The sequence below is a fragment of the Methylobacterium sp. D53M genome, assembly GCF_053345625.1.
In genome coordinates this window covers 56,578-111,181 of record NZ_JBKFAL010000013.1, presented here as the reverse complement: position 1 = coordinate 111,181, position 54,604 = coordinate 56,578, and the positions used below count along the sequence as shown (strand labels likewise).

54 protein-coding genes, 1 other RNA gene and 1 riboswitch (2 of these 56 running past the window's edge) are annotated in these 54,604 nt (G+C 72.9%); of the genes, 19 read left to right on the top strand and 36 right to left on the bottom strand.

Annotation, left to right across the window (positions count from 1 at the left end):
* Positions 1-861, top strand: the 3' portion of a protein-coding gene (gene dapE / locus ACLBYG_RS18650; protein ID WP_447682385.1) for a succinyl-diaminopimelate desuccinylase. The gene continues 318 nt to the left of window position 1, outside the view; 861 of the gene's 1,179 nt are visible here — the last part of the coding sequence; its start codon lies off the left edge, out of view; it ends in the stop codon at positions 859-861.
* On the opposite strand, the gene truA is transcribed toward dapE, so the two are convergent.
* The 4 genes from truA to recR all read right to left on the bottom strand — a co-directional run bounded on the left by truA (position 843) and on the right by recR (position 3,987).
* The gene (truA, locus tag ACLBYG_RS18645) at positions 843-1,604 is read right to left on the bottom strand and encodes a tRNA pseudouridine(38-40) synthase TruA (RefSeq protein ID WP_447682384.1); all 762 of its coding nucleotides are present in this window, start codon (positions 1,602-1,604) and stop codon (positions 843-845) included. The genes dapE and truA overlap by 19 nt on opposite strands.
* Before the next feature lie 220 nt (positions 1,605-1,824).
* A complete protein-coding gene (fmt, locus tag ACLBYG_RS18640) occupies positions 1,825-2,754 on the bottom strand; it encodes a methionyl-tRNA formyltransferase (RefSeq protein ID WP_447682383.1) in 930 nt (309 codons plus the stop codon).
* 7 nt (positions 2,755-2,761) lie between these two features.
* On the bottom strand, positions 2,762-3,277 hold the full coding sequence (def, locus tag ACLBYG_RS18635; protein WP_447682382.1) for a peptide deformylase: 516 nt from the start codon (positions 3,275-3,277) through the stop codon (positions 2,762-2,764).
* 104 nt (positions 3,278-3,381) lie between these two features.
* Positions 3,382-3,987, bottom strand: a complete 606-nt coding sequence (recR, locus tag ACLBYG_RS18630) for a recombination mediator RecR (RefSeq protein WP_020092791.1) — start codon at positions 3,985-3,987, stop codon at positions 3,382-3,384.
* 415 nt (positions 3,988-4,402) lie between these two features.
* On the opposite strand from recR, the gene ACLBYG_RS18625 reads away from it, so the two are divergent.
* Positions 4,403-6,022, top strand: a complete 1,620-nt coding sequence (locus ACLBYG_RS18625; RefSeq protein ID WP_447682381.1) for a phosphoenolpyruvate carboxykinase — start codon at positions 4,403-4,405, stop codon at positions 6,020-6,022.
* Between the two features lie 135 nt (positions 6,023-6,157).
* Here the strand turns inward: ACLBYG_RS18625 and ACLBYG_RS18620 are convergent, their stop codons facing one another.
* The 4 genes from ACLBYG_RS18620 to ACLBYG_RS18605 form a co-directional block, all read right to left on the bottom strand.
* The gene (locus tag ACLBYG_RS18620) at positions 6,158-6,481 is read right to left on the bottom strand and encodes a YbaB/EbfC family nucleoid-associated protein (RefSeq protein WP_020092789.1); all 324 of its coding nucleotides are present in this window, start codon (positions 6,479-6,481) and stop codon (positions 6,158-6,160) included.
* A gap of 62 nt (positions 6,482-6,543) precedes the next feature.
* Positions 6,544-8,457 (bottom strand): DNA polymerase III subunit gamma/tau, encoded by a 1,914-nt coding sequence (locus tag ACLBYG_RS18615; RefSeq protein WP_447682380.1) that lies wholly within the window; start codon positions 8,455-8,457, stop codon positions 6,544-6,546.
* A gap of 37 nt (positions 8,458-8,494) precedes the next feature.
* Positions 8,495-8,593: signal recognition particle sRNA small type (gene ffs, locus ACLBYG_RS18610), an RNA gene on the bottom strand.
* Positions 8,594-8,668: 75 nt separating this feature from the next.
* Positions 8,669-8,929, bottom strand: coding sequence for a PepSY domain-containing protein (locus tag ACLBYG_RS18605; RefSeq protein ID WP_020092787.1), 261 nt, complete (start codon positions 8,927-8,929; stop codon positions 8,669-8,671).
* Positions 8,930-9,072: 143 nt separating this feature from the next.
* Between ACLBYG_RS18605 and ACLBYG_RS18600 the strand changes: the two genes are divergently transcribed.
* Together ACLBYG_RS18600 and ACLBYG_RS18595 are read left to right on the top strand one after the other, a co-directional pair.
* Positions 9,073-10,611: a YifB family Mg chelatase-like AAA ATPase gene (locus ACLBYG_RS18600; RefSeq protein ID WP_447682379.1), complete on the top strand. Its 1,539-nt coding sequence runs from the start codon at positions 9,073-9,075 to the stop codon at positions 10,609-10,611.
* Entirely contained in the window at positions 10,608-12,365 is a 1,758-nt protein-coding gene (locus tag ACLBYG_RS18595) for a protein kinase domain-containing protein (protein WP_447682378.1), read from the top strand. Before ACLBYG_RS18600 ends, ACLBYG_RS18595 begins: the two co-directional genes overlap by 4 nt.
* A 15-nt stretch (positions 12,366-12,380) precedes the next feature.
* Here the strand turns inward: ACLBYG_RS18595 and ACLBYG_RS18590 are convergent, their stop codons facing one another.
* From ACLBYG_RS18590 to ACLBYG_RS18570, 5 genes are all read right to left on the bottom strand, one after another.
* A complete protein-coding gene (locus ACLBYG_RS18590; protein ID WP_447682377.1) occupies positions 12,381-13,100 on the bottom strand; it encodes a glutathione S-transferase in 720 nt (239 codons plus the stop codon).
* Between the two features lie 48 nt (positions 13,101-13,148).
* Positions 13,149-13,598, bottom strand: coding sequence for a hypothetical protein (locus tag ACLBYG_RS18585; protein WP_091680812.1), 450 nt, complete (start codon positions 13,596-13,598; stop codon positions 13,149-13,151).
* A gap of 135 nt (positions 13,599-13,733) precedes the next feature.
* On the bottom strand, positions 13,734-14,105 hold the full coding sequence (locus ACLBYG_RS18580) for a hypothetical protein (RefSeq protein WP_447682376.1): 372 nt from the start codon (positions 14,103-14,105) through the stop codon (positions 13,734-13,736).
* Between the two features lie 43 nt (positions 14,106-14,148).
* The gene (locus ACLBYG_RS18575; protein ID WP_447682375.1) at positions 14,149-16,038 is read right to left on the bottom strand and encodes a methylmalonyl-CoA mutase family protein; all 1,890 of its coding nucleotides are present in this window, start codon (positions 16,036-16,038) and stop codon (positions 14,149-14,151) included.
* A 229-nt stretch (positions 16,039-16,267) separates the two neighbouring features.
* Positions 16,268-17,071 (bottom strand): undecaprenyl-diphosphate phosphatase, encoded by an 804-nt coding sequence (locus ACLBYG_RS18570; RefSeq protein WP_020094652.1) that lies wholly within the window; start codon positions 17,069-17,071, stop codon positions 16,268-16,270.
* 253 nt (positions 17,072-17,324) lie between these two features.
* On the opposite strand from ACLBYG_RS18570, the gene ACLBYG_RS18565 reads away from it, so the two are divergent.
* The 3 genes from ACLBYG_RS18565 to ACLBYG_RS18555 are packed head-to-tail and all read left to right on the top strand — an operon-like array spanning position 17,325 to position 20,052.
* Positions 17,325-18,017, top strand: coding sequence for a glutathione S-transferase family protein (locus ACLBYG_RS18565; protein WP_020094651.1), 693 nt, complete (start codon positions 17,325-17,327; stop codon positions 18,015-18,017).
* Between the two features lie 29 nt (positions 18,018-18,046).
* Positions 18,047-19,192, top strand: coding sequence for a tRNA epoxyqueuosine(34) reductase QueG (queG, locus tag ACLBYG_RS18560; RefSeq protein ID WP_447682414.1), 1,146 nt, complete (start codon positions 18,047-18,049; stop codon positions 19,190-19,192).
* On the top strand, positions 19,189-20,052 hold the full coding sequence (locus ACLBYG_RS18555; RefSeq protein WP_447682374.1) for an SDR family oxidoreductase: 864 nt from the start codon (positions 19,189-19,191) through the stop codon (positions 20,050-20,052). The genes queG and ACLBYG_RS18555 overlap by 4 nt, the downstream gene beginning before the upstream one ends.
* Here the strand turns inward: ACLBYG_RS18555 and ACLBYG_RS18550 are convergent, their stop codons facing one another.
* From ACLBYG_RS18550 to ACLBYG_RS18540, 3 genes are read right to left on the bottom strand one after another with little or no spacing between them, the layout of a single operon-like run.
* Positions 20,053-20,877 (bottom strand): metal ABC transporter permease, encoded by an 825-nt coding sequence (locus tag ACLBYG_RS18550; RefSeq protein WP_447682413.1) that lies wholly within the window; start codon positions 20,875-20,877, stop codon positions 20,053-20,055.
* 47 nt (positions 20,878-20,924) lie between these two features.
* The gene (locus tag ACLBYG_RS18545; protein ID WP_447682373.1) at positions 20,925-21,722 is read right to left on the bottom strand and encodes a metal ABC transporter ATP-binding protein; all 798 of its coding nucleotides are present in this window, start codon (positions 21,720-21,722) and stop codon (positions 20,925-20,927) included.
* Positions 21,719-21,853, bottom strand: a complete 135-nt coding sequence (locus ACLBYG_RS18540) for a hypothetical protein (protein ID WP_280141584.1) — start codon at positions 21,851-21,853, stop codon at positions 21,719-21,721. The genes ACLBYG_RS18545 and ACLBYG_RS18540 overlap by 4 nt, the downstream gene beginning before the upstream one ends.
* 124 nt (positions 21,854-21,977) lie before the next feature.
* Between ACLBYG_RS18540 and ACLBYG_RS18535 the strand changes: the two genes are divergently transcribed.
* Positions 21,978-22,463: a transcriptional repressor gene (locus ACLBYG_RS18535; protein ID WP_447682372.1), complete on the top strand. Its 486-nt coding sequence runs from the start codon at positions 21,978-21,980 to the stop codon at positions 22,461-22,463.
* Between the two features lie 37 nt (positions 22,464-22,500).
* On the opposite strand, the gene ACLBYG_RS18530 is transcribed toward ACLBYG_RS18535, so the two are convergent.
* Together ACLBYG_RS18530 and ACLBYG_RS18525 are read right to left on the bottom strand one after the other, a co-directional pair.
* Positions 22,501-24,006 (bottom strand): undecaprenyl-phosphate glucose phosphotransferase, encoded by a 1,506-nt coding sequence (locus ACLBYG_RS18530; protein WP_447682371.1) that lies wholly within the window; start codon positions 24,004-24,006, stop codon positions 22,501-22,503.
* Positions 24,007-24,341: 335 nt separating this feature from the next.
* Entirely contained in the window at positions 24,342-24,689 is a 348-nt protein-coding gene (locus ACLBYG_RS18525) for an antibiotic biosynthesis monooxygenase family protein (protein WP_042672224.1), read from the bottom strand.
* 355 nt (positions 24,690-25,044) lie between these two features.
* Here ACLBYG_RS18525 and ACLBYG_RS18520 point away from each other — a divergent pair, with 355 nt between their 5' ends.
* Entirely contained in the window at positions 25,045-25,482 is a 438-nt protein-coding gene (locus tag ACLBYG_RS18520; RefSeq protein ID WP_020094642.1) for a helix-turn-helix domain-containing protein, read from the top strand.
* A gap of 60 nt (positions 25,483-25,542) precedes the next feature.
* Here the strand turns inward: ACLBYG_RS18520 and ACLBYG_RS18515 are convergent, their stop codons facing one another.
* The 4 genes from ACLBYG_RS18515 to cbiE are packed head-to-tail and all read right to left on the bottom strand — an operon-like array spanning position 25,543 to position 29,253.
* Positions 25,543-26,862 carry a cobyrinate a,c-diamide synthase gene (locus tag ACLBYG_RS18515; RefSeq protein WP_447682370.1) on the bottom strand — a complete coding sequence of 440 codons (1,320 nt, stop codon included), beginning with the start codon at positions 26,860-26,862 and terminating at the stop codon, positions 25,543-25,545.
* Positions 26,859-27,635 (bottom strand): precorrin-4 C(11)-methyltransferase, encoded by a 777-nt coding sequence (gene cobM / locus ACLBYG_RS18510; protein WP_447682369.1) that lies wholly within the window; start codon positions 27,633-27,635, stop codon positions 26,859-26,861. The genes ACLBYG_RS18515 and cobM overlap by 4 nt, the downstream gene beginning before the upstream one ends.
* Positions 27,632-28,054 carry a cobalamin biosynthesis protein gene (locus tag ACLBYG_RS18505; protein WP_447682368.1) on the bottom strand — a complete coding sequence of 141 codons (423 nt, stop codon included), beginning with the start codon at positions 28,052-28,054 and terminating at the stop codon, positions 27,632-27,634. Before ACLBYG_RS18505 ends, cobM begins: the two co-directional genes overlap by 4 nt.
* Positions 28,033-29,253 carry a precorrin-6y C5,15-methyltransferase (decarboxylating) subunit CbiE gene (gene cbiE / locus ACLBYG_RS18500; RefSeq protein WP_447682367.1) on the bottom strand — a complete coding sequence of 407 codons (1,221 nt, stop codon included), beginning with the start codon at positions 29,251-29,253 and terminating at the stop codon, positions 28,033-28,035. Before cbiE ends, ACLBYG_RS18505 begins: the two co-directional genes overlap by 22 nt.
* Here cbiE and ACLBYG_RS18495 point away from each other — a divergent pair.
* Entirely contained in the window at positions 29,252-30,064 is an 813-nt protein-coding gene (locus ACLBYG_RS18495) for a cobalt-precorrin-6A reductase (RefSeq protein ID WP_447682366.1), read from the top strand. The genes cbiE and ACLBYG_RS18495 overlap by 2 nt on opposite strands.
* On the opposite strand, the gene cobJ is transcribed toward ACLBYG_RS18495, so the two are convergent.
* The 9 genes from cobJ to ACLBYG_RS18450 all read right to left on the bottom strand — a co-directional run bounded on the left by cobJ (position 30,031) and on the right by ACLBYG_RS18450 (position 39,343).
* Positions 30,031-30,792 carry a precorrin-3B C(17)-methyltransferase gene (cobJ, locus tag ACLBYG_RS18490; RefSeq protein ID WP_447682365.1) on the bottom strand — a complete coding sequence of 254 codons (762 nt, stop codon included), beginning with the start codon at positions 30,790-30,792 and terminating at the stop codon, positions 30,031-30,033. The genes ACLBYG_RS18495 and cobJ overlap by 34 nt on opposite strands.
* Positions 30,789-31,568, bottom strand: coding sequence for a precorrin-2 C(20)-methyltransferase (locus ACLBYG_RS18485; RefSeq protein ID WP_447682364.1), 780 nt, complete (start codon positions 31,566-31,568; stop codon positions 30,789-30,791). The genes cobJ and ACLBYG_RS18485 overlap by 4 nt, the downstream gene beginning before the upstream one ends.
* A complete protein-coding gene (locus ACLBYG_RS18480; protein WP_280141585.1) occupies positions 31,568-32,260 on the bottom strand; it encodes a precorrin-8X methylmutase in 693 nt (230 codons plus the stop codon). The genes ACLBYG_RS18485 and ACLBYG_RS18480 overlap by 1 nt, the downstream gene beginning before the upstream one ends.
* Complete coding sequence (locus tag ACLBYG_RS18475) at positions 32,257-33,516, bottom strand: precorrin-3B synthase (protein WP_447682412.1); 1,260 nt, start codon at positions 33,514-33,516, stop codon at positions 32,257-32,259. The genes ACLBYG_RS18480 and ACLBYG_RS18475 overlap by 4 nt, the downstream gene beginning before the upstream one ends.
* A gap of 74 nt (positions 33,517-33,590) precedes the next feature.
* Positions 33,591-36,920 carry a cobaltochelatase subunit CobN gene (gene cobN / locus ACLBYG_RS18470; protein WP_447682363.1) on the bottom strand — a complete coding sequence of 1,110 codons (3,330 nt, stop codon included), beginning with the start codon at positions 36,918-36,920 and terminating at the stop codon, positions 33,591-33,593.
* 46 nt (positions 36,921-36,966) lie between these two features.
* A complete protein-coding gene (gene cobW, locus ACLBYG_RS18465) occupies positions 36,967-38,001 on the bottom strand; it encodes a cobalamin biosynthesis protein CobW (RefSeq protein WP_447682362.1) in 1,035 nt (344 codons plus the stop codon).
* Positions 37,998-38,399, bottom strand: a complete 402-nt coding sequence (locus tag ACLBYG_RS18460) for a DUF1636 domain-containing protein (RefSeq protein WP_447682361.1) — start codon at positions 38,397-38,399, stop codon at positions 37,998-38,000. The genes cobW and ACLBYG_RS18460 overlap by 4 nt, the downstream gene beginning before the upstream one ends.
* Complete coding sequence (locus tag ACLBYG_RS18455) at positions 38,392-39,144, bottom strand: CbtA family protein (protein WP_447682360.1); 753 nt, start codon at positions 39,142-39,144, stop codon at positions 38,392-38,394. The genes ACLBYG_RS18460 and ACLBYG_RS18455 overlap by 8 nt, the downstream gene beginning before the upstream one ends.
* Positions 39,145-39,160: 16 nt before the next feature.
* The gene (locus tag ACLBYG_RS18450; RefSeq protein WP_447682359.1) at positions 39,161-39,343 is read right to left on the bottom strand and encodes a CbtB domain-containing protein; all 183 of its coding nucleotides are present in this window, start codon (positions 39,341-39,343) and stop codon (positions 39,161-39,163) included.
* Positions 39,344-39,378: 35 nt separating this feature from the next.
* Positions 39,379-39,573, bottom strand: a riboswitch (cobalamin riboswitch).
* Positions 39,574-39,734: 161 nt separating this feature from the next.
* Between ACLBYG_RS18450 and ACLBYG_RS18445 the strand changes: the two genes are divergently transcribed.
* Entirely contained in the window at positions 39,735-41,099 is a 1,365-nt protein-coding gene (locus tag ACLBYG_RS18445) for a discoidin domain-containing protein (RefSeq protein WP_447682358.1), read from the top strand.
* Positions 41,100-41,121: 22 nt separating this feature from the next.
* On the opposite strand, the gene ACLBYG_RS18440 is transcribed toward ACLBYG_RS18445, so the two are convergent.
* The 4 genes from ACLBYG_RS18440 to secG form a co-directional block, all read right to left on the bottom strand.
* A complete protein-coding gene (locus ACLBYG_RS18440; RefSeq protein ID WP_447682357.1) occupies positions 41,122-42,714 on the bottom strand; it encodes a S10 family peptidase in 1,593 nt (530 codons plus the stop codon).
* Positions 42,714-43,166: a DNA polymerase III subunit chi gene (locus ACLBYG_RS18435; RefSeq protein WP_020094625.1), complete on the bottom strand. Its 453-nt coding sequence runs from the start codon at positions 43,164-43,166 to the stop codon at positions 42,714-42,716. The genes ACLBYG_RS18440 and ACLBYG_RS18435 overlap by 1 nt, the downstream gene beginning before the upstream one ends.
* A gap of 58 nt (positions 43,167-43,224) precedes the next feature.
* Positions 43,225-44,853 carry a CTP synthase gene (locus ACLBYG_RS18430; protein ID WP_020094624.1) on the bottom strand — a complete coding sequence of 543 codons (1,629 nt, stop codon included), beginning with the start codon at positions 44,851-44,853 and terminating at the stop codon, positions 43,225-43,227.
* A 156-nt stretch (positions 44,854-45,009) separates the two neighbouring features.
* Complete coding sequence (secG, locus tag ACLBYG_RS18425) at positions 45,010-45,444, bottom strand: preprotein translocase subunit SecG (RefSeq protein WP_042672232.1); 435 nt, start codon at positions 45,442-45,444, stop codon at positions 45,010-45,012.
* Positions 45,445-45,749: 305 nt separating this feature from the next.
* Here secG and ACLBYG_RS18420 point away from each other — a divergent pair, with 305 nt between their 5' ends.
* Positions 45,750-46,208 carry a nuclear transport factor 2 family protein gene (locus ACLBYG_RS18420; protein ID WP_447682356.1) on the top strand — a complete coding sequence of 153 codons (459 nt, stop codon included), beginning with the start codon at positions 45,750-45,752 and terminating at the stop codon, positions 46,206-46,208.
* Positions 46,209-46,263: 55 nt separating this feature from the next.
* Here the strand turns inward: ACLBYG_RS18420 and tpiA are convergent, their stop codons facing one another.
* Positions 46,264-47,025 (bottom strand): triose-phosphate isomerase, encoded by a 762-nt coding sequence (tpiA, locus tag ACLBYG_RS18415; RefSeq protein ID WP_020094621.1) that lies wholly within the window; start codon positions 47,023-47,025, stop codon positions 46,264-46,266.
* Positions 47,026-47,211: 186 nt separating this feature from the next.
* Between tpiA and ACLBYG_RS18410 the strand changes: the two genes are divergently transcribed.
* The 7 genes from ACLBYG_RS18410 to ACLBYG_RS18380 form a co-directional block, all read left to right on the top strand.
* Entirely contained in the window at positions 47,212-49,113 is a 1,902-nt protein-coding gene (locus ACLBYG_RS18410; RefSeq protein WP_447682355.1) for a peptidyl-prolyl cis-trans isomerase, read from the top strand.
* Between the two features lie 3 nt (positions 49,114-49,116).
* Positions 49,117-50,637, top strand: coding sequence for an anthranilate synthase component I (gene trpE / locus ACLBYG_RS18405; RefSeq protein WP_447682354.1), 1,521 nt, complete (start codon positions 49,117-49,119; stop codon positions 50,635-50,637).
* A 106-nt stretch (positions 50,638-50,743) separates the two neighbouring features.
* The gene (locus ACLBYG_RS18400; protein WP_026605172.1) at positions 50,744-51,358 is read left to right on the top strand and encodes an anthranilate synthase component II; all 615 of its coding nucleotides are present in this window, start codon (positions 50,744-50,746) and stop codon (positions 51,356-51,358) included.
* A gap of 34 nt (positions 51,359-51,392) precedes the next feature.
* The gene (gene trpD, locus ACLBYG_RS18395; protein WP_447682353.1) at positions 51,393-52,430 is read left to right on the top strand and encodes an anthranilate phosphoribosyltransferase; all 1,038 of its coding nucleotides are present in this window, start codon (positions 51,393-51,395) and stop codon (positions 52,428-52,430) included.
* Positions 52,427-53,314 carry an indole-3-glycerol phosphate synthase TrpC gene (trpC, locus tag ACLBYG_RS18390; RefSeq protein WP_447682352.1) on the top strand — a complete coding sequence of 296 codons (888 nt, stop codon included), beginning with the start codon at positions 52,427-52,429 and terminating at the stop codon, positions 53,312-53,314. Before trpD ends, trpC begins: the two co-directional genes overlap by 4 nt.
* 3 nt (positions 53,315-53,317) lie before the next feature.
* A complete protein-coding gene (gene moaC / locus ACLBYG_RS18385; RefSeq protein ID WP_056528122.1) occupies positions 53,318-53,809 on the top strand; it encodes a cyclic pyranopterin monophosphate synthase MoaC in 492 nt (163 codons plus the stop codon).
* Positions 53,806-54,604, top strand: the 5' portion of a protein-coding gene (locus ACLBYG_RS18380; RefSeq protein ID WP_447682351.1) for a molybdopterin molybdotransferase MoeA. It continues 431 nt past the right edge of the window; the window shows 799 of its 1,230 coding nt (coding positions 1-799); it begins with the start codon at positions 53,806-53,808; its stop codon lies beyond the right edge, outside the window. Before moaC ends, ACLBYG_RS18380 begins: the two co-directional genes overlap by 4 nt.

The window sequence follows — 54,604 nt, the reverse complement described above, 5'->3', positions numbered from 1 at the left end:
GGAGCGGCCGACATGAAGGGCGGCGTCGCCTGCATGCTTGCGGCGACCCTCGCCTTCCTCGACCGGCGCGGCGCCGATTTCGGCGGCTCCATCGCGTTCCTGATCACCGGCGACGAGGAGGGACCGGCGGTCAACGGCACCGTGAAGCTCCTCGACTGGGCGCGGCGCCGGGGCGAGCGGTTCGACCACTGTGTCCTCGGGGAGCCGACCAATCCGGGCCGGCTCGGCGAGATGATCAAGATCGGTCGGCGCGGGTCGCTGACCGGCAAGCTCACCGTTCTCGGCCGGCAGGGCCACGTCGCCTACCCACACAAGGCCGAGAACCCGATCCCGGGCCTGCTGCGCCTCGCCTCGGCGCTGGTCGCCGAGCCGCTGGATCGCGGGACGGCGCATTTCGACGCCTCGAACCTCGAATTCACCACGATCGACGTCGGCAACCCGGCCACCAACGTGATCCCGGCGACCGCCCGGGCGACCTTCAATATCCGCTTCAACGACGACTGGACGGCCGAGAGCCTGGGCGAAGAGATCCGTCGGCGCCTGGAACAGGCGGCCGGGAACGCGGTGCGCTTCAGCCTGGATCTGCAGCCCTCGAACGCGCCGGCGTTCCTGACGCGGCCGGACGCCTTCGTGACGCTGGTCGCGGAGGCGATCCGGGCCGAGACCGGCCTGACCCCGACGCTCTCCACGACGGGCGGCACGTCGGATGCCCGCTTCATCAAGGATGCCTGCCCGGTGATCGAGTTCGGCCTCGTCGGCGAGACCATGCACCAGATCGACGAGTGCGTGGCGGTCGCCGACCTGGAGCGGCTGACGGCGATCTACGGGCGCGTGCTCGACGCCTACTTCCCCGGTTCGTAGTCGACGCCCACGAAGGTCAGCCCGGCGGCCGGGGCCAGCGGCCCGCACCGGCGCTTGTCGCCCGAGGCCAGGATGGCGGCGACCTCGTCCGCCGAAAGGCGGCGGCAGCCGGCGAGCATCAGCGTGCCGACCATCGCCCGCACCTGATGGTGCAGGAACGAGCGCGCCGACGTCGCCACAACGATCTCGTCGTGAAGCGCCATCGGCGCGCGGCCCACGTCGAGCTGCTCCAGCGTTCGGATCGGGCTGTTCGCCTGGCACTCGGCGGCCCGGAAAGCCGAGAAGTCGTGGCGGCCGACGAGGCGCTGGGCGGCTTCGTGCATGAGGTCCGCGTCGAGGGTCCACGGCACGTGCCAGACATGGGCGCGCGTCAGCGCCGCGGGGCTGCGCCGGTTGAGGATGCGGTAGCGGTAGTGCCGGCGGATCGCCGAGTGGCGGGCGTCGAAGCTCTCCGGCACGGTCTCGGCGGACAGGATCGCCACCGGCTGCGGCCGCAGATGGGCGTTCAGGGCGTCCCGCACCGTGTCGGTCCGCCAGTCCTTGGCGAGGTCGAGATGGGCGACCTGATGGATCGCGTGCACGCCGGCATCGGTCCGGCCCGCGCAGGTGAGCCGGGCCTCCTCGCCGGAGAAGCGCGTGACCGCCGCCTCGATCGCGCCCTGGACCGTGGGATCGTCCGCCTGCCGCTGCCAGCCGCAGAACGGACCGCCGTCGTACTCGATGACGAGCTTGTAGCGGGGCATCAGCCGGCCCCCTCAAGGTCTCTCAATAGCGCTCCGAGGTTCGATCTCGCGATACGGCACAGAGCTTCGGAAAGCTGCGCGCGCGATCGTCTCTGCGAGCGCGCCGAAGCGATCCGGCGTCGCGCCGAGCCTCGCCAGGGTGCGCTGCCCTGGGTCGCTTCGCTGCGCTCGCGATGACGGGTCGGGCCGCGCGCCGAATGCCGTGAACGGGCGACGCGCATCAGCCGAGGCGGGCGCCGGGCGTCAGGCGGGCGCCGCGGACGAACTCGGCCCCGTTGGCGCTGCCGCCCTTCCCGGCGCGGCGCAGCTCCAGGAGCCGGACGGCGCCGTCCCCGCAGGCGACGGTGGCTTCGGAATCGCGCAGCGTGCCCGGCGCGCCCGAACCCTCCGCCGGGGCGGCGCGGAGCACCTTCACGCGCTCGGAGCCCTTGCCGAGATCGACCTCGAAGAAGGCGCCGGGGAACGGCGACAGCCCGTTGATCCGGTTGGCGACCTCGGCCGCCGGCCGGGACCAGTCGATCCGCGCCTCGTCGTTGGTGATCTTGTGGGCGTAGACGATTCCGTCCTCCGGCTGCGGCGCGAAGGTCAGCGTGCCCGCGTCGAGCGCCGCGAGGGCCCGCGCCATCAGGTCGGCGCCGAGAGGCATGAGCGCGTCGTGCAGGGCCCCCGCCGTCATGCCCGGGGTGATCGGCAACCGCGCCTCGAGGGCGACCGGGCCTGTGTCGAGACCGGCCTCCATCCGCATCACGCCGACGCCGCTCTCGGCGTCACCCGCCATCACGGCGCGCTGGATCGGCGCCGCGCCGCGCCAGCGCGGCAGCAGGGATCCGTGCAGGTTGAGGCAGCCGTGCCGCGGCGCGTCGAGGATCGCCTGCGGCAGCAGCATCCCGTAGGCCACGACCACCGCGACGTCGGCCCGGTGCGCCGCGAAGGTCTCGGCGGCTTCGGGCGTGCGGAGCGTCGCGGGCGTCAGCACCGGCGTGCCGAGCGTGTCGGCGAGCGCGTGGACCGGGGAGGGGCGCAGGCTCATGCCGCGGCCGGCCCTGGCGGGCGCGCGGGTGTAGACCGCCGCGATGTCGTGCCCGTCCTGCGCGAGCCGCGCGAGCGTCGGCACCGCGAAGTCCGGCGTGCCCATGAAGACGACGCGCATGGCCGGCTCAGGCCGCGTCGCGCTTGGCCGCCTTGGTGAACTTCTTGATCACCCGGTCGCGCTTCAGCTTCGACAGGTGATCGATGAACAGCACGCCGTTCAGGTGGTCGATCTCGTGCTGGATGCAGGTTGAGAGCAGGCCGTCGGCCTCGATCTCCTGCTCCTTGCCGTCGAGGTCTCGGAACTTCACGCGCACCCGATCCGGGCGCTCGACCTCGGCGTAGTAGTCCGGGATCGACAGGCAGCCCTCGTCGTAGACCCGCTTATCCTCGGACGACCAGACGATCTCGGGATTGATGAAGACCCGCGCGTCGCGGACGCCTTCCTCCTTCGACGTGTCGATCGTCACGACGCGCTTCGCCACGCCGATCTGGATCGCCGCCAGCCCGACGCCAGGAGCGTCGTACATCGTCTCGAACATGTCGGCGACGAGGGTCCGGATCTCGGCGGTGATCGGCCCGACCGGTTCGGAGCCCAGGCGCAGGACGGGATCGGGAAGGATGACGAGCGGGCGGATGGTCATGGCGGGAACCGGCAGGGAAGGCGCCGGCACGGGTCCGGGCTCACCGTCGAATAGGATGCGGCCGAGGACCGGTCAAATACCGGTTCGCGACCTGTCGCCGGCCCTCAGAACACCGTCCGGCTGCGGATCGCCGCCGAGAGCGTGCCCTCGTCGAGGTAGTCGAGCTCGCCGCCGACCGGCACGCCGTGGGCGAGGCGCGTGACCTTCACGTCGCAGTGCCGGATCGACTCCGTGACGTAGTGGGCGGTGGTCTGGCCGTCGACGGTGGCGTTGAGCGCCAGGATGACCTCGGTCACCTCGGGCCGGGCCACGCGCTCCACGAGGCTCGCGAGATTCAGGTGCTCCGGACGGACGCCGTCCAGCGCCGAGAGGACGCCGCCGAGCACGTGGTAGCGCGCCTTCACGGCCCCGGACCGCTCCAGCGCCCAGAGGTCGGACACGTCCTCCACCACCACGAGCGTCGTCGGATCCCGCTCGGCGTCGCGGCAGATCGTGCACGGGTCCGAGGTGTCGACGTTCCCGCAACTCGTGCACACGATGATGCGGTCGGCCGCCACCCGCATCGCGTCGGCGAGGGGCCCGAGCAGCGTGTCGCGCTTCTTGATGAGCTGCAGGGCGGCCCGCCGCGCCGAGCGCGGTCCGAGGCCCGGCATGCGGGCGAGGAGCTGGATCAAGCGCTCGATCTCGGGGCCGGCGACGGCTTGGGGCATCGTGCCTCTGGGGCGAGGAAGGGGCTGCGGATCGGGACGGGCATAGACCGCGCCGAGCGCCGCGCAAGGGTCCTTGCGCCGATGCGGTCCATCGTATGTGGTATATGGGTATTCCGACGTCGCTGCGCCGGTGGCATTATGCTGCACGACGGACGGAACTGCTTACAGACCTCGGTTCCTGAGTCCACGACTGTGGTCTAACCTGTTTGTACACGTTGCGGGCTCCCTACGGAGCCCATTATGACAGCGAAGCTTCGCCGCCTACGCGAGCGTGGGATGGCGAGCGGCCGGGAACGGAGAACCTGCGTGCGGCGGTCCTGTACGACCGCACGGACGTCTCCCGGGCAAACCCGGACGGCGGTGCCGTCCGGCTCAGTCGCGTCGACGGTCGAACAGGGGCCCGGGAGATACGATCATGTCCAACATCGGTGATCACAACGCGGCCCACGGCGCCGAGGCGGCGGGTTTTCGCGACCTCAAGGCCGTCCACTGGAATTTCGAGGCCCCGCGCCTCTACGAGGAGGCTCTGTCCCGCAAGGAGGCGCAACTCGCCCGCGGCGGCGCGATCGTCGCCACCACCGGCAGCCATACCGGCCGTTCGCCCAAGGACAAGTTCGTGGTGCGCGACGCCGGCACCGAGAACGAGGTCTGGTGGGACAACAACGGCGCCATCACGCCCGAGCAGTTCGAGACCCTGCGCCAGGACTTTCTGAAGCACGCCGAGGGCAAGGAGCTGTTCGCCCAAGACCTCTACGGTGGCGCCGATCCGGCCTACCGGGTCAAGGCCCGGGTCTTCACCGAGTTCGCGTGGCACTCGCTGTTCATCCGCAACCTGCTGATCCGTCCGGACCGCTCCGAGATCGCGTCCTACGTGCCGGACATGACGATCATCGACCTGCCGAGCTTCCAGGCCGATCCCGCCCGGCACGGCTGCCGGTCGAAGACCGTGATCGCCATCGACTTCTCAAAGAAGCTCGTGCTGATCGGCGGCTCGGCCTACGCGGGCGAGATGAAGAAGTCGGTCTTCACCTACCTGAACTACATCCTGCCCGGCCAGGGCGTGATGCCGATGCACTGCTCGGCCAACGCGGCGCTCGATGCCGAGGGCGGCTCGGCGATCTTCTTCGGCCTCTCGGGCACCGGAAAGACGACGCTGTCGAACGACAGCTCCCGTCAGCTGCTGGGCGACGACGAGCACGGCTGGTCGAACGAGGGCATCTTCAACTTCGAGGGCGGCTGCTACGCCAAGACCATCCGCCTCTCGCGCAACGCCGAGCCGGAGATCTACGCCACCACCGAGCGCTTCGGCACGGTGATGGAGAACGTGATCATCGATCCGGTCACCCGCGCACCGGATTTCGACGACGCGTCGCTCACCGAGAACACCCGCTGCGCCTACCCGCTGGACTTCATCGCCAACGCCAGCGCCTCCGGCCGGGCCGGGCATCCGAAGAACATCGTCATGCTGACCTGCGACGCCTTCGGGGTGATGCCGCCGATCGCCAAGCTCACCGGCGCCGAGGCGATGTACCACTTCCTCTCGGGCTACACCGCCAAGGTGGCCGGCACCGAGCGCGGCCTGACCGGGCCCGAGGCGACCTTCTCGACCTGCTTCGGCGCGCCGTTCATGCCGCGGCATCCGAGCACCTACGGCAACCTGCTGCGCGACCTCATCGCCAAGCACAGCGTCGATTGCTGGCTGGTCAACACGGGCTGGACCGGCGGCGGCGTCGGCACCGGCCGGCGGATGCCGATCCGCGTGACGCGCCGCCTGCTGAGCGCCGCCCTCGACGGCTCGCTGGCGCAGGCCGAGTTCCGCCGCGACCCATATTTCGGCTTCGCGGTGCCGGTCTCGGTTCCGGGCGTCGAGCCGCACATCCTAACGCCGGTGAAGACATGGGCCAACAAGGGCGCCTTCGTGGAGACGGCGGCGCGGCTCGTGAAGATGTTCGACGACAACTTCAAGCGGTTCGAGGCCCATGTCGACGCCGACGTGCGCGCCGCCGGGCCGACCGCGCAGGCGATCGCGGCGTAAACCGAGAGCGGGCGGCCCGCGGGGCCGCCCGTCCCGTTCGTCTTCGCGAGCGCAGGGAAGCAGCCCGGTCGCGCTACGCTGGATTGCTTCGCTGCGCCCGCGAAGACGGTTCGGACGTCCTGTCCGGGATGCGTCCTAGAACGGCAGCTTCATGCCCGGCGGCAGGGGCAGGCCCTTGGTCAGCTCGGCCATGCGCTCCTGCATGGTCGCCTCGGCCTTCCCGCGGGCGTCGTTGCAGGCCGCGACGATCAGGTCCTCAAGGATCTCGCGCTCGTCCGCGACCATGAGCGAGGGGTCGATGCTGACCCCCTTCATCTGGCCCTTGGCGCTCATGGTGACCCGGACGGAGCCGCCGCCGGAGGCGCCGGTCACCTCGATCTCATCCATCTCGGACTGCAGGTTGGCCATCTTCTCCTGCATGGCCTGAGCCTGCTTCATGATGCCCATCAGGTCGCGCATGCGGCTCTCTCTCCGTTTCCTCGTCTGATCTGGGTATGGCGCGGCCCGGGCGCCACCATGCGTCAGGCGTCGTCGTCCTCGACTTCGCCGACACGCGCGGCATCGCCTTCCCCGAGGATCTCCTGCTCGGCGGAGGGGAGGGCCTCGGAGATTGTCTCGCGCACGTCGACGATCTCGGCCCCGGGAAAGCGCGTCAGGACCTCGCGCACGAACGGGTCGGCGGCGGCGTTCTCCCGGCGTGTCTCGGTCGCGGCGCGGGCGGCCGCGTCGAGGGTCGGGGCGCCCTCGTCCTTCGACAGGGCCACCACCCAGCGCCGCCCGGTCCAGCGCTCGATGGCGGCGCCGATGTCGTTGGCGAGGCTCGACCGGCCGCCGGAGGCGAGGCGGAACTCGATCCGGCCCTCCTCGAAGCGCACCAGATGGACGTCGCGCTCCAGCGCGGTCCGCAGCAGGATGTCCCGGTTGGCGTCGGCCAGCGCGATCAGGTCCTCGAACCGACCGAGACGCGGCGTCGGCGGTGCCGCGGGCGCCGGCCTCGGCGCCGGCGCACCGACGGGCGCACAGATCGGGACGCTCGCCGGCGCGTTCACCGCGACGGGCGCGGCCAGGGGCGCCGCGACCGGGGCGGGCCCCGGCGCGACCGTGCGGGGTGCCGCGGCGAGCGCCGCGGAACCGCCGCCGCGCAGGTCAGGAATCGGCGGGAGGGGCGGCCGGGCCGACGCGACCGGGGCCTCGTCCGCGGGCGCGGCGGCGGCCTCGGCCCGGAGCTGGCGCAGGGCCTCGTCGGGTGTGGGCAGGTCGGCCGCGTAGGCGAGGCGCACGATCGCCATCTCGGCGGCCGCGAGGGGCCGGGGCGCCGCCTGGACCTCGGGAATCGCCTTCAGCAGGATCTGCCACGCCCGCGACAGGGCGCGGATCGACAGCTTCTCGGCGAACGCGGCGCCGCGGACGCGCTCGGTCTCGCTGAGCGTCGGGTCGGCGGCGGCTTCCGGCACCACCTTGAGCCGGGTGACGAGGTGCGTGAAGGCCGCGAGATCCGAGAGCACGACCGACGGGTCCGCGCCGGAATCGTACTGCGCCCGCAGCTCCGCGAAGGCGGCCGGCACCGCGCCGCGCATCACCGCCTCGAACAGGTCGAGGATCCGGGCGCGGTCAGCGAGGCCCAGCATGTCGCGCACGTTCTGCGCCGTGATCGTGCCGGCGCCGTGGGCGATCGCCTGGTCGAGCAGCGAGAGCGCGTCGCGCACCGACCCTTCCGCAGCGCGCACGATGGCGCCCAGAGCCTCGTCCTCGACCGATACGCCCTCGGCCGCGCAGACCTTCGCGAGATGCGCGTGCAAGGTCGGCGCCTCGACCCGGCGCAGGTCGAATCGCTGGCAGCGGGACAGGATCGTCACCGGGACCTTGCGGATCTCCGTGGTGGCGAACACGAATTTCGCGTGCGGCGGCGGCTCCTCCAGCGTCTTCAGGAAGGCGTTGAACGCCTTCTCGGAGAGCATGTGGACCTCGTCCACGATGTAGACCTTGTAGCGCGCCGAGACCGGCCCGTAGCGGATGCCGTCGATGATCGCCCGGACGTCGTCGATGCCGGTATGCGAGGCGGCGTCCATCTCCAGCACGTCCATGTGCCGGGATTCCATGATCGCCGCGCAGTGGAGGCCGAGTTCCGGCATCGACACGGTCGGGCCGGTGTCGGGCTGTCCGGCGCGGGCGTAATTGAGGCCGCGCGCCAGGATGCGGGCCGTCGTGGTCTTGCCGACTCCGCGGACGCCGGTGAGCATCCAGGCCTGCGGGATGCGATTGGCCGCGAACCCGTTGGCGAGGGTCCGCACCATCGCGTCCTGGCCGATCAGGTCGCCGAAATTGGTGGGGCGGTACTTGCGCGCGAGCACCCGGTAGGGCGTCGCCGCAACTGGGGGCGCTGGAAACCCGGGCAGGCCCGGCTCGTCGTCAGGCGTGCCGGTCGTAGCGTCCATGCCGTGTCTGGGTCCGGCTGCCGCGCGCCGTGGGATGAGGTGGGAGGCTGGACGAAGACCCGCTCGGTCTCGTTAGGGCTGCTTCCTTCCGGACCTGACCCGGTTGGCGAGTGAAACGTCCCTCGCCAACCCCCCGCCGGCTATATGGCCGGGCCTCGGCCCGAACGCAAGCGCTGCTGAAGCCGAGTCGAAGCGCAGCCGAAGCGCTGCCTCACTCGGCCTTGCGCTTCACGATGGCCAGGGTCTTCGGATCGAGCTTCAGGTCGAACTGCTTGCCGCTCGCGTCGATCGCGTCGTCGACCTCGATCATGCCGTCGTCGAGCTCGATCTCCTTCCACTTGGTGAAGCCTTCCTGCTTGAGCATGGCCTCGACCTTGGCCTGCTGATCGGGCGGAAGCTTCTCGTCGGCGCGGGCGGCGAGGCCGGTGCCCGCGATCAAGGTCAGGGCGAGAAGGGACGTGGTCAGGCGCATGGCTGTCTCCGATCCGGCAATTGTTTCCGGCTGTGAACAGGCGTGCCGCGGCGGAGTTCCATGGCGGTGATCCCCTTGAGCCGCCCCCGAATCTGCCGCACATCTTGGCCGTACCGGAACGCGGCGGCGAGGACACTGCACGAATGGTCACCCGCGTCGCCACCGTGGCCTTCGAGGGCATCGAGGCGCGGGCGGTGGACGTGCAGGTCCAGATCGTGCCGGGCTCGGTGGTGTTCACCGTCGTCGGTCTGCCCGACAAGGCGGTGGCGGAATCGCGCGAGCGGGTCCGCGGAGCGCTGATCGCCTCGGGGCTGGCGCTGCCGGCCAAGCGCATCACGGTGAACCTCGCCCCGGCGGATCTTCCCAAGGAAGGCTCGCATTTCGACCTGCCGATCGCGCTGGGCGTCATGGCGGCCATCGGCGCGATCCCGGCGGACGCGCTCGCCGGCTACTGCGTCCTGGGCGAGCTCGCCCTCGACGGCAGCATCACGGCGGTGAGCGGCGTGCTGCCGGCCGCGATGGCGGCGGCCGATCGGGGGCTCGGGCTCATCTGCCCGGCGCCTACCGGGCCGGAGGCGGCCTGGGCGGGGGGCGACCTCGACGTGCTCGCGCCGCGCTCGCTGATCCAGCTCGCCAACCACTTCAAGGGCAGCCAGGTGATGGCGCGGCCGGAGCCCGCCGTCGCCGCGCCGGCCGGGCCGCTGCCGGACCTCGCCGACATCAAGGGGCAGGAGGGCGCCAAGCGCGCACTGGAGATCGCGGCCGCCGGGGGCCACAACCTATTGATGAACGGGCCGCCCGGCTCGGGCAAGTCGATGCTGGCGGCGCGTCTTCCCTCGATCCTGCCGCCGCTCACGCCGCGCGAGCTGCTCGACATCTCCATGATCCAGTCGGTGGCGGGCGCGCTGAAGGACGGGGCGCTCTTGAACCGCCGGCCGTTCCGGCAGCCGCACCATTCCGCCTCGATGGCGGCCCTGGTGGGGGGCGGCCTCGGGGCGCGGCCCGGTGAGGTCTCCCTGGCCCATGGCGGCGTGCTGTTCCTGGACGAGGTCCCCGAATTTTCCCCGCAGGTGCTCGACAGCCTGCGCCAGCCGATGGAATCCGGGGCGGTGATGATTGCCCGGGCCAACCACCGAATCACCTACCCGGCGCGGTTCCAGCTGGTCGCGGCGATGAACCCGTGCCGCTGCGGCCACGGTCTCGAACCGGGCTACGCCTGCCGGCGCGGGCCGAACGCGCGCTGCATGGCGCAGTATCAGGCGCGGATCTCCGGCCCGATGCTCGACCGCATCGACCTGCGCGTCGAGGTGGCGGCGGTGACGGCCGCCGACCTGATCCTGCCCGCGCCGGCCGAGGGCTCCCGCGAGGCGGCCGCGCGGGTGTCTGCGGCCCGCGCGCTCCAGGGCGCGCGCTACGCCGCGCGCGGCCTCCCGGAATCCACCACCAACGCGACCTGTCCCGCGACGCTGATCTCGGACGTCGCGAGCCCCGACGCCGACGGGACGGCGCTGATCCGCCAGGCGGCCGAGAGCATGCGCCTCTCCGCCCGCGGCTTCCACCGGACGCTGCGCGTCGCCAGGACCCTGGCCGACCTCGACGGCGAGGCGCAGGTCCGCCGGCTCCACCTCGCCGAGGCGCTGTCGTACCGCGGCCGGGGCGACAGCGCGGCGGCCGCCGCTTGAGCGCCGGACCGCGCGGCCCGGCCGATCTGACGGTCACGATCGGCCAGCACAGCAGCGCCGGCCGCAAGGCCGCCAACCAGGATTTCAACGGCGCGCTGGTTCCCGTCCAGCCGGCGCTGGGCCTGAAGGGGATCGCGGTCGCCCTCGCCGACGGGATCAGCAGCAGCGCGGCGGGCGCGGCGGCGAGCGAGACCGCGGTCAAGAGCTTCCTCAGCGACTACTACGCCACGCCGGACACGTGGTCGGTGAAGACCTCGGCGCAGCGCGTGATCGCGGCCACGAATTCCTGGCTCTACGCCGAGACGCGGCGCGGCGCCGATCCGAACGATGCCGACCGGGGCCACGTCACGACCTTCGACGCCCTCGTGCTGAAATCCCGCGTGGTCCACCTCTTCCACGTGGGCGATGCCCGGATCTGGCGGGTGTCCGGCCGGTCGCTCGAGCAGCTCACCGAGGACCACCGGGTCGTCGTCTCCGCTGCGGAATCGTATCTCGGCCGCGCCCTCGGAGCGCAGGGCCGCGTCGAGATCGACTACCACGCCGTGGGCGTCGAGGCCGGCGACACCTTCGTGCTGACGACGGACGGCATCCACGAGCATGTCCGGCCCCGCGACATGGTCGCGGAGATCGCTGCGGCCGAGACCCTGGACGCCGCCGCGCGGGCGATCGTCGAGATGGCCCTGGCGGCCGGCAGCCCGGACAACCTGACGATCCAGATCGTGCGGGTCGAGACCGTGCCGGAGGGCGAGCCGGCCGACCTCCTCGGCCAGGCCGAGGGGCTGGACCCGGCGCCGCTCCTCGACCCGCCCGCGGAGCTCGACGGCTTCCGCCTGCTGCGGATCCTCCACTCCGGTCCGCGGAGCCGCGTCTACCTGGCGCTCGAGGCGGAGACCGGTGCGCAGGTCGCGCTGAAGGTGCTGTCCCTGGACCTGCGGGACGATCCCGCCCAGCGGAAGCGCTTCGTCATGGAGGAGTGGATCGCGCGGCGGATCGACAATCCGCACGTGCTCAGGGCCCATCCCCAGGCCGGCCGCCGCAGCCACCTCTACACGGTGATGCGCTACGTCGAGGGCCAGACCCTGACCCAGTGGATGCGCGACCACGCGGCGCCCGAGCTGGAGGCGGTGCGGGGGCTCGTCGAGCAGCTCGCCCGGGGCGTGCAGGCCTTCCATCGGCGGGAGATGGTCCACCAGGACCTGCGGCCCGACAACGTCCTGATCGACGCGGCCGGCACCGTCCAGATCATCGATTTCGGCGCGACCCAGGTCGCCGGCGTCGTCGAGGGCGACCCGCGGATCGACCCGGCGGAGATCCTGGGCACGGTGCAGTACACGGCGCCGGAGTGCTTCCTCGGCGCCCCGGGGACCGCCCAGTCGGACGTCTTCGCGGTCGGCGTGATGACCTACCAGATGCTCACGGGGCGGCTGCCCTACGGCGACGCGGTGCCCCGAGCCCGGACGCGCGCGGCGCAGCGGCGGCTGCGCTACGCGTCGGCGCTGACCGTGCGCCCGCTGCTGCCGGTCTGGGTCGACGGCGCGCTGCGCAGGGCCGTCCATCCCGATCCGCAGCGGCGCTACGCGACCGTGTCGGCCTTCGTCCACGACCTGCGCCACCCCAACCCGGCTTTCACGGATGGCCGGCGGGCATCGCTCCTGGAGCGCGACCCGCTGCTGTTCTGGCGCCTGCTGTCGCTGGTGCTCGGGCTCGTCGCGCTGGTGCTCGCGGCGATCCTGATCGCCGGCCCGCGTCGGTGAGCCCCGGCTCGCGCCTCAGGGATCCAGCTCCGGATATCGGCGGAAGATGCCGTCCTCGTTGAACGGGATCCGGCGCGCGCTGGCGAGGTAGGCGGCGAGCCGCGGGCGCCGCGCCACGGTCTCGTGGAGCCGCGCCACCTGCGGGGTTCTCCGGAGGGCCGCGGCGGTGGCCTTGGGGAAGGCGTAGAGCAGGCCGTCGACGAGCTGGAACAGCGACAGGTCGGCGTAGCAAAGTTCCGCGCCGACGAGGCCGCCGCCGCCGTTGGCCGCCAGCACCCGCTCGAAATAGCCGAGATATTTCGGGATGCGCTCGCCCCGGAATTCGGCCGCCCGGCGCAGCGCCTCGGCCTTCTGATCCGCGTAGTACAGGCCGACGCCGACGGGATGGTGGGTGTCGTGCGCCTCGTCGACCGCGTCGGCGACGGTGAGCTGGAGCTGGTGGGTCCAGATCCGGTCGCGCTCCGACGGGCCCACGAGCCCGAGGCGCGATCCGAGATAGAGCAGGATCGCGGCGCTCTGCCCGACGACGACGTCGCCGTCGCGCAGGAAGGGCGGTGCCAGGGGCGGTCGCGGATCGGCGGGGTCGGACAGTCGGTCGAGCATCGGTCCGATGCCGCCGGAATCGTCGTCCTGGCGGGCCACGTCGACGTAGTCGGCGCCGGCCTCCTCGAGGGCGAGGCGGACGAACTCGCCGCGCCCCTGGATCATCGGCCAGTAATGGAGCTCGTAGGGCATCGCCGCCTCCGGGTCGGGGAAGGCGCGGCGACCCCGGACGTTTCCCGCTCAGTTGTTCTCGGCCGGCTCCTCCGCCGAGGCCTTCTCGAGTGGCGGCTCGGCGCTGGCGACGGCCTTGCGGGCGAACATCGGCTGAAGGCGCTCGGCGAGCTGCTGGTCCAGATGCTTGACGTACGCGCCCTTGAAGTAGCGCTCACCGGTCTTCGCGCCGTAGAGGTTGTCGTGGGTCCGGATCATCGCGGCGACCTCCGGGCGGCACAGGAAGCCCGTGATGCCGACGGCCTCGTACCAGCGGCCGGCGCGCGCCTCTGCCGTCGCCTTCGGGTTCGACAGCACCGTCTCGGCGAAGCACGCGGTGGCGGCCTGCCGCAGCGGCGCCAACACCTTCTCGGCCTCCGCCGCGTTCACCTTCGGGGCGGCCGGGTGCCGGTGAGGCCGCGCCTCGGCGGCCGAGACGAGCGCGAGGACGGCGAAGGTGGCGAGGATCGAAGTCTTCATACGGGCGGCCTCGTCGGGTGTCCGAACCGTGTTCAGCTCTCGCTCATGATTGCGTCGGGATCGGGGCTGGCGGTTCGGTCCGGGTGCCCGATTCCGGGCAAGATCCGGGCTGTTTCGCGACGGCCACAGCCGCGCTCAGCCGCGCCGCTCCGCGTTCCAGTGTCCCTGGCAGGCGAGGGCCCCGGTCGAGACCCAGGTTCCGGCACCGAAGCCGTCCGAGCCCAGGCGTCCCCGCACGTCGGCGGTGGCGGCGCCGTTGGAGATCGAGCCGCGGATCGCCCCGTTCCGCGCGACGCCACCCTCGACCACGAAGGCGGTCCCGATGAAGCGCGCCCGCCCGCGCTCGATCCGCACCGGGTAGCGGTAGGCACGGTCGCAGTTCCCCGTCTCGGTGATGATCTCGACGCTCCAGGTGCCGTCGAACCGATCGGGCAGGGCGGCGCGGGGGGCGGACGCGGCGGGCAGCGTGCCGGCGAGGAGCAGGGCGACGGCGATGCGGGGCGTCATGCGGATCCGGAGTGCCGTGGGCTTCGGGGAGACCGGCGCCCCGTCAGCGCGGCGCCTGCGGCGCGGGCGTCCGCATGGCCGCACGGAGTGCCGCGTTGAGGAGAGCGAGGAGGTCGCAACCGACATGCAGGAAGGCGGCCACGCCCGCCTGCTTCAGCGGCTCGGCCAGGTCCGTCGGCTTCCCGGCGAGGTAGACCGGTCCGGCGCCGGCCCCGGTCAGCGCCTCCGCGGTCGCGACCGCGCGCTCGGCGTAGATCCCGTCGGTGGAGCAGATGCAGGCGAGGCTCGCGCCGGACTCCCGGAACGCCGCCGCCGCCGCCTCGGCATCGGTGAAGCCCTCGTTCGACAGAGCCTCGAGCCCGCCGGCCGCGAAGGCGTTGGCGGCGAAGGTCGCCCGGGCGTTGAAGGCCGCCACCGGGCCGAGATTGGCCAGGAACACGACCGGCCTCCGACCGGTCTTGGCGAGGAAGGCGTCCGAGGCGTCCCGCAGGGCCTCGTAAGGCTCCGCGAGGCGCTGGGACGGCAGCGCGTCGCAGGCAACCGCCGAGCCCGCGCCGAAGTTGGATCCGCGCACCGCCGCCACGGGCGGCACGTCGAGGACCGTCACCGGCTTCTCGGGGAGGTTCGGGAACTCGCTCGCACCCGTGAGCGGTTCGCGGCGGGTCGCCACCGCCTTGGCGCGGGCCTCACGGGTCAGCTCGATCCGCCGCTGGAGCTTGCCGACGCTGAGCGAGGCGACGATCCCGCCCTCGGCCTCGATCGCCTGGAACGCCGCCCAGCCCGCCTCGGCGAGCTCGGCCGTCAGGGTCTCGAACCCGCCGGCCCCGGCCGCGGGGTCGCTGACCCGCGCGAGGTGCGATTCCTCGATGAGCACGATCTGGCTGTTGCGCGCCACGCGCCGGGCGAAGGCGTCGGGCAGGCCGAGGGCCTGCGTGTACGGCAGGACCGCGACGCTGTCGGCGCCGCCCATGCCGGCCGAGGCCGCCGCCATGCCTGTGCGGAGGATGTTCACGAAAGGGTCGCGCTTGGTCATCATCCGCCACGCGGTCTCGGCGTGGAGGCGCAGCGACTTCGGCTCGAGGCCGCAGGCCTGCTCGACGCGCGCCCAGAGGCGCCGCATCGCGCGGAACTTCGCGACGGTGACGAACTCGTCGGCATCGGCCGCGAGCAGCACGGCGACGCCGTCGCGCGCGCTCGCGAGATCGTGACCGGCCGCTTCCAGGGCGCGCAGGTAGGCGACGGCGGTGGCGAGCACCGCGCCGAGTTCCGCCGCCTCGCCGGCGCCTGCCTCGTGGTAGGGCCGGCCGTCGGCCAGGAAGGCCCGGCCGCGGAAACCCGCCGCCTCCAGCTCGGCCACGGCCTCGGCGAGGCGGGGCGCGATGTCGGTCCAGACGGCTCCGAGGCTGCCGGTGGCCGCCAGGACGCCGACGGGATCGAGCCCCAGATCGACGTCGTAGGTCGAGAGATCCTCGCCGCGGCGCTCCGCCAGCGCCTTGATTAGCCGGGCCACCTCCAGGCCGCGGCCGCCGGCATCGATCCGCAGGGCGATCAGCGGCAACATCACGCCCTTCAGCGCGGCGTCGAGCTCCTCGACGCTCGCCGCGGTGAGACCGTAGCCGCGGGCGCCCGGCGCGCCCGCGAAGGCGAGCACGAGGGCATCGGCACCGCCCTCGAGGTCGGTGAGCGCCTGCGTGTTCGCGGTTCCGAGGTCGGGATGGTCGACCCGCTGGGCGATCCGCCAGGGTCCGGGCTCGCGCACCGGCTGCGCCGCCGGCTCGGCCGGTCCGTAGAGGGGCTCGATCCGCAGTCCGTCAGCCGTCCGCGACACCAGCCGCTTCTCGAAATCGGCGCCCTTCAGGACGCCTTCGACGAGGCCGAGCCAGCGCGCCCGGTCTGCGGGCTCGAAGAGGTCGGCGAGCGGTCTGTCTTCCATCGGTACGTCCCAGGGCGCGGCGTCTTCTGCACCGCTTTCATGCGTTTGCCTCGCACGCCGCACCGCCGCTGGCAATCGCCCGATGGTTGAGGAAAGCTCAAGCCGCGGATCACCGATTTTTGAGTGATGCGGCGCAAGTGCGATGAGGGGCACCTGCCGATCCGGATCGCGATCCCGAGCCGCTGCCGGCGAGCCCGGGCCGACCGAACGGGGCGCGATCCCGCCCGCGTCAGCCGAGGATGATCAGGCCGGCGAAGCCGAGGGCACCGACGATGATCCGCCACCACGCGAACAGCCAGAAACCGTGGCGTGAGACGTAGTCGAGGAGAAACCGCACCACGAACAGCGCCGAGACGAACGACACGATGAAACCGATCGCGATCAGCCCGACATCGTTGCTCGAGAGGTATTTATAGTTGTCGAGCAGGTCCTTGGCGAAGGCGCCCGCCATGGTCGGCATCGCGAGGTAGAACGAGAACTCGGTGGCCGAGCGCTTGTCGGCGCCCATCAGCATCGCGCCCACGATCGTGGCGCCCGAGCGCGAGACGCCGGGGATCATCGCCAGGCACTGGAAGATGCCGATCTTCAGGTCCATCGGCAGCGAGAAGTCGTAGACGTCGGTCTTCTTCACCTCGAGGTCGGTGTCGTCGATGACGAGGAGCACGAGCCCGCCGGCCACCAGGGTCGCGCAGACGATCCACGGGTTGAACAGGTAGGCCTTGATCAGCTTCGAGAAGAGGCCGCCGATGATCGCCGCCGGCAGGAACGCCACCAGGATGCCGAGGACGAAGCGGCGCGCCTTCGGATCGGACGGCAACGCGGTGGCGATTCCCAGGAGGCGGCGGAAATACACCAGCAGGATTGCCAGGATCGCGCCGAGCTGGATCAGCACCTCGAAGGTGTTGTTGGGCGAGTGGAAGCCGATGAAGTGCCCCACCAGCAGCTGGTGGCCGGTCGAGGAGACCGGGATGAACTCGGTCGCCCCCTCCACCAGGGCGAGCAGCACTGCCTTGCCGATGCTTGCCGGATCCATCGCGACGCCCTGTGCCGCGCGCGCGGAGGCCCCCGTCGGGCCACCGCCTGCCACGCGAAATGGTTGTACCCGAGGCTTCGCCGATCAGGATTGACGGGCAGTTACCGGGCCGGGCCGCGCGTGTTAAGGGCTCGGCAACGGTCGGGCAATAACGCTCGGTCCGAAGTCCTCTGCGCCGAAGACCCGCGCTTCAGGACCCACGACGAGCGCGGGACCGGCCGCGCTGGCAGACCGAACGTCCCGCACGGCCTCGATGGCAACCCTCTACCATTTCCCCTTCTGCGCGAATTCCCGTTTCATCCGTCTCGTGCTCGCCGAGATGGGCATGGAGCCGACGCTGTTCGAAGAACGGCCCTGGGAGCGGCGCGACGACTTCCTGCTGATCAATCCGGCGGGCGTCACGCCCGTGCTGCTGGAGCAGAACGGCCTCGTGGTTCCCGGCGCCGGCGTCATCGCCGAGTACCTCGACGAGACCCGCGGCCTCGGGCTCTCGGGGCGGCGGATGCTGCCCGAGGACACCGTCGAGCGCGTCGAGGTGCGGCGCCTGCTCGACTGGTTCCTGGTCAAGTTCGAGTCCGAGGTGACCGCCTACCTCGTCAACGAGAAGATCTCGAAGCGCTTCATGTCGGCCAACGAGGGCGGCGGCCCGCCCGACATGAATGCGATCCGCGCGGCGCGGTCCAACGTGCGCTACCACCTCAAATACATCGGCTACCTCATCGCGCGGCGGCGCTGGATCGCCGGCGACAACCTGACCTATGCCGATCTCGCGGCGGCCGCCCATCTCTCCTGCGTCGACTACCTGGGCGACGTGCCCTGGGACGAGGACGAGATGGCGCGGAACTGGTACGCCCGCGTCAAGTCGCGGCCCTCGTTCCGGGCCCTGCTCGCCGACCGGGTGGCCGGGATGGCACCGGCCGCCCACTACGCGGATCTGGATTTCTGAACGCCCGACGGACCTACCACGGCGCCGACCTGCGCCGCCTCGTCGAGACCCGGGCGCGGACGCTCGGGTTCTGCGGCCTGCGCGTGACCCGACCCGACCGGCTGCCCGACCTGCCCGGCCGCCTGTCCGCCTGGCTCGCCGAGGGCGCGCAGGGCACCATGGACTGGATGGCGGAGCGGGCCGACCAGCGCGGCAGCCCGATCGCGCTGTGGCCCGGTCTGCGCAGCATCCTGGTCCTGGCCATGAGCTACCAGCCGGAGCACGATCCCCTCGACCTCGTGGCGCGTCGCGACCGCGGTGCCGTGGCCGCCTACGCGCAGCGGCGGGACTATCACGAGGTTTTGAAGGGCCGCCTGAAAGAACTGGGTGGGTATCTGTCGGCCAAGGGCGACGTGCGGGTGAAGGTCTTCTGCGACACCGCCCCCGTCATGGAGAAGACCCTGGCGGAGGCGGCCGGCCTCGGCTGGCAGGGCAAGCACACGGTGCTGATCTCCCGCGGGCACGGCAACTGGCTGCTCCTCGGCGCGATCTACACGAGCGCGGAATTCGAGCCCGACCCGCCGGAGCCCGACCGTTGCGGCTCGTGCCGCGCCTGCCTGGACGTCTGCCCCACCGACGCGTTCCCGGCGCCTTACCGGCTCGATGCCCGCCGCTGCATCTCGTACCTGACGATCGAGCATGCCGGGCCGATCCCGGCGGCGTTCCGGGCGGCAATCGGCAACCGGGTGTTCGGCTGCGACGATTGCCTGGCCGTCTGCCCCTGGAACAAGTTCGCCCGCACCGCGGCGGAGAGCAGCCTCGCCGCGCGGGCTGACCTGGCGGCCCCGGCGCTCGCGGATCTCGCGGGCCTCGACGACGCGGCGTTCCGTACCTTCTTCGCCGGCACGCCGGTGAAGCGCACCGGGCGAGACCGCTTCCTCCGCAACGTCATGATCGCGATCGGGAATTCCGATGACCCGTCGCTCGCGGAGGCGGCCGTCGCGCGCCTGCGCGACCCGTCTCCACTGGTGCGCGGCATGGCGGTCTGGGCCTGCAGCCGGCTGCTGGCGCCCGAGGCCGTGCGCGCGCTCGGACGGCAGCACGGCGATTCCGAGACCGACGCCCACGTGCGGGACGAGTGGCGGGCCGCCACCGGCTTGACGGAACCGCGGACGGACGAGACATCCGCGGCATGAACCTCTTCGTCTTCGGGCTCGGCTTCACGGGCCGTCACTTCGCCGAGCGGGCGCGGTCGCGTCTCGGGACCGTCCGCGCCACGGTGACCGACCCCGCGGCCGCCGACCGCATCGCCGCGGAGACGGGCTTCGCCATGCGCGCCTTCGGGCCGGAGGCCGACGATCCCCGGATCGCGGCGGATCTCGCCGACACGGACGTGCTCCTCGTCTCGGCGCCCCCCGGCGAGGCCGGCGACCCGGTGCTGGCCCGCTACGCCGACGCCGTCGCGGCGAGCCGGATCCGGTGGATCGGCTACCTATCGACCATCGGCGTCTACGGCGACCAGGGCGGCGCCTGGATCGACGAGACCACGCCGGCGACCCCGCGCAGTGCCCGGTCCAAGGTGCGCGTCGACGCCGAGGCGGCGTGGCTGGCGCTCGGCGCCGCGACCGGCAAGGCCGTTCAGGTCTTCCGGCTCTCGGGCATCTACGGACCCGGGCGCAACCCGATCGTTAAGCTGCGGGAGGGCCGCTCGCAGCGCATCGTGAAGGCTGGGCAGGTCTTCAACCGCATCCACGTCGACGACATCGCCACGACGCTGCTCGCCTCCATCGACCGGCCGCGGCCGGGGGCGATCTACAACGTCACCGACGACGAGCCGACCGCGCCCCAGACCGTGACCGAGCACGCCGCGGCCCTCACAGGCCTGCCGCTGCCGCCCGAGATCGATTTCGAGACCGCCGACCTGTCGCCGATGGCGCGCAGCTTCTACGGCGAGAACAAGCGCGTCCGGAACCGGCTGATCCGCGACGAGCTGGGCGTCGCGCTCGCCTACCCGACCTATCGCGAGGGGCTCGCCGCGCTCAAGGACCAGCTCTGATCAGGCCTCAAGGTGGCGCGTCCGGACGAGGCGGCGGAGCAGGCCGTCGCGGGGGCCGACCATCATCGAGGCGACGTAGAGGGCACCGGCCGCCAGCACGATGGCCGGCCCGCTCGGCACGTCGTACCGGTACGACAGGCTGAGCCCCGACACGCTCGCCAGGGCCGCGATCAGCATCGAGACTGGGATCAGGCCGGCCAGGTCGCGGGCCCAGAACCGGGCCGCCACCGCCGGCAGCAGCATCAGCCCCACCGCCAGCAGCGTGCCGAGGGCCTGGAACCCGCCGACGAGGTTCACGACGACCAGCGCCAGGAAGGCGAGGTGAACCGGGCCGCCGCTGCGGCTGACGCTCCGCAGGAACAGGGGATCGACGCATTCCATCACGAGCGGCCGGTAGATCAGGGCCAGGGCCAGCAGGGTCAGCGTGCTGATGCCGCCGAGCAGCCAGAGCGCGGCGTCGTCGAGCGCCAGGACCGAGCCGAACAGGAAGTGCATGAGGTCGATCTGCGAGCCGCGCAGGGAGACCAGCAGCACGCCGGCCGCGAGCGAGATGAGGTAGAAAGCCGCGAGATTCGCGTCCTCTCGGACGACCGTCGCGCGGGTCACGGCGCCGGCCAGGAGGGCGACCGCGAGGCCGGCGACGAGGCCGCCCAGCGTCATCGCCGGCAGCGACAGGCCGGCGACGAGGAAGCCGACCGCGGCGCCGGGCAGGATCGCGTGGCTCATCGCGTCGCTCATCAGGCTCATGCGGCGCAGCGTCAGGAACACGCCGATGGGCGGCGCCGAGACCGACAGCGCGAGACAGCCCGCCAGGGCCCGGCGCATGAAGCCGAACTCCACGAACGGCGCGAACAGGGATCCGAGCGGATCGGTCACGCGGCGTCCTCGTGGTGGTGATGGTCCGCGCCGTCGTGGTCGTGCGCCGCCGCGACGGCCCGCGGCCCGGCGCAGATCGCCGCGCCCTCGTCCCAGGCCTCGGACAGGTTGCGGGCGCGCGCGAGGTTCTCGGCCGTCAGGACCCGCGCGGTCGGTCCCCAGGCCACGGGCTCCCGGGCGAGCAGCAGCGTCGTCGGGAAATGCGCGCGGACCTGCTGGAGGTCGTGGAGGGCCGCGACCACGGTCCGGCCCTCGGCGTGCCACGTGCGGATGAGCGCCAGGAGATCGTCGACCGTCCGCGCGTCGATGCCGGTGAACGGCTCGTCGAGGAGCACGACCGGGCAGTCCTGCAGGATCAGACGGGCGAACAGGGCGCGCCGGAACTGTCCGCCCGACAGGGTGCCGATCGGCCGCGCCGCGAAGCCGTCGAGGCCGACCGTGGCCAGCGCCGCCTCGATCGCCGGGCGCCGCCGGGTGAGGCTGCGCCACGCCCCCGCGCGCCGCCAGAGGCCCATGCCGGCGAGATCCATGACGGTGAGCGGGAAGCTCCGGTCGATCTCGTCGACCTGCGGCATGTAGGCGAAGGCGCCGGCGCGCTCGATGCGCCCGTCCAGGCAGCGGATTTCCCCGGCCATGCCCTTGAGGAGCGTCGACTTGCCGGCCCCGTTCGGGCCGACGAGGGCGAGCAGGTCGCCGGCCCGCACGGACCCGTCGAGGTGGTGGACCGCCGGATGCCGGTCGTAACCGAGGGTGAGACCGACGAGGCGGATCGAATCCGGGCGCGCGCCGCTCATGTCGCCAGCGCCCAGGCGATGGTCAGCCAGACCAGCGCCGAGAGCAGCGCGGCGAGCGCCAGCCGCGGGCCGATCCCGCTCTGGAACAGCGATCGCCGCGCCGCGTGTCTCGGGCTGGGAATGGTCGGCACGGGGTCCTCGTCGCGCGCTCACGCCGGCGCGGGCACCACGCGGGGCTACTGGTGCGGTGCTGGGCGGCGGTGATACACTGTAACAAACCCGCGGGACAACCTGCGGATCACGTCTGGAGCGATCATGCACCGTCACGAGGGTCACGACGCGTGCCACGCCGGCACCGGTGACATGCTCGCGCGGGCCGAGGCCCTGTGTCGCGAGCGCGGTCTTCAGTTCACGCCCCTGCGCCGGGAGGTGCTCGAGGCCGTGGCCGAGTCCGCCAAGGCTCAGGGCGCCTACGATATCGCCGAGCGGCTGAGCGCGCCGGGCAAGCGCGTGGCCCCGGTCTCGGTCTACCGCGCCCTCGACTTCCTCATGGAGCAGGGTCTGGTCCACCGGATCGCGAGCCGCAACGCCTTCATCCCCTGCGCGCACGGCCACGCCCCCGGGGAGGGGGTCATCTTCCTGATCTGCCGCACCTGCGGCGGGGTCGACGAGGCCTCGTCGGAGGAAGTCGAGAGCAGCCTGGGGCGCACGCTGGAACGGGCCGGCTTCACCCCGACCCACAGCATTCTGGAGGTCGAGGGCGATTGCGGCGCCTGCCGGGAGCGGAAGCAGGCCCCCTGAGGCGCCCCTTCCAGGGCGGACGGCCGCCGGGTGCCGGTCAGAAGGCGTTCTGGTAGGCGCGGCGCGAGACGACCGTCTGGATCATGATCTGGATGTCGAACCAGATCGACCAGTTGTCGATGTAGTGCAGGTCGCAGGCGACGCGCCGCTCCATGGCGAGGTCGGTCTGCGTCTCGCCGCGGTAGCCGTTGACCTGGGCCCAGCCGGTGATCCCGGGCTTCACGTTGTGCCGGCGGGCGTAGAGGGCGATCCGGCGCTCGAAGCTCCGATCGTGCGCCAAAGCGTGCGGACGGGGGCCGACCAGCGACATCTCTCCGCGCAGGACGTTGATCAGCTGGGGCAGCTCGTCGAGGTTCGTCCGGCGCAGGATCGCGCCGATCCGGGTGATGCGGCTGTCGTTGCGAGTCGCCTGCCGGAAGGCGGCGTTAGAATCCGCCCGCATCGACCGGAACTTGAAGACGCCGAACGGCTGCTGGTTGAAGCCGTAGCGCTTCTGCCGGAAGAAGACCGGGCCGGGGCTGTCGAGCTTGATCGCCACCGCGATGGCGGCGAGCAGCGGCGACAGCGACACGAGGGCGATGGTCGCCACCGTCAGGTCGAGGGCGCGCTTCAGCATGACCTCGCCGACGTTGAGCGGACGGCGGCCGATGTTGATCCCCGAGACGCCGCCGACGCGGGCGACCTGCAGGTCCGGGAACCGGTCGAGGACCGCGCCGGGACGCAGGTGGAGGGCCGAGGGCACCCGCAGGAAGGCGTCGATGCAGCGCTCGACCTCCGCGGTGTCGGCCCAGGGCACCAGCACGAAGACGTCGTCCGGCCGCAGGAAGCGGACGACGGAGACGGCGAGGTCGAGATCCTCCTGCAACTGGTCGTGGCGCGTGGCCGCGTCGGCGCCGGGATCGACCCGCCGCAGGTAGCTCGTCCCGATGATCCGCGAGCCGAGCTGGTCGACCTCCTTGCCGGCATAAAAGCGCGCGATGTCCTCCTCGTAGCCCACGAGGTGGATTCGGCTGGCGGTGGCCGATCCGGCGCTCAGTCGCTCGCGCACGAGCCGGCGCACCGCGGCCCGCGCCGCGATGAGCACCGGCAGGCCGGCGGCGAAGATCCCGAGCGAGACGAGCCGCGAGTAATCGTTGGTCGTCTTCGTCATGAAGCTGACGACGAGCACGGCGGCCCAGGCGATCAGCCAGAGCGAGGCCACCCGCTGGACGCCCGGCTTCTGCGCCATCACGTTCTCGAGGCTATACTCCTCGCGCAGGACGTTCGTGGCGACGATCACCAGCGCCAGCAGCGCCGACAGCCGCGAGCCGCGGACGAGACCCGCCCACACCGTGCCGTCCTGCGCGAGGACTTGGTAGGCGCATTCGAGGCCCAGCGTGACCGCCACGATCGCCGCGATGTCGGTGGCGGCGAGAGTCATGGACAGGGCGATACGTGCCAGCGCACGGCCGCGGCGCGGCAGCAGGGCCGACCACACATTGCGGCGGCGCTCCGCCGAGGTCGGCAGCGCCTGAAACGTCTCCGGAAGCCGATCGTGAAACATCTGACCCGCAACGTCCCGTCTTAGTCGGACTCTGTACCAGTCTGAGACACGAAAGGTTTCAGCGCCGCCTGGTGACGGTCACGGAGCAAGCCGCGGGCCCGGCGGGTTCACGATCGCAGTCACGGATGAGCGCTGCGACTTAGGGCCTGCTTCTGGAGGAGGCAATACATAGTTAATGCTGAGTGACTGTTCGGCGCAGCCGGCCGTCGCGAGGTTTGACGGGGGCCCGTTTTCGCCGGAGCTATTTCAATTCACGCGGGTTTCTTTCATCGCGGTTTCAACCGGATGGGCGCCTCGGATGACCCCGGCCGAAGGGCGGCCGGGGTCATCCGCGTTCAGACGGCGTCCGCGTCCTGGCGCGCATCGGCCGTCCCGCCGACCGTCTGGATCGTCTCGAAACCCTCGAATTGGGGGTGGCCGAGATACAGGGGCTTGGTCGAGGGCACGCGGCCGTGCGCCTTGCGGAACTGCTCGGACCGGGTCCAGGCCTCGAAATCGGCCCGCGATCGCCAGATCGTGTGCGAGGCGTAGAGCACGTGGTCCTCGTGCTCCGGGCCGCGCAGCAGGTGAAACTCGACGAAGCCCGGCATCTCGCCGAGGTGGCTGTCGCGCCCGAGCCAGACGGCCTCGAAATCCGCCGTCGCGTCCTTAACGACCTTGAAGCGATTCATCGCGATGAACATGCGTGCCTCCTGCGCGGTACCGAACCTACATGCCCCTGTGCTCCTAAGGGGTACCGCCGCGCGGCGACAAGGCGCACCTCGAAAGCAGGCCTGACCTCCACGTCGACATTTGAGCAACAATGTTGCAAAGATGTGTGGGCTTAAACTAGAAGATGTAACCTTCGACTTGCGAAGCTTGACAACTTGGTGTCCTACTGCGCCGCGGTTCACCTGTGTCGGGATCAGGGCTATAGCCGGATATCGGCACGGAGTACCGGCAACCTGGCGTGCAGGACATGCGACTAAGGGGCGGACGGTGAAGCGGCGCGACAGCGAGGCGAAGACACCCCGTCCGCAGGAGGATGCAGCCCACGCCATGGACAAGGATTCCTCCGGCCAGACGATGCCGAAGCAGACGACGGACGTCGATCGCCTCGTCGGTATCCGGATCACAGCGCTGCGCAAGGCTCGCGGCATGAGCCAGACCGCGCTGGGCAACGCGGTCGGCGTGACCTTCCAGCAGGTTCAGAAATACGAGAAGGGTCAGAACCGGGTCGGGGCCGGCCGGCTGCGCGAGATCGCGCGCCTCCTCGAGGTTCCGGTCTCCGCGTTCTTCGAGGAGAACGAGCCGCGCGAGAACGCGCAGGAGGACGTGTTCGGCTTCCTCAGCGCCCACGGCGCCATCGAGCTGCTGCGCGCCTACGCCCAGATCGAGGACGAGCAGATGCGCCGCGACGTGCTCGCGCTGGTCCGCAGCGCCGCGCGACTCGCGCAGAACCGCGGCGCGACCGCGCCGACGACGGATCCGGCCTGACCGGCGCGCGAAACAGGCTTCACCTCGGGGACCTTCGAAGCGGCTGCGCCGAGCCCGGCGTCACGGCGGATCGGTCGCGATCAGGTGGAAGAAGCTGCCGGTGACGGGTCCGACCCGGTGGCCGGCCAGTCCCAGATCGACACCTTCGGCATCCGTCACGCGGGCGAGCGCCGTTTCCTCCGGCGCGATCGGCGAGAGCTCGCTGGCGTAGTGGAATTCGTGGCCGACGAGGCGCGTGCCCGCGGCGCCGAGCAGGCCGGATTCGCAGAGTTGCGCGACGCGATAGCCGAGATGCAGCTTGCGCCGGTGATACGAGGTCGCGACCGGTAGCAGTCCGGCCATGGCATGGGTCGCTCCGTCGGCATCCTGCAACGTCTCGCCCAGGACCATGTAGCCGCCGCACTCCCCGTGGACCGGCCGGGTCCGCGCGAAGCGGCGCAGCCCGTCGAGGAAGCGGGTCGCGCCGGCGATCGGGCCCGCGTGCAGTTCCGGATAGCCGCCCGGCAGCCAGCAGACGTCGCAATCCTCGGGCGGTCCCTCGTCGGCCAAGGGCGAGAACGGCACGAGCTCGGCGCCGGCCATCCGCCACCCGGTCTCGAGATGCGGATAGAGGAAACTGAACGCCGCGTCCCGGGCGACCGCTACGCGCTGTCCGGGCGGCCGGGGCAGCAGGCCACCGGAGGGCGGTACGGTGCCGCTCGCGCAGGCCGTCACGGCGTCGAGGTCGATGCCCACCTCCGCGAGGTCGGCGAGCCTGTCGAGGCGCGCGGCGAGATCCGCGGTCTCACCGGCCTGCACGAGCCCCAGGTGGCGCTCGGGCAGGACGAGCTGCGCGTCGCGCATCAGCGCGCCGAGCACCGGCAGCCCGGCGCACTCCATGCCGGCCTCCACGAGGCGCCGGTGACGGGCGCTCGCCACCTTGTTGAGGATCACGCCGGCGATCCGGATGCGGGGATCATAGAGCTTGCAGCCGAGCGCCACGGCGGCCGCCGATTGCGCCGCGCCCGACACGTCCACCACGAGCACCACCGGCCAGCCGTAGCGCGCGGCGATATCGGCGTTCGCCCCGGTACGGTTCTCGGCCGCCCGGACGCCGTCGAACAGGCCCATGGACCCCTCGGCGATCATCAGATCGGCCGCCGCCGCCGTCGCGCCCGCCAGCGCGTCGAGGAGCGGCGGCGCCATGGCGAAGCTGTCGAGGTTGAAGCTCGGATGGCCGGTCGCGGCGTGGTGGAAGGCCGGATCGATGTAGTCCGGGCCGCACTTCGCGCCGCGCACCCGCAGGCCGCGCCGGGTGAGGGCGCGCATGAGCGCGAGGGCGACGGTCGTCTTGCCGGAGCTGGAGCGCGGCGCCGCGACGAGGAGGCCGGGGGCGCTCACGACCGCGACCCCACCGTGCCGCCGGGCCGGTAGCGCCGGTCGTAGTCGGGCGCGTAGAGGGCGCTCTCGCGGAACTCCGCGGCGCCCAGCGCCGGTCCGACCAGGATCAGGGCGGTGCGCTCCAGGCCGGCCGCCGCGACGAGCCCGGGCAGCCCGGCGAGATCGCCCACGAGCGCCCGCTCGTCCGGCCAGGAGGCTCGGAACACCGCCGCCGCCGGGCAGGACGGGCCGTAGAAGGGGATCAGCTCGGCGGCGACGGCCTCGACGACGTGGATCGACAGGTGAATCGCTAGGGTCGCGCCAGTGGCCGCGTAGGCCGCGAGCGTCTCCCGCTCGGGCATGGCGCTCGCCCGCCCGGAGGTGCGGGTCAGGACCACGGTCTGGGCAACGCCCGGGACCGTCAGCTCCCGACGCAGCAGCGCGGCCGCGGCCGCGAAGGCGGGGACACCCGGCGTCACCGTGTAGGGAATGGCCAGCGCGTCGAGCCGGCGCATCTGCTCGGCCAGGGCGCTCCAGATCGACAGGTCGCCGGAATGCAGGCGCGCCACGTCTTGGCCGGCCGCGTGCGCCGTCCGGATCTCCGCCAGGATGGCGTCGAGGTCGAGGGGCGCCGTGTCGACGATCCGGGCACCGGGCGGGCACCAGCCCAGGATCTCGGGGGCGACGAGCGACCCGGCGTAGAGGCAGACGGGGCAGGCCGCGATGCGGTCGCGCCCGCGCACCGTGATCAGGTCGGCCGCGCCGGGGCCGGCGCCGATGAAGTGGACGGTCATGATTCCCGTGTCGTGTCGTATCGGACAGCCAGGGCGCAAGTGGCGCCGCCGCTCGCGATCCGGGGTAGGGCGAGGCGGCTCCGGGGCCCGGCGCCGGCGAGGGCCGCCGCCTCGGCCAGCGAGCCGACGCCGCGCAGGCGCTCGATCCGCGCCGAGCGGGTGACGACCTCGGCGTCGCGGGCCTTCAGCGCGGCGGCGGCGATGGGATGCGGTGCCAGGCCGAACCAAGCCGTCGCCGCGCGGATCGCCGGGTCCGACGCCCGGTCGTCCGCCGTGGCCACGGCCGCGAGGCTCGACCGCGCGGCGCCGACCAGGGCGAGGGCGCGCTCGATCAGCCCCGCGATGTCCTCGGCCTCGGTGCCCCGGCGGAACCCGATGCCGGCGACCAGCGCTCCGGTCACGGCTTGGTCCAGGCCCACTGGATCACCGTCATGGCGGGGCGCCAGCCGTGCATTCCCCCGACCGGGCTCGCCCGCTCCACGCCGTAGCGGCGCAGGCTTCCGCCATGCGCCGCGAAGGCCGCGAGCAGCGCGGCCTCGCCCTCCAGTGTCACGGCGTTGGCGACGCAGCGACCGCCGCCCCGCAGCGCCGCCAGCACGGTCGCAAGGACCCCCGGCTCCGAGACGCCGCCGCCGATGAACACCGCGTCCGGCACGGGCAGGCCGGCGAGCGCGCCCGGTGCCGTGCCGGCGACGACGGCGAGGTCCGGGGCGCCGAGCGCGACGGCGTTACGGCGGATCCGCTCGACGCGGTCCGGCCTTCCCTCGATCGCGGTGGCGCGCAGGCTCGCGTGGCGCAGCATCCACTCGATCGCGATCGAGCCGGCGCCCGCACCGACATCCCAGAGATGCTGTCCCGGATGCGGGCGCAGCGCCGACAGGGTCAGGGCCCGGATCTCGGACTTGGTCAGCTGCCCGTCATTCTCGAACAGGTCGTCGTCGAGGCCTGGCGCGAGAGGCAGGGCGCGGCCGGCACCCGCCACCGCGAGCGCCACCGTGTTCAGCGGATCGAAGTCGGCGCCGTCGAACGCGTCGGCGCGGAGGGTGCGGACACGCTCGCGCGGCCCGCCCATCGCCTCCAGCACCGTCAGCGTCGACGCGCCGAAGCCCCGGTCGCGCAGCAGGGCGGCGAGGGCGCCGGGCGTCGTGCCGTCCCACGACAGGACGAGGAGCCGCGCCCCCGGCTGGAGATGCGGGACGATCCGGGTCAGCGCGCGACCGTGGAGCGTGACCAGGGTGCACTCGGCGAGCGGCCAGCCGAGCCGGGCACAGGCGAGGCTGAAGGCCGAGGGCTGCGGGAAGGCGCGGATGTCGCCCGCGGGCACCAGCCGGGCGATCTCGGCGCCGATGCCGTAGTGGAACGGGTCGCCCGTGGCGAGGATGCAGGTCGGCCGGCCGCGCCGCGCCAGGATCTCCGGATAGGCCTCGTGGATCGGGCTCGGCCAGGGCCGCGTCTCCGCGTCGAGCGGCCCGGCGAGGGCGAGGTGGCGCCGGCCGCCATAGACCACTTTAGCGGCGTCGAGCGCGGCGGCGGCGGACGGCGTCAGCCCGGCCCGACCGTCCTCGCCGATCCCGACGATCGACAGCCACGGGGCGCTCGACAGCGAGTCAGCGCTCATGGACAAGGCGCCCATGAACACGCCGCCCCCGATCACCGGCACGATGCGGATCCTGATCCTCGGCGGGACCGGCGAGGCGAGCGCCCTGGTGCGGTCGCTCGCGGGGCAGGCGGATCGCGCCGTGACCCTCTCGCTGGCGGGCCGGACGGCGGCGCCGAAGCCCGAGCCGGTCCCGACCCGGATCGGCGGGTTCGGCGGCGCCGAGGGCCTCGCCCGCTACCTGAAGGCCGAGGCGATCACCCGCCTGATCGACGCGACCCACCCGTTCGCCGCGCGGATCTCGGCCAATGCCGCGCGCGCGGCGGCCCTGACGGGCGTGCCGCTCCTCGCGATCCGCAGGCCGGCCTGGAGCCGGGAGCCCGGCGACGACTGGGTCGAGGTCGACGGGATGGAGGAGGCGGTCGCCGCCCTCGGCCCCGAGCCCCGGCGCGTGTTCCTGACGATCGGCCGGCAGGAGGCCGGGGCCTTCGCGGCGGCGCCGCAGCACAGCTACCTGGCGCGGACGGTCGAGCCGCTGGGCGGGATCCTGCCGGTGCCGCATCTGACCGCCCTGGCGGCGCGCGGACCGTTCGACGCCGCGTCCGAGACGGCCCTGATGCGGGCCAGCCGGATCGAGATCGTGGTCAGCAAGAACGCGGGCGGCGCGGCGACCTACGGCAAGATCGCGGCGGCGCGCGGCCTCGGCATCCCGGTCGTGATGGTGCGGCGGCCGGGCAAGCCCGACGTGCCGAGCGTCGCGGACGCCGCGGGCGCGCGCGACTGGCTGGACGCGGGCGATCACGCCGATCCCTCGATCTTGCGGGCGGTGTAGACGAAGGGCGCCCGGCCCGCGCGCGGGATCAGCCGCGTCGTCGAGGCGCCCAGGATCACCATCGTGGCCATGTCGGCCGGCACCGCGGGCGCCTCGGCGAGGGTCGCGACGCGAATCGCCTCGTCCGGCCGGCTGACGGCGCGGGCGAACATCACCGGCGTATCGGGCGCGCGGATCCCGGCCGCGATCTCCAGCGCCGCCCCGAGCTGCCAGGGCCGGGCGGTGGAGATCGGGTTGTAGAGCGCCACCACGAAATCCGCGCGCAGCACCGCCTCCAGCCGCGCGGTCACGACCGGCCAGGGCTTCAGGTTGTCCGAGAGCGAGAGCGCGCAGAAGTCGCCGCCGAGCGGTGCCCCGAGCCGGGCCGCGGCGGCGAGCATCGCGGTGATGCCCGGCTCCACCGTGATGGCGAGGTCGCGCCAGCCGGACTCGCCGTACTCGACCGCCTCGAACACCGCCGCGGCCATGGCGAAGACGCCGGGATCGCCGCCGGAGACGACCGCGACCCTGCGGCCGGAGGCGGCGAGCTGCAGCGCGTGGCGCGCCCGGTCGACCTCCACCCGGTTGTCGCTGGCGTGCCGGACGAGGCCGGGACGCTCGGGCACGCGGGCCACGTAGGGGAAATAGCCGACGACGTCCTCCGCTGCGTCCAGCGCCCGGCGGGCCGACTCGGTCAGCAGGGCCGCGTCGCCCGGCCCGAGGCCGACGACGGTGAGGCTTCCGCTCACGGTCGGCGGCCCTCTCCGGGCAGGAGCACCATCGAGAAATAGGGCGCGTCGTCGTCGGCCTTGTCGGCCAGCATCACGACCCGCTCGCCCGCCATCGTACCGCGCTCCACGTAGACGGCGCGCGCCAGCAGCCCGGCGGCCGACAGGGCGGCCCGCACCTTCGGCAGGTGCCGCCCGAGCTTCATCACCACGGCCGCGTCGGTGCCGCGCAGGCGCTCGGTCAGCGCGTCGAGCGACAGGGTCGCCGGCAGGACGGTGAGGATGTCGTCGCCCCAGGTGATCGGCGTGCCGGCCCGGGTCCAGCAGCCCGACATGCCGGTGACGCCCGGAACCACCTCCACGGGGAAGCGGTCCTTCAGGCGCCGCCACAGGTGCATGAACGAGCCGTAGAAGAACGGGTCGCCCTCCGACAGGATCGCGACGTCCCGCCCGGCGCCCAGGTGATCGGCGAGCTGCCCGGCCGCGTCGTCGTAGAAGCCGGCGAGCGCCGCCACGTAGTCCGGGTGCTCGGGGTGGATCTCGGTCGTGTAGGGATAGGCGAGGGCCATCTCGCGGGCCGGGTCGCGCAGGATCGCGTCCGCGATGGTGCGGGCGTTGCCGCGCCGGCCGCGCTTGCAGAAGTGCACCAGCACCGGCGCGCGCATCAGGATGCGCTGCGCCTTCACGGTCAGCAGCTCCGGATCGCCCGGGCCCATCCCGACGCCGTAGAGCGTGCCCGTCACCGCGGCCGCGGGGATCTCCTCGGTCGGGCCGTCGAGGCGCTCGAAACCGTCCATCACTCGACCTCGCTGGCGAGCGCGTTGACCGCCGCGGCCGTCATGGCGCTTCCGCCGCGCCGCCCGTGCACGACTACGAACGGCACGCGGCCGTCCCGCGCCAGGGCTTCCTTCGACTCCGCCGCGCCGACGAAGCCGACCGGGATGCCGATCACCGCGGCGGGCGGCGCCACGCCGGCATCGAGGAGTTCCAGGAGCCGGAACAGGGCGGTCGGGGCGTTGCCCACCGCCACGACGCTGCCCGGAAGGTGCTCCCGCCACAGCTCCATGGCGGCCGCGGACCGGGTCGTGCCGAGGCTCTGGGCGAGATCGGGCACGCGCGGGTCGCCCAGGGTGCAGATCACCCTGTTGTCGGCCGGCAGGCGGGCCCGGGTGACGCCGTCGGCGACCATGCGGACGTCGCACAGGATCGGCGCGCCGGCCTTCAAGGCCGCGACGCCGGCCTCGGCGAAACCGGGCGCCATCTCCACGTCGGCCGGCAGGTCGGTCATGCCGCAGGCATGGATCATGCGGACGACGACGCGCTCGGCGGCGCCCGACCAGCGCCCGAGATCGGACTCGGCGCGGATCATCGCGAAGGAGCGCGCGTAGATCGCGCCGCCGTCGCGGATATAGTCGTAGCGGGACGGGGACTCGTGGGCCGCGGCCGGCTCCGATCCTGTCTGGCGCAGGGCGTTCTGGCTCGCGCTCATGCCGGTCTCCTGGTCCTCCCGCATTCCGAAGGGGTGATCTCCGGCGCGAAGGCGGCGGAGAGCCCGTCGATCTCGGCCCTTCCTAGCCGCTCCAGCACGGCCTCGATAGGGAGATCCATCGCCGGCTCATCGCCGGGCGCGCCCCCGATCACCACGCCGTAGAGGCCGTCGCGGCCGACGAGGGTCAGGTCCGCCGGACCCGGCCGCGCGCAGCCCTTGGCGCAGCCCGACACGTGCGCGGCATGGCCCGCGGCCGCCAGAGGGCCGAACGCCTCCGCGAGGCGCGCCGCGTCCGCGAGCGTGGGGGTCGATCCAGAGGCGCAGCCCGGCGCCCCCGTGCAGGCCGCGATCGCGCGCCGCGGATCGTCGGGGACGACGATGAACTCGGCCGCGAGCGCCGCCGTCGGGTCCGCCGCTTCGGCAGCGGCCGGCGCCAGCATCACGAAGCCGCGCGTGGGGGAGAGGCGGATCTCGTCCGCCCCGAGCGCCGCCGCCGCCGCGGCGATCCGGTCGAGAGCGTCGGCGGTGCAGCGCCCGAAGGGTGCGTCGACGGCGACGCTCCGGAGGTCGCGTCCGCCCGCCGGACGCGCCGGCTCCCGCTCCGAAGCGAAGCCCCGGTGCGCCTGCGCCGGTGCGACGAGAGTTTTTTCTGCCGGAAGCACCTCGGTCAGCGCGGACAGTTCGCCGTCCGACAGGTCGCGCATCCGGCGCCGGTCGGTCCGCGCGAAGGCGCCGAGCAGGGCCGCCACGTGGCCCGGCGCCGCGTCCTCCGCGCAGGTCAGGAGCCTCCGCCGGGTCTCACCGTGCGCGACCGTGATCGCGACGCGGCCCGGCCCCTCGGCGGCGACGCAGAGATCCGCTTCCGGCAGCGCCCGGCCGGGGCGGCCCTCGACGGCGACCAGGGTCTTGGCCGGCAACCCCGGGATCGCGAGCCCCGCGGTCTCGATCGCCCGGGCGAGGGCCGGCACGTCGATCGTCTCGTCCGAGTCATGGCCGGCCAGGGGGCTCGTGAGCGTCAGGCGCTGGGGGCCGCCGTCGGCGCGCACGTCGCCGAGCCCCCGGGCCGCGAGCCAGGTGGCCAGCGGCGCGCGCGTCGCCTCGGAGACGCCGCGGATCTGGAGATTCGCCCGTGCGGTCAGGTCCAGGTGCCCGTTCCCGAAGCGGCGCGCGCCCTCCGCCACGGCGCGGGCCTGATCGAGGGTCAGGATCCCGAGCGGCGGGTGAACGCGCGCGAGCAACCCGTCGCCCGTCGGCATGGGCCGCGCCAGACCGGGGCACCAGCCCCGGCGGGCGGGCGCCTCGGGCAGGACGCGCCGATGCGGGGTGGTGCTCACTCGGCGGCCTCGCGCGGCAGGGCGTCGGCCGGGAGGGCGTTGCGCCGGCTGTGCCAGAGGCCGCGATCCCGGGCGGCGTCGAACCGTTCCAGGATCGCGCGGGCCGCGGCGGGATTGGCGGCGCGCAGGCGCTCGAACACCTCGGCGTCGGCGATCCAGGCCGCGTAGAGCGCCTCGAAGCCCGCATCCGTCACCGCGTCGCTCGCGGCGGCCAGGACGAAGACCGCGTCGAGCCCCTGGGCGAGTTCCTGCGCCCCCCGGTAGCCGTGGCGCAGCTGGGCCGCGATCCAGCGGGCATCGGCGAGGCGCCCGCGGATCAGGCGGGCCGCGTCCTCGCGGGCCGTCCGTGCCTTCGGCCGTTCCGGGACCGACACGTCGAGGCTGTAGAGGGCGGGGCTCGCCCCCTCCAGGGCGGCGGCCGCCGCGAAACCGCCCATCGCGTCGACGGCGGCGTCGCCGTCGAACAGGTCGCGCTCGGCCACGTCGAAGGCGTGGAGATAGGCGTCGGCCGCCGCGACGCGGGCGGCGAAATCGGCGTCGGGCCCCTCGCGGTCGCCGTAGGCGTGGCGGCTCGCGGCCAGGTAGGCGCGGCCGAGGTCGGCGCGGCCCTCCCAGGCGCCGTCGAGGGCCGTGGCGGCGGTGCCGGCGCCGTAGCAGCCGGGCGCGGCCCCGTAGACGCGCACCGACGCGTCGCCCCGCCGGCGCGCCGCCGCGAGGGGATTCTCGTCGTCGGTCTCGTCCCTGTCCGCCACGGCGCGGGCGGCGCGGTCGAGCAGCGCCAGCGTGTCGGGGAAGGTGTCGCGGAACGCGCCGGAGACGCGGACGGTGACGTCGATCCGCGGCCGGTCCAGCATGGCGAGGGGCAGGATCTCGAAGCCGGTGACGCGGGTGCTGGCATGGTCCCAGACCGGCCGGACGCCCATCAGGGCCAGGGCGTGGGCCACGTCCTCGCCACCGGTGCGCAGGGTCGGCGAGGCCCAGAGATCCATGACGATCCGGGCCGGATAGGCGCCCTCGTCCTGGAGATAGCGGGTCACCACAGCGGCGGCGGCCTTCTCGCCGAGGAGCGCGGCGGCGCGGCTCGGGATGGCCCGCGGGTCCAGGGTCGCGAGGTTGCGCCCGGTCGGGAGCACGTCGGCCCGCCCGCGCGACGGCGAGCCCGAGGGGCCCGGTCGGACGAACCGCCCGTCGAGGGCCGCGAGCAGGCCGGCCCGCTCGGAGTCCGCGCTCGCCACGACGACGTCCGCGGCCCGGTCCGCGGCGCGGGCGAAGACGTGCAGGCCGTCGCGGAAGACGGTCTCGCCGAGATCGCAGAGATGCGCGTCGAGCCGCGTCAGCGCCTCGTCCATCGGCGTGTCCGCGCCGATCCCGGCCCCGTCCAGCAGTCCGGCCGCTCCGGCCTCCTCCAGGATGGCACGGGCGATGAGGTCGGCCCGGCGGGGATCGAGCACGCTGGCGGCGGAATACTCCTCCACCAGCTCTCGGAGGCGGGCCGCCTCGGGCGTCAGCGCGTGGACGGCGGTGTCGGGCGTCAGGTGCCCGAGCGCGACCCCGCCCAGGCGGCGCTTGAGCGGCGCGGCCTCGCCCGGATCGTCGACGATGAACGGGTAGATCACGGGCAGCCCGCCGACGCACAGCGCCGGGAAGCAGGCGGGTGACAGGGCCACGGCCTTGCCCGGCAGCCACTCCGCGGTGCCGTGTGTGCCGAGCTGCACCAGGGCGTCGAATTGCTGCCGCAGGCCGAGATGGAAGGCCAGGTAGGCGTGGGTCGGGGCGCGGTCGAGATCGTGGTAGCCGGTCTTGCGATCTGGATCGCGGCCGCGGTCGGGCTGGAGGAAGACCGCGAGGCCGCCGTCCCGGACCATCCGAAACCGGAAGGCGCCTTCGACGCAGGCGGGGTCCGCCTCGGCCTCGCCCCAGCTGTCGGTCACGGCCGCGCGGACGTCCTCGGAGAGCGTGCGCCACCACGCCGCGTAGGCCGCGAGCGGCACCCGGAACGCGGGCGGCCCCTCCGTGAGCGCCGCCATCAGCGCTCCGGGCTCCGGAAGCGCGCCGGCCGCGTAGCCCGCGGCCGCGAGGTCGGCGGCGATCGCGCGGGCGCTCGCGGGCGTGTCGAGGCCGACCGCGAAGCCGGCCCGGCCGCCGCGGGCAGGGTAGTCGGACAGGACCAGGGCGACGCGCCGCGCCGCCCGGGGCAGGGCGGCCAGCCGCAGCCATCCCGCGGCCCGGTCGGCGAGCGCGGCGATGCCGGCCTCGTAGGGCACGGCGCGCCGCTCGGCGAAGCCGGCGATCTCGGCGCTCTCCTCCTTGAACGAGATCGGGAAGCCCGAGAGCCGGCCGTCGAATTCCGGCAGCGCGACCTGCATGGCGAGATCGGCCGCGCCGAGACCGCGGGCGGAGGCCTCCCAGGCCGCGCGGGGCGACCCCACCGTGAAGGCCTGGAGAACCGGGCAGTCGCCGCCGTCGAGCACGAAGCCGGTCTCGTCCTCGCGGGCCGAGAAGGCGGTGGCGGCGATCACGAGATCGGGCCTGCGCGCGCGCACGGCCGCGGCGACCGCGGCGGCGGCCTGCGGCTCCTTCAGGCTCGACACGGCCATCGGCAGCACGCCGATCCCGCGCGCCCGCAGGGCGGCGGCGAGGGCGACGAACGGGCCGGTGTCGCCGCCGAGCACGGCGGGGCGGTAGATCAGCAGGAGCGCGACGGGCTCCGCCGCGCTGCGCGCTCCGGCGAGCGGGATCGCGGTCGCGGCCGCGGCGAGGGCTGCTTCAAGGGGCAGGACCCCGCAGCCGGGGCACCAGGGAAACCCGCGCGGGAGCGGCTGCGGCGGCTCGACCGGGCCGTCGGCGCCCAGGCGGATCGCGAGGCGCCGCAGCATCCGCCGCAGGTTGTCGGGGCCGCCGGCCCGGAAATAGGCGTCGAGCTGCCCGGCGAGGTCGGGATCGGTGGAGAAGGCGGCGAGGCGCGGATCCGGCCGGTCGTCGCCCGGCAGGACCGCGAGGACGACGCCGTGCGCCCGCGCGGCCTCGGCGCAGCGCTCGATCCCGTAGCGCCAGTAATCGAGGCCGCCCAGGCAGCGGATCACCACGACCTTGGCGCGCGCCACGACGCGCTCGACGTAGAGGTCGACCGAGAGCGGGTGCCGCAGCCTGGCGAGCTTCGCGAGCCGCAGGCTCGGCAGGCCGGGCTCCGCGGCGTGGGCCTGCCCGACCGACGCGAGGTCGCTGTCGGTGAAGGACAGCACCACGAGGTCGCCGGGCTCCTGCCCGAGATCCACGGCCGCCTCGCCCTCGTCGAGGGAGATGGCATCGATGCGCACGAGGTGCACCGCGGCGGCCCCTAGAGCGAGTCCGGGCGGGCGTGCGCGACCGGCCTCATCCCGCGATGGCCGCCGCGACGGCGTCCTTGTCGAAGCCTTTGAGGCCGATCACCACCAGCGTCCCGTCGCGGGCTTCCCCGGCCCGCCAGGGGCGGTCGAAATGATGGGTCACGCGTCGGCCGACACCCTGCACGACGAGGCGCATCGGCTTGCCCTCGACCTCGGCGAAGCCCTTGATGCGCAGAACGCCGGCGGCCTCGGCCGCCGCCTCGACCCGGGCCGCGAGATCTCCCGCGGTCACCGCCGGGCGCACCGGCAGCGCGACCGTCTCGAAATCGTCGTGGTCGTGGTCCTCGCCCTCGCCGTGATGCGAGGGGCGGGCGTCGAGATCGTCCTCGGCGGCCGCGCCGAGGCCGAGCAGAACCCGCGGGTCGATGGCGCCGTTCTCGGTCTCCACGACCTTCACGGCGCGGGGCAGGTGCCCCTCGACCTCGGCGCGGACCCGCGCCCGCGTCGCGGCGTCGATCAGGTCGGCCTTGTTGACGACCACGAGGTCGGCGCAGAGGAGCTGGTCCTCGAACACCTCCTCCAGGGGGTTGTCGTGGTCGACCGACTGGTCGGCGGCGCGCTGGGCCGCGAGGGCCTCCGGATCCTCCGCGAAGGCGCCCGAGGCCACCGCCGGGCCGTCGACCACCGCGACCACGCCGTCGACGGTCACCCGCGAGCGGATCGCCGGCCACTGAAACGCCTGGACCAGCGGCTTCGGCAGGGCGAGGCCGGAGGTCTCGATCAGGATGTGCTCCGGCGGCTCGGCGCGGCCGAGCAGGGTCTCCAGCGCCGGCACGAAATCGTCCGCGACCGTGCAGCAGATGCAGCCGTTCGGCAGCTCGACGATGGCGTCCTCGGTGCAGCCCTCGACGCCGCAGGCGGCCAGGAAGGACTTGTCGAAGCCGATGTCGCCGAACTCGTTCACCAGGATCGCGAGGCGGCGCCCCTTGGCGTTCTCCACCACGTGGCGGACGAGGGTCGTCTTGCCGGCCCCGAGGAAGCCGGTGACGATGGTGCAGGGGATCTTGTTCACGAGGGTCATTCCGCGGGCTCCAGGGTGCCGGCGGGGACCGGGCGGGGTTCTGGGAAAGGGGGGATGCGGGCGATCACGCCCTTGCGGAACGCCTCCGGACGCTCGCGCCAGGGCACGATGCCGTCCGGGGTCGCCGCGTAGGCCGCGAGCCCGCCGAGGATGATCTCGGCCGAGGCGGCCGGATCCATGTCGCCGTAGACGTAGGTCCAGCGGTCGGCCGCGGCGACCGCCACGGTGCAGGGCCGCTTGCAGACCGACAGGCATTCGACCGCCTCGACCCGCAGGTCCGGCGTGGCGCCGCTCCGCGCCCGGAGCGCCTCCAGCAGGCGGGCCCCAGCGCGGGGCCCGGCCGGATCGTCGTCTGGGCGTCGGCAGGTGGTGCAGACGTAGAGCACGGTCTCAGGCACGGGCCGCCCCCCGATCAGCGCCACGGGCGAAGGCCTGCCACGCCCAGCCGAGCCCGAGTCCGATCAGGATCCAGAACACGAAGCTGATGGCGAGCGACCGCGCGGCGAATTGCGCGGCGAGCGCGGCCGGAAGTTCGGACGCGGCCTCGGGCGCCTGCGGGGCACCGACGACGTGCGGCGCGATAATCAGGACGAGCCCCCCGAGGATCGTGATCAGCGCGCGGCGTATCGTGATCAGGTAGAGCCCCATCCCGGTCGCCGCGGCGGTCATCACCCACCACGCCTGCCGCGTCGCGAGCGGGGCCGCCGCGCTGCCGGGCAGTTCCGGCGGCAGGCCGAGGCCCGGCGCGAGGGCGACGCTGGCGAAGGCGGCCACCGCGAAGGCGAGGCCGACCTGCGGCGTGGGCTCGCGGCCGCAGGCGAGCATCACCGCGCCGAGCAGCAGCGCGTAGCCGACGCCGCCCACGAGGGTCGCGAGCCCGGTGAAGGCCATCCGCGGCAGGCCGGGCGCAGGCTGCCATTCCGGCGCGGCGTCGGGCGCGGCGTGGTCGTGCCCGGCATGGGCCAGCACGATCGGGAACGCCCTGACCGGGAGCGCCTTGGCAGCCCGGTTCGGCGCCTCCTGCTGCTCGTAGCGCTCGGCCGCGACGATCAGCGGCGAGGTCAGCGTGAGTTCGAGGCCCGTCACGATGGCAGCCGCGAAGAAGCCGGCGGCGAGGGCCGCCGACAGGAGCCGGATGATCATCCCTGGTCCGGGGACGTCAGTGGCAGGGGAAGTTCTGGGTGTGCCGGAAATCGTGCGCCGCGTTGTGGAGCGCGATCGCCGGCGAGAAGCCCGCCATGAACAGCAGGCCGAGGCCCAGCACGGCCGCGAGTGCGACGGCGATCGGGCGCTCCGCGGCGCGGGTGCCGGCGGCGACGGGGGCGAGGGTTTGCGTCGTCATCAGAAGCGTCTCCAGCCGCCCCACCGGCGGCATTGCGGGATCCTGTCGCGACGGCAGGTCTCCTGGCTCGCGGCTCGGCGCGCCCACCGCCTTCCCGGATCGCTCCGGTGGCGCTTGGCGGGCGCTCGCCGCTCACAGTTGCGGGGGCAGCCGCGGAGTCGGGGCTTCAAACCCCTCACCGCATTCCCTTTTCACCCCGTCTCCGGGGCACCGTCGCCCGGCCGTTGTAGACGCATGACCGCCGGGACACAACGGAGCGGCGCCGGATCGCGGCCGTTTCCCGCGCCCGCCCCGCGATCGGGGCGGGCTTGACGGCCGCGCCCCGGAGCGGGCACCGCCGCACCCGATACCCGCCCGGCCCCGGCGCGGGCGCTGAACTCCCGGAGACCCGATGGCCCCGACAGACGATCCGACCCCGGTCCTCGTCGATCTCGCGGCCGGCCGTGAGCCGCGGATCGTCTCCGATGCGGGCACGGGAACGACGTGGCTCGAGGTCGACCTCGGCGGCCGCTTCCCGATCCATTCCGTCGCCCTGCGGCCGGGGGAGGGGGCGGTTCCCGCGGAGCCCGGCGACGTCGCGGTGGCGGTCTCGCAGGACGGCGTGACGTGGGCCGAGCCGGACCTCGCCGGCTGGACCGCGACCCCGGACGCCCTCGTCGCCGCGATCGTCCCCGACGAGCGGGCCTGGGCGCGCGCGGTCCGGATCGCCGCGCCCGAACCGGCCCGGATCGCCGGCATCGGCATCCGCGCCGACGAGGCCGCGGTCGACCTGATCGCGCTGCGGGCGATGCTCGGCCTCGACGTGACGCTCCTGAACGAGAAGCCCGGCGCCAACGTCTACGTCACCTACGCGCTCCAGTCGGCGCCCGACCGCGCCAGCCATGCACTGGTCGGCCTGTCGCTGTTCGAGAACGGCGCCTTCGGCAACTGCCTCGTCCAGTACATCATCGCGGTGTCCATCGCGAAGTCGCTCAACCTGAAATACATCAAGGTGCCCAAGGTCGACCGCAGCAAGGTGATCTTCCTGACCGAGCGGCTGACCTGCGACGGCATCACCTTCATCCCGCCGGACGAGCCGCTGCCGGCGGACGGCTACTTCCTGTCGGGCCTGTATTTCGACCCGACGCAGTTCGAGCGCGTGACCGCGCTGCGGGGACCGGCGGATTCGCGCGCGATCGTGCAGAGCGTGATCCGGCCGCTGTTCAACGGTCTGCCGAAGAACTTCCCGGTGAAGCCCCACGACCAGCTCCTGATCCACATCCGGTCGGGCGACATCTTCAGCACCTGGGTCGATCCGCACTACCCGCAGCCGCCCTTCGCGTTCTACCGGATGGTCATCGACCGGCTCCTGGCCGAGGGCCGGATCCGCTCGGTCAAGCTCGTCTTCGAGAACAGGCTGAACCCGGTCATCGCCGAGGTGGAGGCCTACGCGGAACGGCGCGGCCTGCCGGTGGAGATCCAGAGCGAGTCGCTGATCTCCGACGTCGCGGCGCTGGTGAACGGCCGCTACCTCGTCTTCGGGCTGGGGACCTTCGGGCCGGGGATCTGCCACCTCTCGGACCACGTCGAGCAGGTCTTCTACTTCGCGTCGAACTGGCCGCAGGGCTTCCAGTCGATCCCCACGATCGGGAAGGTGGTCGAGGTCCGCGATCTCGAGGGCCGCTACATGAAGGTCGGCGAGTGGCAGAACACAGACGCGCAGCGCCGGACGATGGTGGATTACCCGGCCGAGGCCCTCGCCTTCGACGACGCGTGACCGGCGCGGCGGGCCGGAGGCGCTACGGCGCCGTCCGGAGAAGCTCGGCGGGGGCTCCGGCCGGACGGGTCGAGCCGGCGTCGCGCACCTTCAGGGCGTCCGTGTACATCCGCTCCACGTCCGTCCGGAAGGCGGCGCGCGAATCCGGACGCGTGTAGAACATGTGCCCGCCCGGATAGACCGCGAGGCTCAGGCGGCCGGCGGCGTAGGCGGGGACCTGCGCCAGCAGGAGCTTCGAGGCGAAGTAGGGCGTCACCAGGTCGGTGAAGCCGTGCGCCACGAGGACGCGCAGGTTCCCGTCGAGCGCCAGATCGCCCTTCAGGTTCGACAGGACCTCGGGCGCCTGCCGGCCCGAGCCCCAGCTCCAGCCGCGATTGACGGCGTTGTTCAGGAGCTCGTAGCGCATGTTGGTCACCGGCCATTTCAGCGTCCGCGCGTAGAGGTCGAGCATCGCGCTCGTCAGCGGTGCCTGGAGGGCGGTGAGCTGGGGATCCTCGAAGCTCGACTGGGCGGCGTCCGGGTTCGGGTCCCAGCCGGTGATGCCGGTGTCGTAGGCGCTGGTCACGCGCCCCTCGGCGCGGTCGATCTCGCGCTGGACGCTCCGGGTCGAGAGGCGCGCCGCCTGGGCACGCACCAGGGCGGGGTCGAGACCGACGAGGGGCGCGACCTTCTCGGTCATCCGGGCGACGGCGGCCGTGTCGCTCGGCCCCTTGAGCAGGTCGCTCAGGTACGGGCCCGAGGCGTAGGCCTCCGCGTCGCCGAGCAGGGTTGGCGTCGGCACCGTGCCGGCCCGCTCGAGCGCGCCCGCCGCCAGCGAGGGCAGCTTCAGCACGTAGCCCCACGGATTGGTCCGCGGCGTCTCCAGCCACGCGAAATCGAGCACCGGCGAGAGCAGCACCATGCCGGACAGGCCGACGCCGATCTCCTCCTGGAGCTTCTCGGCGATCAGCGGGCCGCGGAAGCCGCCGTAGCTCTCGCCGACGAAGAATTTCGGGCTCGCCATGCGGTCGTTGACGCGCAGGTAGCGCGCGATGGTCGCCGCCAGGGTCGAGGCGTCGGTATCGATCGACCAGTAGGCCTTGCCGTTCCCGTCCGCAGCCCGGCTGTACCCGGTCCCCACGGGGTCGAGGAAGACGAGATCGGTGAAGCCGAGCCACGTCCCGTCGTTGGGCGTCAGCGTCACCGGCTGCGACGGGCTGATGCTGTCGCCGCCGACCGGAAGCCGCCAGGGCCCGATTGCCCCGATATTGAGATAGGCTGAGGCGGCGCCCGGGCCGCCATTGACCGCGAAAGTGACGGGACGCTCCCGGCCGGCCTGCGGCGCCATCGTGTAGGCGACGTAGGCGATCTCGGCCTGCAGCTTGCCGGCCTCGTCGACGAGGGGCAGGCTCCCGGCCGTGGCGGTGAAGTCGAGGGTCCGGCCGTCCGGCAGCGTCACGCTCTGCTTGGTCGTCGAATCGGGCGGCAGGCGGCGTCCCTCCGGTCCGCGCTGCGCCGGTTTGCTCTCCGCGGGATGGCCGTGCGGCGCGTCCTGGGCGAGGGTGACCGGGGGCGCGGCGAGAGCCAGGGCGAGGGCGAGCGCGGCGCGCCCGAGACGTGCGTGGGGGGCCACCATCAAGCCTTCTTGTTCCAGCGTCCGGACTCGTCCTGCTGCCAGTAGGCCACCGCGTGACCGGCGTCCTTGGCCTGCTTCCACTGCTCGCGGGCGCGCAGCAGCGCGTCCTGGTCGGTCCCGTCGAACAGGATGCAGATCCGCTCGTACTGCCCGGCGTCGGGCGGCAGGTCGGCGCCCTCCACCAGGAAGCGGATCGAGGCGGTGTTGGGATTCACGTCCCGGAGCGTGAGCACCACCGGCTGGCTCGCGGCGTCGGGCTCGCGGTCGGTGCCGTGCGGCAGGAAGCTCTCGTCGGAATAGGTCCAGAGGTGGTCGTCGAGCGCCTGCAGGCGCTCCTCGCTCGCCGCCTGGATCGCGGCCTGCCAGCCGCGGTCCAGCGAGCGCTCGACGAGGTTCGGCAGCACCTTCTCCAGGGGCTGCCGCTGCATGTGGTAGAAGAGGATCTCGGTCACGGCTCCGAGGATATAGGGCCGCGGGCCGCCGCGCGAGCAGCGGCGCGCCGCCGCGGCCTCAGACCAGGCGGCTCTGCTCGATCGCGGCGCCGACGAAGCCCTTGAACAGCGGGTGCGGCTCGAACGGGCGCGACTTCAGCTCCGGATGGAACTGCACGCCGATGAACCACGGGTGCCCGACATGCTCCACCGTCTCGGGCAACAGGCCGTCGGGGGACACGCCCGAGAAGCGCAGGCCCTTGGCCTCCAGCCGCTCGCGATAGGCCATGTTGACCTCGTAGCGGTGGCGGTGGCGCTCCGAGATCTGATCGGACCCGTAGATCTGGGCGATCTTGGACTCGGGGTCGAGCTTCGCCTCGTAGGCGCCGAGCCGCATCGTGCCGCCGAGATCGCCGGCCGCCGCGCGCCGCTCCAGCTCGTTGCCGCGCAGCCACTCGGTGAGCAGGCCGACCACCGGCTCGGCGGTGTCGCCGAACTCCGTGGAGTTGGCCTCCGGCATCCCGGCCAGCGAGCGGGCCGCCTCGATCACCGCCATCTGCATGCCGAAGCAGATGCCGAGATAGGGGATGCGCTTCTCGCGGGCGTAGCGGGCCGCGCGGATCTTGCCCTCGGCCCCGCGCTGGCCGAAGCCGCCCGGCACGAGGATCCCGTTGAGGCCTTCGAGGAAGGGCGCCGGATCCTCGCGCTCGAACACCTCGGCCTCGATCCACTCGAGATTGACCTTCACCCGGTGGCTGATGCCCCCGTGGGTCAGCGCCTCGGTTAGCGACTTGTAGGCGTCCTTCAGCCCCGTGTACTTACCCACGATGGCGATCGAGACCTCGCCCTCGGGATTGCGCACGCGCTCGGCGATGGTCTGCCAGCGGCCGAGATCCGGCTCCTCGCCGTGCTCCAGGCCGAAATGGCCGAGCACCTCCCGGTCGAGGCCGGCGGTCCGATAGGAGAGCGGCACCTCGTAGATCGAGGCCACGTCGAGGGCCTCGATGACCGCGGTCTGGCGGACGTTGCAGAACAGCGCGAGCTTGCGCCGCTCGTCCATCGGGATCGGCCGGTCGCAGCGGCAGAGCAGGATGTCGGGCTGGATGCCGATCGAGCGCAGCTCCTTCACGGAGTGCTGGGTCGGCTTGGTCTTCAGCTCGCCGGCGGACGGGATGTAGGGCAGCAGCGTCAGGTGGACGTAGCAGCAGGTGCCCCGCGGCAGCTCCTGCCCGAGCTGCCGGATCGCCTCGAAGAACGGCAGGCCCTCGATGTCGCCGACCGTGCCGCCGATCTCCACCAGCACGAAGTCGAAGCTGTCGTTGCCGTCGAGGACGAAGTCCTTGATCGCGTTGGTGACGTGCGGGATCACCTGGATCGTGGCGCCGAGGTAGTCGCCGCGGCGCTCCTTGGCGATGATGTCCTGGTAGATCCGGCCCGTCGTGATGTTGTCGGCCCGGCTCGCCGGAACGCCGGTGAAGCGCTCGTAATGCCCGAGGTCGAGGTCGGTCTCGGCGCCGTCGTCGGTGACGAACACCTCGCCGTGCTGCGTCGGGCTCATCGTGCCCGGATCGACGTTCAGGTAGGGGTCGAGCTTGCGCATCCGGACCCGGTAGCCGCGGGCCTGGAGGACCGCCGCCAGGGCCGCCGAGGCGAGGCCCTTGCCGAGGGAGGAGACCACGCCGCCGGTGATGAAAACGTACCGCGTCATGGGCCTCGGTCCATAAAGAAGCTGCTGGCATTTGCCAAACGACGGAGGCCCCGGCCCGCGCATGGGCTGGGGATCGCGGAACGCATGGCGTGGACCGGCCGAGCGCCGGTCCGTCGGGACAAGGGTCGGACGCTGCGCCGCTCGCGGCGCGCGCCGTCAGCGCGACTGCGGCGCGTCCGGAACCGCCGGCTGGGCGGGGGCCGGCTGCGCGGGAGCCGGCTGGGCCGGGGCGTTCGCGGGCGCCCGGTCCTGCTGCTGGCGCAGCGTGTCGAGCAGGTTGTCGGCACCGGTCGGCTGCTTGGCCGGCTGTCCGGACGTCTGCGGCGCGCCCGTGTCGAGAATCGACTTCGGCGCCGCCGAGCGATGCGACAGGATCGCGAGGGTCAGGCTGGTGGCGAAGAACAGGGCCGCCAGGATCGCGGTGGCCCGCGTCAGGGCGTTGGCCTGGCCGCGGCCGGTCATGAACCCGCCGACGCCGCCACCGCCGCCACCGCCGCCGAGCCCGAGTCCGCCCTCGGAGCGCTGGAGCAGCACGACGCCGATCAGCGCGAGCACGATGATGAGGTGGACGACGATCAGGACGGTCTGCATCGGTGTTCCGGGATCTTCTTCAGCGCCGCGCGCCGGCAGCGGGCACCGGAAGACGAACGCACGAGGGCCGGGGCCCGCGATCGTCCACGAACCGCCCCGACGCACGGGCGTGCGGCGGGGGCTTCGGGGGACGCTTCGGGCGGACCGGCCGGAATTCGGCGACGGCATACACCACCGGTCGCCCGCCGCCAACCTGACGCGCGCGGCCGACTGTCCGCTCCGACCCTCGCCTTCGTCGGCGCACCGTGCTCTCTGCCGGGGCAGGGCGGCCGACCGAACGCGCCGCCCGGTCCGGGAGGCAAGCCATGTCCGTGTCACGCCGTGCGGCGCTCGCCGCCGCCATCGCCGCACCCGTCCTGATCCGCCCGGGCTCCGGCTCCGCGGCCGGAACCGATGCCTCCGGCCGGGGCGCCGCGGTCGAGCAGGCGGTCGACGCCCTCACCAAGGCTCTCCTCGCCGCCGACGGTCCGGCCCTCGACGCCCTGACCCTCGACGGGCTGAGCTACGGCCATTCCAGCGGTCAGGTGCAGGACAAGGCGGCCTTCATCGAGACGCTGACCAGCAAGCGCTCGACCTTCCCGAGCATCACCCTGTCGGACCGCTCCGTGTCGGTGGTCGGCGACGACGCCATCGCGCGCCACGTCTTCACCGGCGAGGTGGTCTCGGGCGGCAAGACGTCGCCGGTCCATATCGGCGTGATGCAGGTCTGGCACAGCGACGGCGGCCGCTGGCGGCTGCTCGCCCGGCAGGCCTTCAAGATCTGACGGTCGCGCGGCGCGTCTGTCGCGCCGCGCCCAGCCAGGCTTCGCGGGCCCGCGCTCAGGCGTAGGCGGCGCAGATCCCCAGGAAGTCTTCCGCCACGAGGCTCGCGCCGCCCACGAGCGCGCCGTCGACGTTGTCCACCGACAGGAGTTCCTTGGCGTTCCCGGGCTTCACCGAGCCGCCGTAGAGGATGCGGATCTTCTGCGCCTCGTCGCCGACGAGCTTGTCGAGCATCTCCCGCAGGGAGGCGTGGACCTCGGCGATGTCGCGCGGCGTCGGCGTCCGCCCGGAGCCGATCGCCCAGACCGGCTCGTAGGCGATCACCGTGTCGGCCGCCGTCGCGCCCTTCGGCAGGCCGATGGCGAGCTGAGCGCGGACGATGTCGAGGGCGCGGCCCTGCTCGCGCTCCTCGATGGTCTCGCCGACGCAGACGATGCCGCACAGGCCGGCGCGGCGGGCGCCCAGCGCCTTGGCGTGGACCCCGTCGTCGGTCTCGTGATGGTAGGCCCGGCGCTCGGAATGGCCGACGATCACGTACTTGGCGCCGAGATCGGCGAGCATCTCGGCCGAGATCGAGCCCGTGAAGGCGCCGCTCGGCCGGGCGTGCAGGTTCTGGCCGCCGATCGCGATCGGCGATCCGGCCGCCGCCGCCACGCAGGATCCGATCAGCGTCGCCGGCGGGCAGATCAGCACGTCGATGCGCGACGCGAGGTCCGGCGAGAGCCCGTCGCGAATCGCCTCGACAACCTGGATGGATGCCCGGGTCCCGTTCATCTTCCAGTTGCCAGCGACAAGCGGTTTGCGCCCAGACTGCGTCATTCCTGCCCTCGCTCCGCCGCGGCTTTCTCGAAGTCGCCGGGGCCTACCAGAGCGAGCTTGAGCGTGCAAACGGCCGGGACCGCCCGAGCCTTTGCCTGTGGACGCGAATGGTCTATCGCGGTCGGCTCTCAGGGACAGCGCCGGCCCGGTGACGGGGCGGCTGCCGAAGGTACTCGATCACAGACCATGCTTCAGGGCATCCGCAACGCCAGCCAGCACTGGCTCGGCAAGATCGTCTTGACGATCATCTTCACGCTGCTGATCGCCGGTGTCGGCATCTTCGGGGTGGAGGAGTTCTTCCGCGGCGGCGCGAGCAACAAGGTGGCCACGGTCGGCAGCACGCCGATCACGGCCGAGCAGGTGCGCCAAGCCTACCAGAACCAGCTGCAGCGCTATCAGACCCAGCTGAAGCGTCCGCTGACGCCCGACCAGGCGCGGATGCTCGGCCTGGACCGGCAGGTGATGTCCCAGCTGATCACCGAGGCCGCCCTCGATCAGAAGACTCACGATCTCGGCCTCACGGTGCCGGATTCCTCGGTGATCAAGGCGATCCACGAGGAGAAGAGCTTCCAGAACCAGCAGGGTCAGTTCGAGCCGCAGCTCTTCTACCAGACCCTGCAGCGCGCCGGCCTCAACGAGGCCCTGTTCGTGCGCGAGCAGCGCTCGGTGATCGCCCGCCTCCAGCTCGCCGAGGCGGTGTCGTCGGATCTGCACGTGCCGCTCGCCATGCGGGAGGCCGTCCATCGCTACACCACCGAGCGCCGCGCGGCCGCCTACCTGATGCTGACGCCCTCGGTGGCTGGCCAGATCCCCGAGCCGAGGGACGACGAGCTGAAGACCTGGTACGAGGCCAACAAGTCCGGCTTCCGGGCGCCGGAGTTCCGGGCGGCCAACCTCCTCGTTGTCGAGCCCGAGGCGATGGCGAAGCCCGACGCGATCACCGAGGCCGACGCCCGCGCCGCCTACGCGCTGAACAAGGACCGCTACGGCACGCCCGAGAAGCGCACGATCCAGCAGATCGTGTTCCCCGACGCGGCCGCCGCCGAGGCGGCCCGCAAGGCGATCACGGACGGCTCCAAGACCTTCGACGCGGTGGCGGCCGAACGCGGCACCGACGAGAAGGACCTGACCCTCGGCACGCTGACCAAGAGCGAGCTGTTCGACAAGGCCGTCGCCGACGCCGCCTTCGCGCTGCCCGAGGGCGGCGTGAGCCAGCCGGTCCAGGGCCGGTTCGGCACCGTGCTGCTGCGCGTGACCAAGATCGAGGCCGGGACGGTGAAGCCGTTCGAGGCGGTGGACGGCGAGATCCGCAAGGCCCTCGCCCTGGCCCGCGCCCGCGACGCCATGGAGACCACCCGCGACGCGATCGAGGACCAGCGGGCCGGCGCCAAGCCGCTGGCCGACATCGCGGCCGAGCGCGGCCTCAAGGTCGTCGCCGTGAAGGCGGTGGACGTGAACGGCAAGGGGCCGGACGGGCAGCGGATCACCGACATCCCGGACCCGGAGACCACCCTGCCGGCCCTGTTCCGCGCCGAGATCGGCGGCGACAACGAGCCCCTGCGGACCAAGACCGGCGGCTATGCCTGGTACGACGTCACCGGGATCGACGCCGCCCACGACAAACCCCTCGACGAGGTCAAGGACGGCGTGAAGGCCGGCTGGACCGCGACCGAGATCGCCAAGCGTCTCCAGGCCAAGGGCCGCGAGCTCGTCGAGAAGATCAACAAGGGCGAGACCATGGAGGCCGCCGCCCAGGAGGTCGGCGTCAACCTGCAGGAGGCGCAGGATCTCGCCCGCAACCAGGCCAAGGACATGCTCACGGCCGACGTCGTGAACCTGATCTTCGCGACCCCGGTGGGCAAGGCCGGCACGGCGGCCGCGGGCGATTCGCGGGCGGTCTTCAAGGTCACGGCGGCGACGGTGCCGGCCTTCGTGGCCGACAGCCCGAGCGACAAGCAGATCACGCAGAGCTTTCAGGCGGCGCTCGCCGACGACGTGCTGTCCGAGTACATCGGCGAGGTCCAGAAGAACGCCGGCGTGAAGGTCGATCCGGCGGCCCTGCGGCGCGCCATCGGCGGCGAGTACTGAGGCATGGCCGACGCGCCCGATTACGCGGCCTTCGCGGCGCGCTATGAGGCCGGGCAGCCGAGCCTCGTGGCGGTGAGCCTCGTCGCCGATCTCGAGACGCCGGTGGCGGCGTTCCTCAAGCTGCGCGCCGGCCATGCCGGGCCGGCCTTCCTGCTCGAATCGGTCGAGGGCGGCGCCGTCCGCGGCCGGTACTCGATGATCGGCCTCGATCCGGACCTGATCTGGCGCTGCCGGGCGGGCGCGCCCGCGATCGCGCGCGGGGCCGATCTCACGCGGTTCGAGCCGGATTCGCGGGCGCCGCTGGCGAGCCTGCGGGCCCTGATCGCCGAGAGCGCCATCGGCGAGTCGGACGGCCAGGACCTGCCGCCGATGGCCGCCGGCCTGTTCGGTTACCTCGGCTACGACATGGTCCGCGCCATGGAGCGGCTGCCGGAGCCGAACCCGGATCCACTGGGCGTGCCGGACGCGATCCTGGTGCGCCCCCGGGTGATGGTGGTGTTCGACTCGATCCGCGACGTCATCACGGTCGTCTCGCCGATCCGGCCCGCCCCCGGCACCGCGGCCCGGGCCGCCTACGAGGACGCGCTGCAGCGCGTCGACCGGGTCGCCGCCGCCCTCGAGGGCCCGCTGCCGATCGAGGCGCGGGTGGACCTGTCGACGGTCGCCCCGCCCGAGCCGGTCTCGAACACGCCGCCGGACGATTTCTTCGCCATGGTGGCGCGCGCCAAGGAGTACATCGTCGCGGGCGACGTCTTCCAGGTGGTGCTGTCCCAGCGGTTCTCGGCGCCGTTCACGCTGCCGGCCTTCAGCCTGTACCGCTCGCTCCGGCGGACCAACCCGGCGCCGTTCCTGTGCTACCTCGATTTCGAGGGCTTCCAGATCGTCTGCTCCTCTCCGGAGATCCTGGTGCGGGTGCGCGACGGCGTGGTCACGGTCCGCCCGATCGCGGGCACGCGTCGCCGCGGCGCGACCCCGGCCGAGGATACCGCCCTCGCCGAGGAGCTGCTCGCCGACCCGAAGGAGCGGGCCGAGCACCTGATGCTGCTCGACCTCGGCCGCAACGACGCCGGCCGGGTCTCGCGGATCGGCAGCGTCCGCGTGACCGACTCGTTCTTCATCGAGCGCTACAGCCAGGTCATGCACATCGTGTCGAACGTCGAGGGCGACCTCGACCCGCGCCACGATCCACTGGACGCCCTGGCGGCGGGATTCCCGGCCGGCACGGTCTCGGGCGCCCCGAAGGTGCGGGCCATGGAGATCATCGACGAGCTGGAGCGCGAGAAGCGCGGGCCGTACGCGGGCTGCATCGGCTATTTCGGCGCGCGGGGCGAGATGGACACCTGCATCGTCCTGCGCACCGCGGTGGTGAAGGACGGGACCATGCACGTCCAGGCGGGGGCCGGGATCGTCTACGATTCCGATCCCGCCTCCGAGCAGCAGGAATGCGTCAACAAGGCCAAGGCGCTGTTCCGGGCCGCCGAGGAGGCAGTGCGCTTCGCCGCGCAGGCGAAGCGCGGGCAGTAGCGCGGGCCGTAGGGCGGACGCGCGGCTGCGCCGCCGACCGACGCCGACGGTTGACCGCGCGGGTGCGAGCGGTCACATCGCCTGCATGCCCGAGCGTGCCGCCGCGATGCCCAACGTCCTCGTCATCGACAACTACGATTCCTTCACGTGGAATCTCGTGCACCTGATCGGGCCGCTCTGCGGCACGGTCGAGGTCGCGCGCAACGACGCGCTCACGATCGCCGACATCCGCGCCAAGGCGCCCGACGCGATCGTGCTGTCGCCGGGGCCGTGCACGCCCACGGAGGCGGGGATCTGCCTCGACGTGGTCCGCGACCTGTCCGAGGAGATCCCGATCTTCGGCGTGTGCCTCGGCCTCCAGGCGATCGGCCAGGCCTTCGGCGGCGACGTCGTGCGCGCGCCGCTGCCGCTCCACGGCAAGGTCTCGACCATCCGGCACGGCGCGCGCGGCCTGTTCCGCGGCCTGAACGACAGTTTCGAGGCGACGCGCTACCACTCCCTGGTGGTCGACCGCGCGACCTGCCCGACGGCCCTGCGGGTCACCGCCGAGGCCGACGGCCTGATCATGGGCCTGGAGCACGCCGACCGGCCGCTCCACGGCGTCCAGTTCCATCCCGAGAGCATCCGGTCGCAGCACGGCACGGAGATCGTGAAGAACTTCCTCGATCTCGCCGCCGCCTGGAACACGGCGCGTGACAGGACGCGTGCCGACGTGCATTGACGCCGGGGGCCGGGGCGGCCCTCCGTTAGAACCCATGGACAGCTTCAGACCCCATCTCGCGAAGGTCGCCGGGGGCCTCGCCCTCGACCGCGCCGAGGCCCGCGCCGCCTTCGACGACCTGCTGTCGGGCGAGGTCACGCCGGTCCAGGCCGGCGCCTTCCTGACCGCCCTCAAGGTGCGCGGCGAGACCGTCGAGGAGATCGTCGGCGCGGCCGAGGCCATGCGGGCGCGCATGACCCGCGTCGCGGCGCCCGCGAACGCCGTCGACGTCGTCGGCACCGGCGGCGACCATTCCGGCAGCGTCAACGTCTCCACTCTGGCGGCGATCGTCGTGGCCGCCTGCGGCGTGCCGGTGGCCAAGCACGGGAACCGGGCGGCGACCTCGCGCTCCGGCGCCGCCGACGTGCTCGCGGCCCTGGGCGTGCGGCTCGGGCTCGACCCCGCCGCGCAGGCCCGCTGCCTCGCCGAGGCCGGACTCTGCTTCCTGTTCGCGCAGGCCCACCACCCGGCGATGCGCCACGTCGCGGCGGTCCGGTCCGAACTGCCCGTGCGGACGATCTTCAACCTGCTCGGCCCGCTGAGCAACCCGGCCGGCGTCGGTTACCAGCTCTTCGGCGTCGCCCAGGAGGCGCTCGCGGAGCCGCTGACGCGGGTCCTGGCCGAGCTCGGCAGCCGCCGGGTCTGGACCGTCCACGGGTCCGACGGGCTCGACGAGATCACCGTCACCGGTCCGACGCGGGTGGTCGCCCTCAACGAGGGGCGGCTGTCCCACTTCACCATCGACCCGCGCGACTTCGGTCTGGCGCTGCGCGCGCCCGAGGAGCTGCGCGGCGGCGACCCGGCCGACAACGCGCGGTCCCTGGAGGCCGTCCTGGCGGGCGCGCGGAACGCCTACCGGGACATCGCGGTCCTCAACGCGGGGGCGGCGCTCGTCGTCGCGGGGGCCGCGCAGGCCCTGGCGGACGGCGTCGCGCAGGCGCAGGATGCCGTCGATTCCGGGGCCGCCCGGGCGACGCTCGCCCGCCTCGTCCGGGCCTCGAACGACCACTCCAACGGGCAGGAGGGCCGATGAGCTCGCTGACGCACGAGGCGACCCCGGAGACCTGCGCCGGGACGCCGACCGAGCGGCCGAACGTCCTCGCCCGCATCGAGGCCTACAAGCGCCGCGAGATCGCCGAGGCGAAGCTGCGCGTGCCGCTCGCCAAGCTGGAGCGGAAGGTCGCGCAGGCGGAGCCGGTGCGCGGCTTCGCGGCGGCGATCCGGAGCCATCTCGGCGCGGACCGCCCCGCGCTCATCGCCGAGGTGAAGAAGGCCTCGCCCTCGAAGGGCCTGATCCGCGCCGATTTCGACCCGGCAAGCCTCGCCGCCGCCTACGAGGCCGGCGGCGCCACCTGCCTGTCGGTGCTGACCGACGAGCCCTCGTTCCAGGGGCGGCCGGAGTACCTGACGGCGGCGCGCGCGGCCTGCGGGCTGCCCGTCCTGCGCAAGGATTTCCTGTTCGAGCCCTATCAGGTCTACGAGGCCCGGGCCTGGGGCGCCGACTGCATCCTCGTCATCATGGCCTGCCTCGACGACGACGAGGCCGTCGCCCTGGTCGAGACGGCGCACCTCCTCGGGATGGACGTCCTGGTCGAGGTGCACGACGAGGCCGAGCTGGCGCGGGCCATCCCCCTCTGCACGGCGCTGATCGGCATCAACAACCGCAACCTCAAGACCTTCGAGGTCTCGTTCGAGACCGCGATCCGGCTGGCGCCGGGGATCCCGGCGGACCGGATCGCCGTGGCCGAGAGCGGGATCGGCGACCACGCCGACGTGGTCCGGCTGCGCGACAACGGCCTCGGCGTGGTGCTGGTCGGCGAGAGCCTGATGCGGCAGCCGGACGTCGCGGAGGCGGCCCGCGCCCTGCTGTTCGGCGCCGCGGAGGCCAAGGGCGGCAAGCCGCGGAAGAAGGCGTAAGGCATGCGGCCGGGCTCGACGCTGACCCATCTCGACACCAGCGGCGCGGCCAACATGGTCGACGTCACCGACAAGCCCGCCACCGACCGGACCGCCCGGGCGGAAGGCCAGATCGTGATGAGGCCGGAGACCCTGGCCCTGATCCGCGAGGGCGACGCCAAGAAGGGCGACGTGATCGGCACGGCCCGGCTCGCCGGCATCATGGCGGCCAAGCGCACCCACGAGCTGATCCCGCTCTGCCACCCGCTGCTGCTGTCGAAGGTGCGGGTCGAGTGCGAGCCCGACGACGCGCTCCCGGGCCTGCGCATCGCCGCCGAGGTCCGGGTCCAGGGCCCGACCGGCGTCGAGATGGAGGCGCTGACCGCCGTCTCGGTGGCGTGCCTCACGGTCTACGACATGGTGAAGGCGGTCGATCGCGGCATGCGGATCGAGGGGATCCGGCTGACCGCCAAGGACGGGGGCCGCTCGGGCACCTACCGGGCCCCGGCGGAATGAGCGGCCTGATCCCGGTCGCCGAGGCGCTGGCGCGGGTGCTCGCGAGCGTCGCCGCGCCGGTCGAGCCGGAGACCGTCCCGCTGGCGCAGGCCTGCGGCCGGACGCTCGCCGCGGACGTCGTCGCCTCACGGACCCAGCCGCCGTTCCCGGCCTCCGCCATGGACGGCTACGCCGTGCGCGGCGCCGACGCCGGGGAGGTCGGGGCGACCCTGCGGCTGATCGGCGCCAGCGCGGCCGGTCACGGCTTCTCCGGCCGCATCGGCCCGGGCGAGGCGGTCCGGATCTTCACCGGGGCTCCGGTGCCGGAGGGCGCGGACGCGATCCTGATCCAGGAGAACGCCGCCGCCGAGGCGGGCGCGGTGCGCGTCCTGGAGCCCGTGGAGACGGCGCGGTTCATCCGCCGGGCCGGCCTCGACTTCACCGCCGGCGAGACCCTGATCCCGGCCGGCATGAGCCTCGATGCGCGGCGGCTGGCGCTCGCCGCGGCGGCCGGTCATCCGCGCCTCCCGGTCCGCCGCCGACCGCGCGTCGCGATCCTCGCCACCGGTGACGAGCTGGTGGAGGCGGGCGCGACGCCCGGCTGGGACCAGATCGTCGCCTCCAACAGCCTCGCGCTCGGTGCCCTCGCCGCGGAGGCGGGCGCCGACATCGTCGATCTCGGCATCGCGGGGGACGACCACGACGCCCTGGCGGACGCGTTCCGTCGCGCCCGCGCGGCGCGGGCCGACCTGCTGATCACCCTCGGCGGCGCCTCCGTCGGCGACCACGATCTGGTTCAGGCCGCGCTCGCCAAGG

Bases quoted from the DNA above. Each gene is read 5' to 3' on its own strand.
- ACLBYG_RS18605 (WP_020092787.1), bottom strand. From the start codon at position 8,929: ATGCGCCTGACCACGTCCCTTCTCGCCCTGACCTTGATCGCGGGCACC.
- cobW (WP_447682362.1), bottom strand. From the start codon at position 38,001: ATGACCCTCGTGAACAAGATCCCCTGCACCATCGTCACCGGCTTCCTC.
- ACLBYG_RS18565 (WP_020094651.1), top strand. From the start codon at position 17,325: ATGGCAACCCTCTACCATTTCCCCTTCTGCGCGAATTCCCGTTTCATC.
- ACLBYG_RS18475 (WP_447682412.1), bottom strand. From the start codon at position 33,516: ATGCCGACGGGCGACGGGTTGCTCGCGCGCGTTCACCCGCCGCTCGGG.
- cbiE (WP_447682367.1), bottom strand. From the start codon at position 29,253: ATGAGCGCTGACTCGCTGTCGAGCGCCCCGTGGCTGTCGATCGTCGGG.
- ACLBYG_RS18550 (WP_447682413.1), bottom strand. From the start codon at position 20,877: ATGCGCCGGGCCCTGGCGGGCTGTCTCGCGCTGTCGGTCTCGGCGCCG.
- ACLBYG_RS18525 (WP_042672224.1), bottom strand. From the start codon at position 24,689: ATGTTCATCGCGATGAATCGCTTCAAGGTCGTTAAGGACGCGACGGCG.
- ACLBYG_RS18555 (WP_447682374.1), top strand. From the start codon at position 19,189: ATGAACCTCTTCGTCTTCGGGCTCGGCTTCACGGGCCGTCACTTCGCC.
- moaC (WP_056528122.1), top strand. From the start codon at position 53,318: ATGCGGCCGGGCTCGACGCTGACCCATCTCGACACCAGCGGCGCGGCC.
- ACLBYG_RS18410 (WP_447682355.1), top strand. From the start codon at position 47,212: ATGCTTCAGGGCATCCGCAACGCCAGCCAGCACTGGCTCGGCAAGATC.
- ACLBYG_RS18420 (WP_447682356.1), top strand. From the start codon at position 45,750: ATGTCCGTGTCACGCCGTGCGGCGCTCGCCGCCGCCATCGCCGCACCC.
- ACLBYG_RS18520 (WP_020094642.1), top strand. From the start codon at position 25,045: ATGGACAAGGATTCCTCCGGCCAGACGATGCCGAAGCAGACGACGGAC.
- ACLBYG_RS18535 (WP_447682372.1), top strand. From the start codon at position 21,978: ATGCACCGTCACGAGGGTCACGACGCGTGCCACGCCGGCACCGGTGAC.
- ACLBYG_RS18545 (WP_447682373.1), bottom strand. From the start codon at position 21,722: ATGAGCGGCGCGCGCCCGGATTCGATCCGCCTCGTCGGTCTCACCCTC.
- ACLBYG_RS18480 (WP_280141585.1), bottom strand. From the start codon at position 32,260: ATGAGCGCGAGCCAGAACGCCCTGCGCCAGACAGGATCGGAGCCGGCC.
- ACLBYG_RS18575 (WP_447682375.1), bottom strand. From the start codon at position 16,038: ATGGAAGACAGACCGCTCGCCGACCTCTTCGAGCCCGCAGACCGGGCG.
- ACLBYG_RS18455 (WP_447682360.1), bottom strand. From the start codon at position 39,144: ATGATCATCCGGCTCCTGTCGGCGGCCCTCGCCGCCGGCTTCTTCGCG.
- ACLBYG_RS18590 (WP_447682377.1), bottom strand. From the start codon at position 13,100: ATGCCCTACGAGCTCCATTACTGGCCGATGATCCAGGGGCGCGGCGAG.
- tpiA (WP_020094621.1), bottom strand. From the start codon at position 47,025: ATGACGCAGTCTGGGCGCAAACCGCTTGTCGCTGGCAACTGGAAGATG.
- ACLBYG_RS18430 (WP_020094624.1), bottom strand. From the start codon at position 44,853: ATGACGCGGTACGTTTTCATCACCGGCGGCGTGGTCTCCTCCCTCGGC.
- recR (WP_020092791.1), bottom strand. From the start codon at position 3,987: ATGCCCCAAGCCGTCGCCGGCCCCGAGATCGAGCGCTTGATCCAGCTC.
- ACLBYG_RS18620 (WP_020092789.1), bottom strand. From the start codon at position 6,481: ATGCGCGACCTGATGGGCATCATGAAGCAGGCTCAGGCCATGCAGGAG.
- fmt (WP_447682383.1), bottom strand. From the start codon at position 2,754: ATGCGCGTCGTCTTCATGGGCACGCCGGACTTCGCGGTGCCGACGCTC.
- truA (WP_447682384.1), bottom strand. From the start codon at position 1,604: ATGCCCCGCTACAAGCTCGTCATCGAGTACGACGGCGGTCCGTTCTGC.
- cobM (WP_447682369.1), bottom strand. From the start codon at position 27,635: ATGACCGTCCACTTCATCGGCGCCGGCCCCGGCGCGGCCGACCTGATC.
- ACLBYG_RS18495 (WP_447682366.1), top strand. From the start codon at position 29,252: ATGGACAAGGCGCCCATGAACACGCCGCCCCCGATCACCGGCACGATG.
- ACLBYG_RS18440 (WP_447682357.1), bottom strand. From the start codon at position 42,714: ATGGTGGCCCCCCACGCACGTCTCGGGCGCGCCGCGCTCGCCCTCGCC.
- trpE (WP_447682354.1), top strand. From the start codon at position 49,117: ATGGCCGACGCGCCCGATTACGCGGCCTTCGCGGCGCGCTATGAGGCC.
- ACLBYG_RS18625 (WP_447682381.1), top strand. From the start codon at position 4,403: ATGTCCAACATCGGTGATCACAACGCGGCCCACGGCGCCGAGGCGGCG.
- ACLBYG_RS18615 (WP_447682380.1), bottom strand. From the start codon at position 8,457: ATGGACGCTACGACCGGCACGCCTGACGACGAGCCGGGCCTGCCCGGG.
- ACLBYG_RS18445 (WP_447682358.1), top strand. From the start codon at position 39,735: ATGGCCCCGACAGACGATCCGACCCCGGTCCTCGTCGATCTCGCGGCC.
- ACLBYG_RS18400 (WP_026605172.1), top strand. From the start codon at position 50,744: ATGCCCAACGTCCTCGTCATCGACAACTACGATTCCTTCACGTGGAAT.
- ACLBYG_RS18530 (WP_447682371.1), bottom strand. From the start codon at position 24,006: ATGTTTCACGATCGGCTTCCGGAGACGTTTCAGGCGCTGCCGACCTCG.
- secG (WP_042672232.1), bottom strand. From the start codon at position 45,444: ATGCAGACCGTCCTGATCGTCGTCCACCTCATCATCGTGCTCGCGCTG.
- ACLBYG_RS18580 (WP_447682376.1), bottom strand. From the start codon at position 14,105: ATGACGCCCCGCATCGCCGTCGCCCTGCTCCTCGCCGGCACGCTGCCC.
- ACLBYG_RS18485 (WP_447682364.1), bottom strand. From the start codon at position 31,568: ATGGACGGTTTCGAGCGCCTCGACGGCCCGACCGAGGAGATCCCCGCG.
- ACLBYG_RS18450 (WP_447682359.1), bottom strand. From the start codon at position 39,343: ATGACGACGCAAACCCTCGCCCCCGTCGCCGCCGGCACCCGCGCCGCG.
- ACLBYG_RS18570 (WP_020094652.1), bottom strand. From the start codon at position 17,071: ATGGATCCGGCAAGCATCGGCAAGGCAGTGCTGCTCGCCCTGGTGGAG.
- ACLBYG_RS18585 (WP_091680812.1), bottom strand. From the start codon at position 13,598: ATGAAGACTTCGATCCTCGCCACCTTCGCCGTCCTCGCGCTCGTCTCG.
- ACLBYG_RS18600 (WP_447682379.1), top strand. From the start codon at position 9,073: ATGGTCACCCGCGTCGCCACCGTGGCCTTCGAGGGCATCGAGGCGCGG.
- trpC (WP_447682352.1), top strand. From the start codon at position 52,427: ATGAGCTCGCTGACGCACGAGGCGACCCCGGAGACCTGCGCCGGGACG.
- def (WP_447682382.1), bottom strand. From the start codon at position 3,277: ATGACCATCCGCCCGCTCGTCATCCTTCCCGATCCCGTCCTGCGCCTG.
- trpD (WP_447682353.1), top strand. From the start codon at position 51,393: ATGGACAGCTTCAGACCCCATCTCGCGAAGGTCGCCGGGGGCCTCGCC.